A 47,720-nucleotide genomic window follows, 5' to 3' on the forward strand; every position below is an offset into this window, starting at 1 on the left:
TGTTCCTCAGACCGGAAGTTTGCCGCTCGCTTCCTTCAGATTCCGCGTCACCGCGGACACCCTTGCGTTAAGCTAACTGCTACTTCTGCCTTCGCAGTTCGGGACTCTCACCCTATAGATTACACCCATGCCGGGCGCACCCAAAAAAAGGAAGCTGTTTAAAGAACAGCTTCCTTTCTCTTTTTAACCCTTCACTATTTCAATCAGTAAGTCACCCGTTTGGATTCCTTCACCGTTTACGACATGAATATCTTTAATGACTCCGGTAAACGGTGCTTGGACTGTCGTTTCCATCTTCATAGCTTCCGTAATGAGGAGATGGTCTCCTTTTTTCACCTTTTCCCCTTTTTCTACGAGTACTTTTATGACAGTACCAGGCATCGTAGCACCGATATGTGACTCATTCTTCAAATCTGCCTTCACCTTAGAGACTACAGATGATTTAATGCTTTCATCCTTAATTACGACTTCACGCTGCTGACCGTTCAATTCAAAATACAATACTCTTGTACCATCGGGGTTAGGTTGCCCGATTGAGACTAGCTTCACAATAAGTGTTTTTCCTGTCTCAATTTCCACTTCAATTTCTTCACCTAATCTCATTCCGTATATGAAGGTTGGAGTATCTAAGGTTGACATATCTCCATATAGTTCAATCGTTTTAATATACTCCAAGAAAACCTTAGGATAAAGTGCATAGGCGATCGCATCAAAATCCGTTACTTCTCTGCCAATTTCTTTGTGCAACTCTTCTTTAATTTTTTCAAAATCCACATCCTCTAAGAGTTCACCAGGTCGAACAGTTAATGGCTGTTTCCCTTTTAGGATCACCCTTTGAAGATCTTTCGGAAATCCTCCCTCAGGCTGTCCCAAATAGCCTTCAAAAAATTCAACAACCGAATCAGGAAAATCAATCGTTTCTCCTTTTTCAAGAACATCTTGCTCTGATAGATTATTTTGAACCATAAAGAGCGCCATATCACCGACTACTTTTGAAGAAGGAGTGACCTTGACAATATCTCCAAACAGATGGTTCACCCGACGATACATATCCTTTACTTCTTCCCATCTGTCTCCTAAACCGACTCCCTTAGCCTGCTGTTGAAGATTACTGTATTGACCACCAGGCATCTCATGCTGGTAAACTTCTGTATGCGGAGAAAACATACCACTCTCAAAATCACGATAATATTTACGGACGTCTTCCCAGTAATAAGAGAGCTTTTCAAGTGATTGTATGTCTATATTTGGCTTCCGCTCTGAGTTCTCCAAGGCATAATATAGTGTATTGGCACTTGGTTGGGAAGTTAAGCCAGCCATCGAACTTAAAGCAGTGTCTACAATATCAACACCGGCTTCAACAGCTTTGGCATAGGTTAAAATTCCGTTTCCAGATGTATCATGTGTGTGAAGATGGATCGGAATTGATACGGTATCTTTTAATTCGGAAATGAGTCTGTAGGCGGCCGCAGGTTTAAGTAATCCCGCCATATCTTTTATGGCCAAAATATGGGCTCCTTGATTTTCTAATTCTTTTGCCAATTTTTTATAGTATTCGAGATTGTATTTAATTCTCGTCGGGTCATTTATGTCACCCGTATAGCAAATGGCAGCCTCAGCTATTTTTCCAGTTTTCCTAACTGCGTCGATCGCTACTTCCATTCCTTTTATCCAATTCAAACTATCAAAAATTCGGAATACATCGATTCCTGCCTCAGCAGAAAGCTTTACAAATTCACGGATTACATTGTCTGGATAATTTTTATAGCCTACTGCGTTTGATCCTCTAAACAGCATTTGAAATAAAATATTTGGCATCTTTTCTCTTAAAGAAAGGAGTCTTTCCCATGGATCTTCCTTTAAAAAGCGATATGCCACATCAAAAGTTGCTCCTCCCCACATCTCCATAGAGAATAGGTTTGGCAGCATTTTCGAAGTCGGTTCTGCAATATGGAGCAAATCTGTTGTTCTTACACGTGTAGCAAGTAGAGATTGGTGCGCATCTCTAAAAGTAGTGTCCGTTATTAATACTTCTTTCTGTTCTTTGATCCATTGAACCAAGCCGTCTGCTCCACGATCGTCTAATATTTGCTTCGTACCTGCAGTATACTCCATATCATGAGGAAGATGAGGAATTCTAGGTTTATCGAAAACCGGTTTTTTCTTCTTTTCCACTCCAGGGAAGCCATTAATCGTTACATTCCCGATGTAAGACAACATCTTTGTTCCTCTGTCCTTACGTTTAGGAAAAATAAACAGTTCCGGAGTATTATCAATAAACGAAGTATCGTATTGACCTGTTCTGAACTTATCATGCAAAACGACATTTTCTAAGAATGGTATATTTGTTTTAATACCTCGAATTCGGAATTCCCTTAAGTTTCTGACCATTTTCCTTACAGCTTGATCAAATGTTAATGCCCATGTAGACAATTTCACTAGCAGAGAATCATAATAAGGAGTAATGACCGCACCTTGGTATGCGTTTCCTGCATCAAGTCGGACTCCGAATCCACCTCCAGAACGATAGGCCATAATTTTTCCGGTATCAGGCATAAAGTTGTTTAATGGGTCTTCTGTCGTAACACGGGACTGAATAGCGAATCCATGCGTCTTTATATCTTCCTGCTTCGGAATCCCAATTTCATTACTATGAAGTTCGTGCCCTTCTGCAATCAAAATTTGAGATTGAACGATATCAATACCTGTCACCATTTCCGTGATCGTATGCTCTACTTGAACACGCGGGTTTACCTCAATAAAATAAAAGTCATCACCTGATACCAAAAACTCTACTGTACCGGCGTTCACATAATCAACATTCTTCATTAGCTTTACAGCAGCCTCACATATACGAGTCCTCAGCTCATCAGACAATGAAACGGAAGGTGCTACCTCGACTACCTTTTGATGTCTTCTCTGAACAGAACAGTCTCTTTCATACAAATGCACGATGTTTCCTGCGTAATCACCTAAGATTTGGACTTCTATATGCTTAGGGTTTTGAATAAGTTTTTCTACATAAACCTCATCATTTCCAAAAGCTGCCTTCGCTTCTGACTTGGCACGTTCGAACGCTTCTTTCACTTCTTCAATGCTGTTAACGATACGCATACCTCTACCGCCGCCGCCAAGAGCTGCCTTAATGATGATTGGAAATCCATGCTCCTTCCCGAATCTTACAACATCCTCTAAGCCGTTTACTGGACCGTCGCTTCCAGGGATAACAGGTATTTCAGCAAGCTCAGCTTGAGTGCGCGCCTTTACTTTATCACCGAACATATTTAAATGCTTTGTTTCCGGTCCAATAAAAATAATGCCTTCTTCTTCACATCTTCTGGCAAAATGAATGTTTTCTGACAGAAATCCATATCCAGGATGAATAGCATCTACACCACTGTTTTTAGCAATCTCAATGATCCCTTCTATGTCCAAATAGGCATCAATCGGTTTTTTTCCTTCTCCCACTAGGTATGCTTCATCTGCTTTAAAGCGATGATAAGCACCAGAATCTTCTTTCGAATAAATCGCAACAGTGCGAATATTCAGCTCAGTACACGCTCGAAATACGCGGATGGCGATTTCTCCGCGGTTTGCTGCCAATACCTTCTTAATTTTCCTCTGCAATAATAACACCCTCTTTGTCTATATCAAAATATATTAGTTAAAAGGAGCAAGTTTGTCTTACTCCTTCCACAACCAGTTTTTCATCTGAATCCTTTTACATTTGAATCTTGTTGAATTGGTTTGATTTGAGACCGGTAATTCTTATCATAATTTGTAAACATAGATACGTTGACTAGCATACCTGCTGCTAATCCTAAAAGCAGCAGCGATGAGCCTCCGTAGCTGACAAAAGGCAACGTTACACCTGTTAGGGGAATAATGCCAGTCATCCCTCCTAAGTTAATAAATGATTGGATCCCAATCATACTTGAGATCCCAATTGCTAACAAGCTGCCGAAAGGATCTTTACATATTGCTGCCACTCTAAGCCCTTTAAGTACAATGAAGCTCAAGCAAAAAAGGACAAACAGCACTCCAGCTGCACCAAGCTCTTCAGAAATAATTGCCATAATAAAATCCGTATGAGGCTCTGGTAAATAGCCATACTTTTGTACACTTTCACCCAGTCCTACGCCTTTCAATCCTCCGGACCCAATTGCCAAATAGGAGTTGACGAGCTGATATCCTTCTTTTTCTTCATAAGCAAAAGGATCAAGAAAACTGTATATTCTCCCCATTCGTTCTTCAGTAAAAATAGAGTCCTTTTTTAACAAAAAAAACGGACTTACTAAAAGCAATATGATAAACATCACTCCAAAAAGTTTTGCAATGGTCTTACCATTCATTCCCGAACTTAAAATGATGGTTAATGCAATCAAAAAAATGATTGCAGCTGACCCAATGTCCGGCTGCAAAACAATCAAGCCGCAAACGACAACCAAATAGAGAAGAGGCGGAATAACTCCCACGTTAAAGTTGTTTATGTAATGCTGCTTCTTCGCATAAACGGCTGATAAGTAAATGATGACACCTAGCTTGATAAATTCTGCAGGCTGAAGACTTCTACTTCCGAGTTTATACCAGCTTTGCGCATTCCCTGCTACATGGCCAAAAACAAAAAGCGCACCTAACACAGCAATGGAACCGAAAAAAATGAAAACAAGAACTTGTTTGAATTGATACACTTTATATGGAATGAGTGCAGTAACAAGAAAAGCAATGAGAGCTAGTATCATATGTACTTTTTGTTTTTGATAAAAATAATCACTGGGCAGTTCAAATCTTGCAGGAGCCATAATCATACTTGCACTATAGATCATGACGAGTCCAAAAAGGCTAAGTACAAAAATGACTGCAATCAACGAATAATCATAGGATTTAATTATTTTTTTCACCATAATAAAACTTCCTAACCAAATAGTATTATACTAATTTACGTTTATACCATAATATTAATTTTATTAGTATAACCTATTCGTAAAAATAGTATATCACAATAAAACTATTTTGAAAATATATTTAAAAAAACTCAAACAATTAAAGTAATCGTTTGAGTTCATGTACCTATTATTTTTTCAGAGAAGCTTCATGAAGAGCAGACAATTCTCTTTCCAGCTTATCAAGAAGGACTTTCCCTTCATCTTCATACACTAAGCCTAAACGGACGGCAAAGTCTATTTCACGGGAAAGGCCGAACATTTGTGTATCTAACACCTCTTCGTAAAGAGGACATTGCGGCATGGTCAAATTATCCATTTGAACTTTAATCAACTTAAGTATTTTTTCTGCATCCGCTTTTAATAGCGTCAATGCACGCTCACGATGATTCACTAGCATTTCTGAAGTCATATCTAAAATCCCCCATTTCAGAGCGATTAACCAATCTATCTTTAAATTTTAACCTTAATAATTTAAAAATGCAAGAAATTATGGGACAATATATTCGGGAATACATATTTTTAAATTATTTGCTACCCCATTACAAAAACCGCTATACTTTTACTATGCAAAACTTAAGCCAATTGCTATGAATACGGGGGAAATTCAGAATGGAAAACATCATTTTACTAAAAGGAAAGGTAAAATTTCCAATCACACTAGATCCGGGAGTCTGGATTTTTGACGACAGAAAAAAAGAGCTTCATGAATTCTTCTCAAATGAGAAAATAGTAACAGATGATTTAGAATCATACACTAAAGCGGTTTCAGAGCATTGGGACAGAGAAATCAGGGAGGGTGCTATTGTTCCTCCTACATTAAAAACGGAAAAGGTTTTTAAAAAACAACAAGTATTGAATGGTACTTTTGGGATCTCTTTTCACCATTTTTTAAAGAATGCTTCCCCAGCAGAAGAGGCTACTATCATAAAAGTAATCACAACCGAAGGGGCACATACCTTCCAACTTAAAGAAGCTGAAAATTTCATCCTATGTTTTTCTAGAGATGGTAAGCCTCTAAAGGAAGATGGACCTGTCCATTTATATTTGAAGGATGGAAGCAACCGAAAGCACCCTATAAAAAATGTAAAAGCGTTTGAAATCGAGTAGGATAGGGTCTGCCTAGAACTGAATGGTCTTTAAAGTAGAAGTCCAAAAGACTTCACAGAGGAAAAAATGTATTACCTCTCACTATATAGGGGCAGATTACTTAAAACTGCCCCTTATATTTGTAGACAAAGTATACATTAAGCGCATTCAGACTGATTGAAAACGCTTGTCAGTCGAGGAACGAACCCGTGCGAGGAGCGGAGTTACCCTAGATGGTAATGAGCACCGGAGGAGGGTTCGTGACGATGAATGCGAGCGTTTGTCAACAGTCTGAGGGGCAGATTGCTTAAAACTGCCCCTTTTCCTTTTGTATTTATAGGATATACCTAAGGGAGAGGTTTTTCGTTAAAGAATATTAGCCGCCAGCTGCGCTAGCCCCGATCTTTCTCCTTTAATTAATTTTATATGCCCTGCAATTGCTTGATCCTTGAATTTTTCTACGACATATGTCAACCCGTTGTTATATTCATCCAGATAGGGGTGATCAATTTGTTCTGGGTCCCCCATTAACACAATTTTGCTTCGCTCCCCAACCCTAGTCAATATCGTCTTTACTTCATGCTTCGTCAAATTTTGTGCCTCATCAATAATGATGAATTGTTCAGGAATGCTACGTCCACGAATATACGTTAGTGCTTCGACTTCGATTGACCCCATTCCAGCTAAAATTGCATCGAGCTCTCCAGGTTTTTTTGTATTAAATAAATACTCAAGATTATCATAAATTGGTTTCATCCACGGTTTTAATTTCTCTTCCTTTTCACCTGGCAAAAATCCGATGTCTTTTCCAACTGGAACGATCGGACGTGCTACAAGAAGCTTTTTAAAGCGTCTTAAATCTTCTGTCTGCATAAGTCCCGCTGCTAATGCGAGTAGAGTTTTGCCTGTCCCGGCTTTGCCAATTAATGTAACTAAGGGCAAATCCTGTCTTAATAACAGCTCCATTGCCATCATTTGTTGAACATTTCGCGCTTTAATGCCCCAAATATGTTCGTTGTCAAACACTAGCTTTTTTGCTTTTTTCCCAGCAGAATCTACCATACCTACCGCTGAAGAAGAGCCTCCAAGAACATCACGCATAATTAAAAATTGATTCGGATAAAATGAATGGTTGGAAATATCAGCAAGTTGAAGTTCATTTTTTTCGTAAAAAGTATCTAACCTCTCCTTCTGTAAATATATTTCCAAAAAACCAGCATATATATCATCAATTACAACGACACGATCGTTCAGAAAATCTTCTGCAATGAGTCCTATTGCATCTGCTTTTACCCGTACTAATGTATCCTTACTGACTAGAATGACTTGCCTGCCATTTTCCTTTGTTTCTTCTTCTAAGGACAAATTTTTTGCTACTGCAAGTATTCGATTATCATTTGTCTTTTCTACAAATATTTCTTGAAGCTGATGAAAAGAACGATGATTTAATTCTATTCTTAGAAAGCCTCCATTATGGAGAGGGATTTTTTCATGCAATTTACCTATTTCTCGAAGACTGTCAATAAGCTTTGATACCTGCCTCGCATTTCGCCCCACTTCATCCATGTACCTTTTTTTTGAATCGACTTCCTCTAACACGACCGCTGGAATTACCACTTCATGATCTTCAAAAGAAAAAATTGAATATGGATCTTGTAACAAGACATTGGTATCTAAAACATATATTTTCCCCAATGTGACGCCCCCTGCCGAAAAGTCTGAATGTTGGAATCCACGCTCATTAAAGCATTTGATTCTTTATTTAGCTTATGTAATGGACGGGACTGTTGCTAAAATATATGTGCATATGAATAAAGATAGAAGAACATTTGCAGACTAGAAAAGAAAAACACCATGTAGCCAGCTAAGTTACAGCAAGGAGGACATGATGAAGCACAGATTAGTCATTTTCATTACATTCATGATTCTTGGTGGATGTCAAATGCATAAAGATCAGGTAGCAGAACAAAAAAATCAAGCAGAACAGAAAATTATGAACGTAAAAAACTCAGTCATTGAGGACGTGGATCGAAAAACTGGAGAAAAAGTAGCAAAACGATTGGTTCAATTGGCAGTTAGACTTCCACATGTACATGATGCGACTGCGATTGTTTTAGGACCATATGCCCTTGTCGGTATCGATATTGATGGAGATGTGGAGAGATCACAAGTCGGCTCAATCAAATATTCAGTCGCAGAAAGCTTAAAGCACGATCCATATGGAGCAAGATCGATCATTGTTGCAGATCCTGATATAAAAGCTCGTATTGATGAAATCTCAGAAGACATTCAAGCAGGAAAACCAATAGAAGGAATTATGAATGAGTTGGCTGATATTGCTGGAAGACTAATGCCGGAAATCCCAGGAGAAATTTTGCAGCCGATCCCATCAAAAGCAACAGAACAACCGAAGGAAGAATTAAATCCAAAAGAAAGCAGAGAGCTAAATAAAGAACAACAGGAGCAATCTAATCATCATAAGAAATAAGATATAAAAATGTGCACTGCAACGGTTGCAGCGCACATTTTTTTTTGACTAACTAAAGCACTGTTTAAGGTTATGGTTGATCATCAATAAATAATGAAGAGTCTGTCCGAGAAGATCAATCCCTATCTTTACAATCTGGAGTGTAAAGTTAAACCTATAAAGGATAGCCTCTTTTCAGTATTATGAATTTCTCATCGCATCCATAACTTGGGCGTCTAGTTTTGCAGCGGCATTTTTATCATATGTTTTGTCATATTGTGGTTCTACCACAATTTTTGAACCATAAAACATGACATCACGCACTTCTTTAATTTTCAGCTCTACTAGTGCCAACTTTAATGGAACTCCTTGAAGCTTTTCTGCTTTCACTGTAGCTGTACCAGAGATCGAATAAGTCGATTCATTCGCTATTAAAGTAATCACTGCATGATGATTCTTTTTAATGTTTTCAATAATTCGGGAGCGATTATCTACTGCAAAATAAATCGTTTCATCATCTTTAGCCAATGTCCAGGAAATAGCATTTACATTTGGACCACTTGTTTCATGATCAACTGTTGCTAAAATAACATAATGCTCTTTTTGTAAAACATCGAATAAAGGCTGGATTAATTTTGGTTCAACGATATTAGCCATTCTGTTCCTCCTTAGAGAAATTTTTCCTCATAAATAGTATATGCAAGCTTCGATCCTCTTTCAAATATTCTAATCCTTCATATTTCTGTTATACTATCTTTATACTTTCTTAATGTAGGGGTGTTTTATGCGAGTAAAATGTGTTTTATGCGATAAAATAGAGAAAATTGAAAGCGATTCTTTTCTCGCTAAGAGACTGAGGAATCGTCCAATCCATACATACATGTGTCAGCCATGCCACGAAAGAATCGAACAAAGAACGAAGGAAAGATTGAGTTCTGGCAAATTCCGCTTTTATAAACCGATATGTAAAGAAGAGGATTGGTAAAGAGATACCCATTCTACATGACCTTTTGCTATGGATGGTTTACTCATCTTTCTTATGATAATTTGAGGAAACTTCAAACCATTTATTGAAAAACGAGCAGTCTCATACAGGACTGCTCGTTTTTTTATATAGGAAAATTGCGATAGCGTTCCGGATGTTCATTTATTTGGTTTAACATAACGTCGATCAATTCAATCGGAAATCGAGTTGATTTTTTTTCCCCAGCTTGAGTATACGTTACATAATACATCATGTCATCCTTAGAAATATCTACTACTTCTACCTGATAATCGTCCCGCAAAATGGATTCAAATAATTGAACGGTATCCAATGCGGCCTGATCATCTGGTCGAGCATCAACCACTACCTTAATCGTCAGCCAGTTATACAATGCATCCTGAAGAGATCTCATATACGCTTCCCCCTTATTCTGCTTGCTGTTCTTTTTTGTGGGACCTTAATCGAAGCTTATATAGCCCCAAAAAGATCGCTGCAAGCAGGAGGCCTTCCGTAACCGGCAAAAATACTGCAAAAAATGTCAGGATCGTACATCCCAAAGCTAAACATACATAAATCACCACATTTTTCAATAGGGGCAATTTTTTTGCGAAACCAAGATTATAAACAATAACTGACAACACGATAATGGTAAGGTAAAGTATCCACATGCCTCTCTCTGGGTTTTCATGAACTTTAAACAAGGAAGCAAAAAAAGTCATCCGTTCTAAAACATCCAACTATTTCCCCTACTTTCCCGAAATAATGAAATCTGAACTTATAGGCAAAGATCCTAGACTTATTAACTCATTTCAGCATATTTTTTCTTTTTCGCAATACGTTCACGCTCGTTTTTATCCAAAATTTTCTTTCGTAAGCGGATGGATTCAGGTGTAACTTCGCAATATTCATCATCATTCAAGTATTCAAGTGCTTCTTCCAATGACATAATACGCGGCTTTTTCATGGTAGTGGTTTGATCCTTATTTGCAGAGCGCATATTGGTCATTTGTTTCACTTTCGTTACATTTACCGTCAAGTCATTTTCACGATTGTGCTCTCCAACAATCATCCCTTCATAAACTTCTGTACCAGGTTCGATGAAAATAACACCACGGTCTTCTACTTGCATAATACCATATTGTGTAGCCTTACCATTTTCCATCGACACAAGAACACCTTGTCTACGACCCCCTACTTGACCTGGTGCCATTGGCTGATAGCTGTCAAACGTATGATTCAATATTCCGTATCCACGAGTTAATGTAAGAAATTCTGTGGAATACCCGATTAAACCGCGCGCAGGAACTAGGAAAATAAGACGTACTTGGCCATTTCCGTTATTGATCATGTCCACCATTTCGCCTTTACGAGCCCCAATGGATTCCATTATCGCTCCTGTATGCTCTTCAGGGACATCAATTTGTACTCGTTCCACAGGCTCACATCGTACTCCATCAATTTCACGGACAATAACTTCTGGCTTTGAAACCTGAAGCTCATAGCCCTCTCGTCTCATATTTTCGATTAGGATTGATAAATGTAATTCACCACGACCCGAAACAATCCACGCGTCAGGGGAATCCGTTTCTTCTACTCGTAAGCTAACGTCTGTTTGCAATTGCAGACGAAGACGCTCCTCAATTTTTCTTGCTGTCACATACTTTCCTTCACGACCTGCAAATGGACTGTTATTTACTAAAAATGTCATTTGCAATGTTGGCTCATCAATTCGAAGAACAGGCAGCGGTTCTTGATGATCAATTGGGCATACCGTTTCACCAACATTGATGTCCTCCATTCCAGATACTGCAACTAAGTCACCAGCAACGGCTTCTTCAACTTCAACTCGTTTTAAACCAATAAAACCGAAGATTTTAGTAACACGGAACGGTTTTACTGAACCATCCAACTTCATGAGAGCAACCTGTTGGCCGACCTTCATCGTTCCTCGGAAAACACGACCAATTCCGATACGACCTACGTAGTCATTGTAGTCAAGTAGAGCAACTTGGAACTGTAATGGCTCTTCACGATTATCAACCGGTGCAGGGATATGTTCGATAATGGCATCAAATAGTGGTGCCATTGTTTCTTCTTGATCAGCCGGATTAGGGCTTGTGCTAGCCGTACCATTTATACCTGATGCATATATAACTGGAAATTCAAGCTGTTCTTCTGATGCATCCAATTCAATAAACAAATCGATTACTTCATCCACTACTTCTTCAGGTCTGGCAGCATCTCGGTCAATTTTATTTACTACAACAATTGGTGTCAGATTTTGTTCTAAAGCTTTTTTTAGAACGAATCGTGTTTGTGGCATACATCCTTCATACGCATCGACTACTAAAAGTACACCATCAACCATTTTCATGATACGCTCTACTTCACCGCCGAAATCTGCGTGCCCCGGGGTATCCAAAATGTTAATTTTAGTATCTTTATATTGTACAGCTGTATTTTTTGCGAGAATGGTAATTCCACGTTCTCTCTCAAGATCATTGGAGTCCATGGCTCTTTCAGCTACTTGTTCGTTTGCACGGAAAGTACCTGATTGTTTTAACAATTGATCTACCAGCGTTGTTTTACCATGGTCAACGTGGGCTATGATCGCGATATTGCGAATGTCTTTACGAAAATTCAAGCATTTTCACTCCTAAATTGTTTTTCCTTGCGATTAACCTATATATTATATCATAATCACTGTAGAAACGACCAATCAAATTATATACAATGTTTACATGAGGTGATGAAGATGAATGGAAAAGGGCTATTTTTATTCCTTGCTTTCTTAGCTGCAGCCTGTATGATGGGAGCAGGAATTGCTGTTGGTGAAAGAAGCATACTCGGGCTATTAGCTTCACTGATCGCTTTAGTTGCAGTAATGGGGTTCGGATTTTCAATGAAAAAAAAATACCGTGAAAAAGGGAAGCTATAATTATTTAGCAATACCTTTTTATGGTAAAAAGACGAAAAGATACATCATCAGTGTTCATACTTTTAAAGGGATTGATTCTTGGTTTTTCAATTGCTGCTCCGGTTGGTCCGATTGGAATTTTATGCATTCGTCGAACAATCGCATACGGTAGGCTATACGGTTTTTTTTCAGGGTTGGGTGCAGCTACTGCTGATGCAATATATGGACTGATTGCTGGCTTTGGATTAACCTTTATAATGAATTTCCTTCTTGATCAACAGTTCATTTTACAAGCTTTCGGAGGTCTTTTTTTGTGCTACTTAGGAGTTCAAATATTCCGTTCCAATCCTGCCAAAGAGTCTGCAAAAGCAAATGGAAGCACATTATTTACATCATATTTTTCTGTCTTTTTATTGACCATTTCTAATCCTATGACCATCATGTCCTTTTTAGGTGTATTTGCAGGTTTAGGCATTGAAAATTCTATGGGAGAAAGCTTTTCTGCATTGTACTTAGTTATTGGAGTGTTTGTCGGTTCCGCTTTCTGGTGGCTAACACTGAGTATTATCGTAGGCTTATTAAAAGATAGGTTCAATACGAACATGCTTTCATGGGTCAACAAAGTTTCAGGGTTAATCATCATTGTTTTTGGCACTTTGTCCATAATAAATTTAATATTCATCAAATAAAAAAAGCCGAGATAATCGGCTTTTAAACTTTTACTAGTATTTATTTCTTGGTTGTTAGGTTTTATGTTCCCCTGTACATAAAAGCTCTTATTGGGAAACTTAACCAATAAATTGGTTTGTTTACAAGGATCGAATGGGCTATGGAAGGGTCTATATGATTTCCGATTTGTGAAATATTTAGGCTCATTTTTCACTGTTATAACCTCCTTTTTTTCGTTGTAAAAATATATTCTCGCAAAAAAAATATATTCTTCATATATTTGGATAAATAACTATAATCAAGAATCAGGTAAAGAATTGATTTAAATCTTTACATATTGTCAAAACTGAACACAGAATGAAAAAGCAATGTACCAAAAAAATAGACAAGCCTAGGATTTAAATCAAAGATTTGAATCCTAGGCTTGTCTATACACTGAAAAGGAGATAAGTAGTTTTTTAATGGTTAATATATTTTTCAAGAATTTCCTCATGCAGCCCTGGTTTTGAAACAAAAACCGAACCCCCTTTTAAATAGTCCAAAGGCTTACCAAATAAGTCCGTTACCTCTCCACCAACTTCCTCCACTAAAACCGCTCCACCTGCAAAGTCCCAAGGAGCCAGCCTCATTGTAATATACGCATCGATTCGCCCCGCTGCAACATTGGCAAGCTCAATAGCTGCTGATCCATATGAACGAGTTCCTCTTACATCATGAACTAACGTAAGTAACTTAGAAGGGTCGATCACTTTATTTTTCAAAATCCATGCAGCATTTATGCCAACAATACTTTCTTCCACGCTCACCTTTTTTAATTGGGGTAGCTTATGATCATTTAAATAAGCCCCTTCCCCTTTTATAGCGTGATATAGCTCATCATGAACTACATCATAAATGATTCCTATTTTACCAACACCATCTTCAAAAATTCCTATAGAAATGGCAAAATTTCTTTGTTGATGAATAAAGTTTAACGTACCATCAATTGGGTCTATAATCCACACAATTCCATCAAGCTTCTCTAATTCATGACCGCTTCCTTCTTCGCCTAATATTTTATGTTCCGGAAAATGCGCTTGAATGTTTTCCAACAAATATTTTTCTGTCCATTTATCCATATTCGTTACTAAATCATTTGGGTTACTCTTCACCTGGATGGTAAGTTTTTCTTGAAAGGAGGTTTTTAGCCGTTTCCCTGCTTCTTTTACCCATTTTTTTGCATATGTATCGATTTCTTTCCAATTCTGATTAGACATGGCGTTCCCTCCATTAATAATTTTTGACAGCGCAATTTTTATTACATAAATATTAGCAATTATTAACAAGATTATCGAATCTAGAACCCACTTTCAAGTGAAATACTTTAGTTTTTTCCAAATTATAGTCTTTATGAAATAAAAGACAGACCTCGGTTAATTCTTACCTTAGCCTGTCAAGTATTATCATTTACAATTAAGATCCTATTTATATACATAAAATTGATTTCGTCTCCCATGAAACATGCTTTTCTTACAGTGCTTTTAACCGTAATAGTTCAAGACGGATGCGCTCTAGTTTTTGTTTGCATTGATTCTTTTTCTTATCGTCATGTTCATGAATCGCTTCAAAAAGTGTAGCCAGTTCGTAGTCCATTTCCATTCTTAATACAGCTGTTCGATGTTTTTCTATTTCCTTCACTTTTGATACATAGTTAATGACTTGTTTCAAATCAGACACCCCTTCCTAATAATTCACTTAATTTTCAGACTTTATTCCATTTATCATATGGCTTTATCTAATAAACTGCAACTATTTTGGGTAAAAACCTATGATATGTTGCAACGACTGCAAACTGTTAAAAAAGCTGAAATTCTGTGCAGTATCCAAATTCATCGCGATAAAATTATTTCTATGTCGGGTGAAGATTTGATTTCTACCTTCCATGATGTATTTGTAAAACTACTACCTTTGTATAAATTAAAGGTAGCATTTGTTTAACTAAAAATCGAAAGCGCCAATACGATCTGTTGGCGCTTTTGTCATTACATTTTTATTATTACGTCATTCTCATTTGTTTCTTTGGCCTTTTTTACAGTTCGATAAGACGAATACCCGCTTACTTCCTCAAATTCGTTAAAAATCTTCTTTTCCTCAGCCTTTCCAGGAACAATTTCTTTGAAACGTCTATACGCTGCCATGAGCTTGCCTCTTTGTATCCCTTTCTCATAGGCTCTTTCAACGCATTCATAAAAATTTATTACATCAATAATTTCTTCTGTTGACCAATCTAAATCGATCGGATATTGATAATCCATTCTATCATCCTCCAGTTACAATGCAGTGATTAATTTGACCACTTTTTTCTTATTCCTTCAGCTTCTGTAATCATTCTACTCAGTAATTCTTGGACGGAAGGAACATCTTTGATTAATCCCATTACTTGCCCTGCCCAGCCGAAGCCTTCGTTTTCATTTCCATCATAAATATACCTCTTATTAGCCTTACCGCTAATATAATCCTTTAGCTCTTCATATCCAGCATTCCCTTTTTCAAGCTCTAAAATTTTTGATGTCCAACTGTTTGAGATTGCTCGTGCTGGAGCACCTAAAGAGCGCTTAATTACTACTGTATCACTTTCTGATCCATTTAAGAGAGCTGTTTTATATAAATCATGTGCATGAACACATTCTTTTGTTGCAATAAAACGTGTTCCCATTTCAATCCCCTCTGCCCCTAAGCATAAGGCCGCCATTAACCCCCGGCCGTCTCCAATTCCTCCAGATGCTACAACAGGAATCGAGACAGCATCCACCACTTGAGGTACGAGAACCATTGTTCCAACATCATCCCGTCCTAAGTGACCTCCACCTTCTTGACCAACAACCATTACGGCATCTGCTCCTAACTCTTCTGCTTTTTGCGCTTGTCTTTTTGCAGCCACCAATACAAGCTTTTTCACATCCGTTCCTTCGAACATTTTAAAAAACGAAGCTGGGTTCCCACCGGTAACAGTTACAACCTTTACCTCTTCTTCAAGAGCTACATTCACAAAGTGCTCGAACGGTCTACCATGCTGTCCAATAGCAAAATTGACACCAAAAGGCTTTTTTGTTAAAGTTCGAACTTTTCGAATCTCTTCCCGTAATTTTTCCGGTGATTCGAGAGACATGGCAGTAATTTGTCCGAGTGCCCCAGCATTAGATACTGCAGCTGCCAATTCAGAATAGGCCAAATGTGCAAGCCCTCCTTGAATAATCGGATATTCAATACCCAAAAGCTTAGTAATTCTTGTTTCCCAATTCATACTGATCTCTCCCATCCCAAAATAATTATCAAGCTGTTCCTTCAAGTTGTTTCCTTCAGTTTATAAAAAATTCCATTCAAGCACCAGAAAAAACAAGACGTTTACCCATGAAAAAAGTCAATCATGAATAAGACAACGAGTTTAGTAAAATCTCTATACATAGTTACATATAAGTGTTATAATTCATTTGTTTTTGTATTTTTACTTCATGAATAAAGAGGTGTTAGAGAATTGTCACAATATGAAACACCCCTGTTTACAGGTTTAATAGAACATGCTAAAAGAAACCCCGTTCAATTCCATATTCCTGGACATAAAAAAGGGAATGGAATCGACCCGGAGTTCAGAGATTTTATAGGGGAAAATGCTTTGTCGATTGACTTGATTAATATTGCACCTTTAGATGATTTACATCAGCCAAAAGGAATGATTAAAAAAGCACAAGATCTTGCTGCTGAAGCTTTTGGTGCTGATCATACGTTCTTTTCCGTCCAAGGAACGAGCGGAGCGATTATGACAATGGTCATGACAGTTTGCGGACCTGGAGATAAAATCATTGTGCCTAGAAATGTTCACAAATCCGTTATGTCTGCGATCGTTTTTTCGGGTGCAGTACCCATTTTTATTCATCCTGAAGTGGACAAAAATTTGGGAATTTCACACGGAATCACTCCTGATGCGGTAGAAAGAGCTTTAAAAAAGCATCCGGATGCTAAAGGTGTACTTGTCATTAATCCCACGTATTTTGGTATAAGTGCAGATTTAAAGAGAATTGTTGAAATAGCTCATTCTTATTCTGTACCTGTTCTAGTGGATGAGGCGCATGGCGTACACATTCATTTCCATGATGATCTTCCTCTTTCCGCTATGCAGGCAGGAGCCGATATGGCTGCAACAAGTGTTCATAAACTTGGTGGCTCCATGACACAAAGCTCCATTCTAAATGTGAAGGAAGGTTTGGTGTCCCATAAACGCGTGCAGGCCATTCTTAGCATGCTAACTACTACGTCTACCTCCTATCTGTTGTTAGCTTCACTTGATGTTGCAAGAAAAAGGTTGGCAACAGAAGGAAAAGAACTAATAGACAAAACCATCGAATTATCCAATTATATTCGTAGCGAAGTGAACAAAATTAAAGATCTTTATTGTGTCGGAAAAGAAATACTCGGTAGCAAAGCTACTTTTGACTATGATCCAACAAAACTAATCATTTCAATTAAAGCTTTGGGAATCACAGGATATGATGCTGAAAAGTGGCTCCGTGAAAAACATAATATAGAGGTTGAGCTTTCCGACTTGTATAACATCTTGTGTATCGTTACGCCTGGAGATACAAAGAGAGAAGCAGATTTACTCATTTCTGCTCTTAAAGATTTAGCGGATGAATTCCAATCTTATAAAAGTGAACATCCAATTGACACAAAGGTTTTATTACCGACCATTCCTGTTTTGGCACTATCACCGCGCGATGCATTCTATTCAGAAACAGAGCTTGTGCCTTTCCATGAATCTGCTGGACGTATTATAGCAGAATTTATCATGGTGTATCCGCCAGGAATACCAATTTTTATTCCTGGAGAAATCATCACGAAAGAAAACTTAATTTACATTGAGAAAAACATTGAAGCAGGACTTCCAGTACAAGGCCCTGAAGATTGTGACTTTAAATATTTACGCGTCATAAAAGAGCATAAAGCTATCCTATAAGGAATAAAGAAGAAATGTGGAAAACTCCTAGCTAAAGGAACGTAGACGTCCTTAAGCAACTAAATAATTTCCTTGCAAAGCTGTAACATTCCTTACCTAGTCATAGCAATGCTCTCCCCCTAGGATGCTTTGGACGCACAGGGGGAGGTTATTATACCCGACTAGCTGGCGGTTGAAGCTAGCAGCAATAGAAATACGATTAACAAAAAGAGCTGAATCCTAAGAACAGGTTCAGCTCTTTCATATTCTAATAAATTTTTCTTTTTATACTATTTCTCTTCCTTAGAATCTGTATGACAGCCATCACATTTCGAATAAAGGACCGTTACTTTTTCATCCTCATAAGTATCAATAGTGCTGTTGCAAGATTGACATACAATAGTTCCCATTATTCAGACTCCTTTACGCGTTATTTTGAAAACGCTTTAATAATTATCTTGTAAGTTAATAATAATATAACACATTATAAAAATCAACCCTATATTGTATGTAACATTTAACAATTTTAGTTTAATTTTATTGTACATTCTCATTATACTTTACTATTAATTAGTATTATATGTTATTTTCTCTACATTATTACGAATTAGTATGACATTATTTTATTATATACAAAAAGAGAGCTTTTCGCCCTCTTTTCAATAGGAAAATTATTCATACTGTGATTGGAATGGAATTTCTGGAAGAGATTCCTTAAAAAACTCAGCTAGATCTGCCGCTTGTTCGATAGACGAAATACTGAAAACACTCTTCAAATAATCTAAATCGTCTATATCTTTAGAATCTAGGAGGGTAGAACGACCAGTCTGCATGCAAACTACTAACGGTTTACCAAAAAACATGTTCGTGTAAACAATGCCAAAATCATATCGAGTGTCATTGGTGGTAAATCCGACGAATCTTACCTTCACTTTTTCATACTCGTCATACAGCTTTTCGAATAGTTCCATGATTCTTCCTCCTTTGTTTGAAATAGTTAGAATTTTATTATAATTCAAAAAATACTTTTATGCAAGTTTTTATTATATTTTATATATATGCATTGTTTTTTACTTTCAGAGAATGCTAGAATGAAAACGGAAACAAAGAGGGTATCTCATGGGAAGGGGATGAGGACATCGTGTCTGAAACGGCATATATCAAGCTTGTGCCCGGCTCTGCACAGCAAACCATTACTGTGGATGAAATAAAAGGGCTTCTTAAAGAATATAAAGAAAACACCACAAAAACTGGTCATCAATTAAGTTGGAATTACGGAGAAACTGCTTTTCCTTACGAAATTAAAGAGACTCCTGAAGGAAAAGGTCGCTGGTTCTATCTTCAATCTAACGTTGACCGTTACAATGTCATATTATTTGGAGTCGACCAAGAAAAAATAGTGGATGAAGAAAATCAAGAAAGAATTCAGACCTATATACAAATCACTCTTGCTGAGACATCTACATACGGAGATAAAAACAAAGCCAATGAGTTTTGTAAATATTTGTCCAAAAAACTAAAGGGTGAACTACATCTCTTTAACGGAAGAATCATGTATGATTATCCAAGAAAGTAATAAAGAAAACTCGCCGATTGACGAGTCTTACAAAGGCGAGGGACAGAGGCGAAGTTGCACTAATGAACATAGGAAGATTTTATACTTTCCTATGTGCAAGAAAAGCGAAGGCACAGTTTGCCTTCGCTTTTTAAATTGGCGTTTCAATTTGCTTAGGATCCAGTATTTCATATCCTTTTGCCTGAAAACCTTTAACAATCTTTTCAAGAGCGTCTTTCGTCCAGGGCCTATCATGCAAAGTGTTTTTAATACATCTATGATTATAGTCAAATTTGAAAAATTTTACAGTGGTCCGAACGTTGTAAGCACAAGCTGGATGACGCTGTATGTAGTTAAACTGATCAAAGTAACGAGAAACGTTTTTAGGTTGGAATTCAATACTTTTTTTCCAATAAATACGGCAACATTTAAAAACACAATAAACATAATGACTTTAAAAAGAAGGCGGTCGTGTTGTGAGAGCCATTCCGCGAGTGTATAACCGCTCCAAACCATTAATTGAAAAAGAAATACTACATAATTTTTCAAGTTTGTTCACTCACCTTCATATTGAAAAGTCTCTTCAAAACAAACAAGTTACTATGACATGAACCTTCTTTTTTGCTTTATATAACATGTCCATTTTCAAAAGAATTTACAAAGGATTTACCATACTAGTAAATCTCATTATATGCTTGAATACAAATAATATGATGCTATTGAATTTCATATTAAGATGGTAGTAATGTTTTATAATAGAACGATTTTAGATACAAAAATCCCTCCACAAAATATGTAGAGGGATTTCTTTCATTATTTTACGATATGGATTGGGTTTCCTAATGCTACTTCTGCAGCTTCCATTGTAATTTCACCTAAAGTTGGATGAGCGTGAATTGTCATAGCAATATCTTCAGCTGTCATACCCGCTTCAATAGCTAAACCTAATTCAGCGATCATGTCAGAAGCACCAGGACCCGCAATTTGTGCACCAATTACAAGGCCGTCTTCTTTACGTGTTACAAGCTTCATGAAGCCATCTGTGTTGTTAAGAGCAAGTGCTCGACCATTCGCTGCAAATGGGAATTTAGCTGCCTTAACTTCAATACCTTCTTCTTTTGCTTGTTTTTCAGTGTATCCAACTGATGCTAATTCTGGATCAGAGAATACAACAGCAGGAATAGCAAGGTAGTCGATTTCAGAAGAATGGCCTGCAATTGCTTCGGCTGCAATTTTACCTTCATAAGATGCTTTATGAGCTAGAGGAGGTCCTACAACAACATCGCCAATTGCGTAGATGTTTTTAACACTAGTACGGCATTGTTTATCAATTTCAATTAAACCTCTGTCAGTAAGCTTAATACCTACTTGCTCGAGGCCAAGCTCATCCGTATTAGGACGTCGACCTACTGTTACTAATACGTAATCAGCTTCCACTTTCTTTTCTTCACCATTTACTTCATACGTAACAATTACGCCGTTTTCCGTTTCCTCTACGCCTTTTGCCAATGCTTTTGTTACAACTTCAGCACCTTTTTTCTTTAGGTTCTTCTTAACAATGGCAGACATTTGCTTTTCAAATCCGCTAAGAATATCATCCATGCCTTCCAAAATTGTAACCTTCGTACCGAAATTAGCATATGCTCCGCCAAGCTCAGTACCGATGTATCCGCCACCGATTACAACAAGAGATTGTGGAATTTCTTGAAGATTCAAGGCTCCAGTAGAATCAAGAACGCGCTTAGAAAATTTAAATGCAGGTAGTTCAATTGGTCTTGAACCTGTTGCAATAATGGCATTTTTGAATTTGTATGTTTGCGCAGAGTTATCGTCCATCACACGTACAGTGTTTTCATCAACAAAGTAAGCTTCACCGCGAACGATGTCTACTTTGTTTCCCTTTAATAGACCTTCAACACCGCTAGTTAATTTTTTAACGACTCCTGCTTTCCATGCTTGAACTTTTGAAAAGTCAACCTTTACATTTTCAGCTGTAATACCCATATCAGATGAATGTACAGCATGCTCATATCGGTGACCAGCAGAAATCAATGCTTTAGAAGGAATACATCCAACATTCAAGCAAACTCCACCAAGATTTGCTTTTTCTACGATTGTTACCTTTTGTCCTAGTTGAGAAGCACGGATTGCTGCTACATATCCACCAGGACCAGCACCAATGACGAGAGTATCAGTTTCGATTGGAAAATCGCCTACTACCATTTTTGATTACGCCTCCATTAATAATAATTCTGGATCGTTCAATAAACGCTTAATGTGGTTTAATGCGTTTTGTGCTGTCGCACCGTCTATGATACGGTGGTCGAAGCTTAGAGAAAGAGCTAATACTGGAGCCGCAACAATTTCACCGTCACGCACGATAGCTTTTTCTGCAATACGACCAATACCTAAAATGGCAACTTCAGGATGGTTGATAACAGGAGTAAACCATTGTCCACCTGCTGAACCAATGTTTGTGATTGTGCAAGTAGCACCTTTCATTTCATTAGGAGCTAGTCTGCCTTCACGAGCTTTTGTTGCCAATTCATTGATTTCATTAGAAATAGCAAAAATAGATTTGCGATCAGCATTTTTCACAACAGGAACAAGTAGACCTTTTTCAGTGTCTGCTGCAATACCAATGTTGTAGTAGTGCTTGTGAATAATTTCGTTTGCTTCATCATCGATTGATGTGTTTAACGCTGGGAATTCACGCAATGCACTTGTTAATGCTTTCACGACATAAGGTAAGAAAGTAAGCTTGATTCCTTTTTGCGCTGCCACTTCCTTGAACTTCTTGCGATGAGCAACTAGCTTCGTTACATCCACTTCATCCATTAATGTTACGTGAGGAGCTGTATGCTTAGAGTTAACCATCGCTTTTGCGATTGCTTTTCTAATACCGCTCATTTTTTCACGAGTTTCAGGGAATTCACCTTCTGGAATTGTCACAGCAGCTGCTTTTGTTTCTTTCTCTTCTGCTTTAGGCTCAGCTTGAACTGTTTCTTGAGCTTGAGGAGCTTCAATTGGCTTGTTTCCTCCATTTAGGAATGCATCAATATCTTCTTTTAATACACGGCCATTTTTTCCAGAACCTGTAACTAAACGGATATCTACACCTTTTTCACGAGCATACTTACGTACAGACGGCATTGCGATTACACGACGGTTAGGGTCAACTTCTTCTTGAGCTTCAGCAACTGTTTCTGCTTTTGTTTCTTCAGAAGCTTTAGGAGCTTGCTCTTCTTTCTTTTCTTCTTCGTCGTGATCACCTTTGAATTTAAGGTTTTCGTATCCAGGAGCGTCAAAAGTAACTAATACGTCACCAACAACTGCAACTGAACCTTCTTCCACTTTTATTTCTTCAACTGTACCTGCAACTGGAGAAGGAATTTCAACTACTGCTTTATCGTTTTGTACTTCACAAAGTACATCGTCTTCTTGAACTTTATCACCAGGCTTGACAAACCATTTTACGATTTCACCTTCATGGATACCTTCACCGATATCCGGTAATCTAAATTGGAAACTCAAGTCATCCAACCTCCTATTTTTCCATTCATCAAATCGAACCGTTCTTAAGTGAAATGATTATATGCAACATATATATGGAAGCTGCTGAAAAATCCGAGTTGCTGGAATTTTCAGCAGTCTGTCATGATCTGATTAGAAGCTAAGAACTTTCTTCGCAGTTTCTAAAATATCTTTATAGTTTGGAAGCCATACAGGTTCTGCTTGAGAGAACGGATACACTGTATCAGGTGCAGCAACACGAAGTACAGGAGCTTCCAAGCTAAGAATTGCACGGTCGTTAATTTCTGCTACTACGTTTGCTGCAATACCCGCTTGTTTTTGAGCTTCTTGTACAACAATTGCACGTCCTGTTTTTTCAACAGAAGCAATAATTGTTTCGATATCAAGTGGACTTACAGTTCGTAAGTCTACAACTTCAACAGAGACTCCTTCTTTTGCAAGCTCTTCTGCAGCTTTTAATGACTCATGAACCATTGCACCATAAGTAATGATGGATAGGTCTGTACCTTCACGTTTTACATCTGCTTTACCTAATGGAATTGTATATTCTCCTTCTGGCACTTCTTGACGGAAGGAACGATAAAGTTTCATGTGCTCTAAGAAAATAACTGGATCATTGTCACGGATTGCAGAGATCAACAACCCTTTTGCGTCGTAAGGAGTGGATGGAATAACAACCTTTAAACCAGGCTGTTGAGCCACTAATCCTTCTAAGCTGTCTGCGTGTAATTCAGGAGTATGAACACCGCCTCCGAATGGAGAACGAATGGTGATTGGTGAATTGTATCGTCCTCCTGAACGGTAACGCATACGAGCCATTTGTCCGCTTATTGAATCCATTACTTCGTATACGAAGCCGAAGAATTGGATTTCTGGAACCGGACGGAAGCCTTCAAGTGCAAGACCAATTGCAAGACCGCCAATACCGGATTCAGCAAGAGGTGTATCAAATACGCGCTCTTCACCGAACTCTTTCTGTAAACCTTCCGTTGCGCGGAATACCCCGCCGTTAACCCCTACGTCTTCACCGAATACTAGAACTTTTTCGTCCCTCTTCATTTCAGTGCGAAGGGCATCGGTAATTGCTTGGATCATTGTCATTTGAGCCATTGCTTACTTCGACTCCTTTTCTTTATAAATTTCGTACTGTTCTTTTAAGGTAGCTGGCATTTCTTCATACATAATGCTCATTAAATCTGTCACTTTTTGTTTTGGAGTTTCGTCAGCTTTCTTAATTGCTTCTTTAATATCTTCTTTTGCTTTTTCAATTACTTCATTTTCCATTTCTTCGTTCCATAAGTTTTTCTTTTCTAAGAATTTACGGAAACGAACTAGAGGATCTTTCTTTTCCCACTCATTATCAAGTTCAGCTGAACGGTAGCGAGTTGGATCGTCACCTGCCATTGTATGAGGACCGTAACGGTAAGTTAATGTTTCAATTAATGTTGGACCTTCACCATTGATAGCGCGTTCACGAGCTTCACGAACTGCTACATATACTGCAAGTGGATCCATTCCGTCAACTTGAATTCCTGGGATACCAGCAGCTACAGCTTTTTGAGCAATTGTTTTAGCTGCAGATTGTTTCTCAACAGGTGTAGAAATAGCGAATCGGTTGTTTTGAACAATAAAGATAGCCGGAGCTTTGAATGCGCCTGCAAAGTTGATTCCTTCATAGAAATCACCTTGAGATGCACCGCCATCACCTGTGTATGTGATCGCAACAGACTTCTTACCGTTTTTCTTCATTCCAAGCGCAACACCGGCACATTGTATGTACTGTGCACCGATGATAATTTGTGGAGATATTACATTAACACCTTCTGGAATTCTGTTTCCTTCATAATGTCCGCGAGAGAACAAGAAAGCTTTATATAAAGGAAGTCCATGCCAAATCATTTGTGGTACATCACGATATCCAGGAAGAATGAAATCTTCTTTTTCTAAGGCAAATTGTGATGCAAGCTGAGAAGCTTCTTGACCTGCTGTTGGTGCATAGAAACCTAAGCGTCCTTGACGGTTTAATGAGATAGAACGCTGATCAAGAATTCTTGTATAAACCATACGTCTCATTAATTCTTGAAGCTGTTCATCTGTTAAGTCAGGCATTGCTGCTTCATTTACAACTTCGCCTTCTTCATTCAAAATTTGGAAGGTTTGAAATTGATCTTCCACATTTTTGAGCTGTTTCTTTACATCTAATTGAGCTTTAGCTTTGGAAGCCATTCGAGTCACCTCATCCTTTCAAAAAAGGTTAATGTAATGAAAAATTTTTGGAGTTGCATGTCCAAGGATTCATTTTGGTCTTATTGTCACCTGAGAGATCGCCTCGTTTTAATTTTCCACAAAAGACCTTAATAAAACATTCAATGATCATTTTATGCTTTATTTTTTCTGTATTATTTGTTTTGACAAACAAAATGATACAACTCTTTATTTCGTTTTCAGTGTACAACAATAATATTATTGACGTCAATTATTATATTTCATAATTTTACACCATTAACACTAAAAAAAAGAAAAAAATAAAAATTGGTATATTCGCAAACTGTTATATAAAAAGAAAAAATTCTGTTATATAATTATTGAACACTTTGTGAAAGTTTTTTTCCTTAAACTTATAGTATAGCAATATGTAATGAAAGCGCCAACATAATAACTAGCTTTTCCAAATACGAATTCTCTATTAAACACAGCTCTCTAATTCTGAAAATATTAAAAGGGGCTTGACAAAACAATCAAGTCCCTTCTTTTATTATCTATTGAAAATATTTATTCTTCTACCGTAACATCCATTTTGGCATTTTTATAGAAATCCATTTTTTCATTATTATATTCAGCGGTTATTTTATTATACTGATTGTTTGCTTTGAACACCTGATCATAGGAGGCATTAACATGATCTATACTTTTCTGAAGCTCATCAATCGTTAAATCTTCTTTTTTGAAACTCTCATAAACGGATAAATCCTTTTCGATACTTTCCATATAAACATTGTAGAGCTTTTCATAAGATTTATATCGTTCCGTCATCAATTTTTTTACATGCTGTGCTTGTTTTTTGAGTTTGTCGTCTTTTAAATCACCAATCAGTTTGTCCAATTTTTCAAATTCTTTCTGAGAAGCTATTATGCATTCTCTTTCTTTGTTCATCGCTTCTTTTCTTTTGTAGGCATTTGTAATGGCGTCATCTGACAGCTTAACAATTTGATCAAATTCTTTCATACCCAGTTGAATAATCTGATGATATAGCTTTTTCTCATTTTCCTCTAGTTTTACAATAGGGGGCTGTTGTTTACCCAATTCACTCTCTATAGATGCGACATTTTCAAGTAGTTTAAAAATTTTCTCTTCCGGAGAAGAACGATTCAAACATCCTGATAATACAAATACTATTGACATAATAAGAAACAAACAATGATGTCTACAGTAATACATTAGCAATCCCCCCAAAATAATAACACATTCTACTATATGTAATAAAACAAACATTTACAATCGGAAGTTGAGTACCTAATATTTTCAGTAATTCCAATAATATAGAAGTATTTTTTTACTATTCATTCATGCAAGGAATAGCTTGTCCTTTGATCCAATTTATTCAGATTATTCTTTTATTATGACTGAATATTTCCCAAAGCTGCCATTCCGTTTACATTAAAAAGGGATTGAGTTAATATTTTGGGAAGAGAACCATACATTGATATAAATACAAACTTAATTTACATAGAGGTGGAAAAATTGATTACAATGAAGGATATTATTCGTGAAGGTCATCCGACACTGCGAAAAGTTGCAGAAGAGGTAAAATTACCAGCCTCAGAGGAAGAAAAAAAAATCTTACACGAAATGCTGGAATACGTTAAAAACAGCCAGAACCCTGAAATCGCAGAAAAATACGGACTCCGTCCTGGGATTGGGTTGGCTGCTCCTCAAATAAACGTCTCAAAACGAATGATTGCCGTTCATGTAACAGATGAAAAAGGAACTCTTTACAGCTATGCTTTATTTAACCCGAAAATTGTAAGCCATTCTATTGAAAAAGCATACTTAACATCTGGTGAAGGCTGCTTGTCTGTTGACAGAGCAGTTCCAGGATATGTTCCGAGATATGCACGCGTAACAGTAACTGGTACAACTGTAGATGGAGAAGTTGTGAAGCTTCGTCTAAAAGGTCTACCGGCTATTGTGTTTCAGCATGAAATCGACCACTTAAATGGTATTATGTTTTACGATCACATTAATCAAAACGATCCTTTTGCACCGATTCCAGATGCTATTCCAATTGAAAGATAAGCGAACCAGACGGCTGTATGAATTAACGAAATCTTTTAAACTGGTGTTTTCACAAACCTACAGAAATGAAAAAGGATAAACCTTATATCTTCCGTTTGAAGAAAATAAGATTTATCCTTTTTCGTTACCGATATCAGAATTGAAAGCGAACATTAAATAAGCTTTAGTTTCTTCAATCCATTATAAATTCCATCCTCATCTACAGGAGTTGTGACCAAATCAGCATGCTTCTTCAATTCCTCGACAGCATTGCCCATTGCAACTCCTGTACCTACAGTCTTTATCATTTCTATATCATTTAGTCCGTCTCCAAATGCAAAAACATCATCGATCTTAAAGCCTGCTTTCTCTATAAGCTTTAGAATACCTGCCGCTTTCGAACCTCCGTCCGGTAGAACATCCAGGCAGTTTTCATGCCAACGAATAAAACGAAATTCAGGATAATTCTCTAAAAATAAATGCTCTTCATCCCTATTACAAAATAAAAGCACCTGGTAGATATCATTATTATTGAAAAATTCATAGTCATGTTCCGGATGAGACATTTTTAATGACCCCATCCCCTCCTCAATCCGTTTATGAAAAGGAACGGATGCTTTCATGGATTTTTCATTTAAGAATACAAGAGGCACCTGATGCTCTGCAGAATGAGATAGAAGCCTTTCTATGTTTGATGTAAGCAGTGGTTTTTTATAAATGACTTGTCCCTCAAAAACCACATATTGTCCGTTAAAACTCACATAAGAACTAATATCAAGTTCTTCTCTCAATTCTTCGAACATAAACGGAGCTCGTCCGGTAGCAATTGCTACATAAACACCATTTTCCTGCAATTTTTTTATGGCATTTTTGGTTGATTGCGGCAATTTTTTATCATGGTCCAACAACGTACCATCTATATCAAAAAAGACGATTTTGCTCATGCTGATCACTTCCCTTGTTATTTCGTAACTACCTCATTAAATACCTTTTAATAGGATTTAGTCAAGAAACTGCAATCATAATTAGAAAATTTTCCACAACCTTCATGCAAGCTTATCCTAAGTTCTACGTATAATATCACTAAACAGGTCGATTTTTTTACTAGTGATGATCCTTTATAATACAAAATAATAAGCAAGTAATTGAAATCATAGGAAAGTCATATTTACTTTATGAAACTTTAGTTTACAATACTATATAAGGGGAGTGATGGTTTATGCTCAAAAAGCTCCGGAAAAAGCTGCTGAAACAATGGAAGGATTGGCTTAGAAAGAAATCAATCGCATAATTTTGATTTTAATGCCCTTCAACACTTGCGAAGGGCTTATTCTTTCCTGTAAAGTTTTAGGAGTAATCTTTTTACATATTTCCTTCACTAATGAAATAGAAGATTGTTAAAAACATGAAAAAGCTGCTATTTTTTTATATAATAAATTAAAGACCTTTTTAAAAGGTATTTAATCATTAATTTACTCTTTAACTAAAAGGTGATGGGGTTGAGAGATATGTTTATGGAAGGTACATGTCATGTGTATTGCTGCCGACCGATAACCATATTGGCCTAGCCCTTTTCCATATTATGCAAAACATTTGATTGAGGAGCGATTGTTATGATTTTCAAGGTTTACTATCAAGAAACAGCTAGTGAAGTACCTGTTCGTGAAAAAACTAAGACCATTTACATCGAAGGGGATTCTGAACGAGAAGTTCGATTAAAACTTAAGGAAAAGGCATATAACATTGAGTTTATTCAACCTGTTACAGGTAATTACTTAGAATACGAAAAACAAAACGCAGATTTTAAAGTATTGGAGCTATGATAATTTATGAAATTCGTTAAAAATGATCAAACTGCCGTTTTCGCCCTTGGGGGTCTCGGTGAAATCGGGAAAAACACATACGGAGTTCAATTTCAAGATGAAATTATTCTAATCGATGCTGGAATTAAGTTTCCAGAGGATGAATTACTTGGAATTGACTATGTCATTCCCGATTATTCTTATTTAGTAAATAATCAAGAAAAAATTAAAGGATTATTTATCACCCATGGTCACGAGGATCACATTGGGGGAATCCCATACCTTCTTCGCCAAGTAAATATTCCGATTTACGGTGGAAAGCTTGCCCTAGGTCTCATTAAAAATAAATTAGAAGAACACGGATTGCTTAGGCAAGCGAAGCTGATTGAAATTAAAGAGGACGATGTGATCAAATTCCGGAAGACTTCTGTCACTTTCTTCCGTACCACTCATAGTATTCCGGATTCATATGGGATTGTGGTAAAAACTCCACCTGGACAAATTGTACATACAGGAGATTTTAAATTCGATTTTACTCCTGTTGGTGAGCCCGCTAACTTAACAAAAATGGCTGAAATCGGAAAAGAAGGTGTACTTTGTCTGCTTTCTGACAGTACAAACAGTGAGGTTCCAAATTTCACGATGTCAGAAAGACGTGTCGGCGAAAGCATTCATGACATTTTCAGAAAAGTGGAAGGGCGTATCATCTTTGCTACCTTCGCATCCAATATCCATCGCCTTCAACAAGTTACAGAAGCGGCTGTGGCCAATGGTAGAAAAATCGCTGTTTTCGGAAGAAGTATGGAAGCAGCTATTGAAATCGGTCAAGAGCTCGGATACATTCGCTGCCCGAAAGACACGTTCATTGATGCACAGCAGATCAACCGATTGCCATCCAATCAAGTAACGATCCTATGTACAGGAAGTCAGGGAGAGCCGATGGCTGCGTTATCCCGTATCGCAAACGGTACGCACAGACAAATTCAAATTATTCCTGGAGATACGGTTGTGTTCTCTTCATCTCCTATTCCAGGCAACACAATCAGCGTATCACGTACCATCAATATGCTATTTAAAGCAGGAGCAGAAGTTATTCACGGTTCACTGAGTGATATCCATACTTCCGGTCACGGAGGACAAGAAGAACAAAAATTGATGTTGCGATTGATGAAGCCGAAATTCTTTATGCCAATCCACGGTGAATATCGCATGCAAAAAATGCATGTTCGGCACGCTGTAGACTGCGGCATACCTGAAGAAAACTGTTTCATCATGGATAACGGAGAAGTGCTTGCCTTAACCGATCATTCTGCTCAAATAGCAGGTAAAATCCAATCTGGTTCTGTATATATTGACGGTAGCGGAATCGGTGATATTGGTAATATCGTATTACGCGACCGTCGTATCCTGTCTGAAGAAGGATTGGTTGTCGTTGTCGTAAGTATTAATATGAAGGATTTCAAAATAGCAGCAGGTCCTGACATTATTTCACGCGGTTTTGTTTACATGCGTGAATCTGGTGATCTTATTAACGATGCGCAAACACTTATCACAAAGCATTTAAATAAAGTGATGGAGCGCAGAACAAATCAATGGTCCGAAATTAAAAATGAAATTACGGATACCCTTGCTCCTTTCCTTTATGAAAAAACGAAGCGCCGCCCAATGATTCTACCGATTATTATGGAAGTATAAGAAAAAAGGCTGTTCCGAAAGCTTTACTTTTGGAACAGCCTTTTTGTTTTATTCTACAATTTTCTTTTCAAAACGGTTTATGTCAGAATCAGCACCAATAACAATTAGAATGTCGCCTTCAAGGATTCTCTCGTTTGCTTGAGGAGATACAATGATATCATTGCCTCTTTTAAACGCGACAATATTGATTCCATATTTCGCGCGGATATCAAGGTCAATAAGCGTCTTACCTGCCATTTTGCTGCTAGCCACAATTTCCACAATTGAATGCTCATCTGATAGCTCCAAATAATCAAGTACATTGTTCGAAACAATATTATGAGCAATTCTTTTTCCCATATCCCGCTCAGGATGTACAACATGGTCAGCACCGATTTTTCTAAGCACCTTTTCATGGTAATCATTTTGAGCTTTTACGGTTATTTTGTTAACACCTAACTCTTTAAGCATTAGCGTGGTTAGTATGCTTGCTTGAATGTTATCACCGATGGCTACGATTACATGATCAAAATTACGTATTCCAAGGCTTTTCAAAACAGTTTCGTCCGTTGTATCACCTACAACAGCATGTGAAGCAATCGTAGCAAACTCGTTCACTTTATCTTCATCAATATCAATGGCTAGTACTTCCATACCTTGTTCAGCTAAGGTCCGGCAAATACTTCCCCCAAATCGTCCTAATCCAATAACTGCAAATTCTTTTTTCACAAGAAATTCCTCCAAAAGAGTAATTCAAATACTTCTCATATTCTACCACAAAGAAAAATGTATTTACACCTACTAAGATCTTTTACTATTATCAGGAATCGAACAAAAAACATTCATAGCAAAAGACCGTGAGTAGCAGTCACTGGAAACATTTGACGTGTGCAATTTGGAGGATCCTACAATTATCACCTAAAAAATAAACATTTCAACCCATAAAAAATAAAAGACTGATCAAATGATCAGCCTTTCAGACTGTTGACAAACGCTCGCATTCTTCGTCACGAACCCTACTCCGGTGCTCATTACCGTCTAGGGTAACTCCGCTCCTCGTACAGGTTCGTTCCTCGACTGACAAGCGTTTTCAATCAGCCTGAATGTGCGTAAAACATTACTTTGTCTTCAATCTAAAAGACTGATCAAATGATCAGTCTTTACACTTATTCTGCTTTCTCGCCTTCTTCTAATACACGGAGGACGCGCTTTTCTAGCATTTTCATTCCGCTTCCACCCGCTTGGAAATGACGGAGTACACCTGTTTTATCAAATACGTAATAGGCAGGAACGTATTGATTTTCAAAGGCATCCGTCAGTTTTAATTCGCTGTCAACGAAAATTGGCTGTGTAATGTCATGTTCAGCGGCCACTCTTTTAATTTCTTCTATGTTTACATCATCTTCAGATCGTGGCATATGAACTGCGACAACATTTAACTTATCTTTGAATCGATCGCGAAATTCATTTACTTGCGGCATCGCTTCTTTGCATAGATAACAGCTGATGGACCAGAAGTGGATTAATGTAGGCTTCTCTCCAATAAGATCAGCCTTTTTTACTTCTCCGTTTAGCCATTCAGTCGCACCAACCAATTCAGGCATTTCTGTACGTAATCTCACGAGAATGCACCTCCGTTAATGTATGAAGTATGAAAAAGACCTAACACTAGGTTAGGCCTTACTATTAGGAAACTCTTTGATTATAGAGTTTTTTGTCCTGGTCTCCAGTTAGCAGGGCACAATCCGCCTGTTTGAAGAGCTTGAAGTACGCGAAGAGTTTCATCTACATCACGGCCAATGTTGTTGTGATGAACAACTGAATACATTAATTCACCTTCTGGGCTGATGATGAAAAGACCGCGAAGTGCGATTCCTTCTTCTTCAATTAACACGCCGTATTCGCGAGAAACAACGTGGTTTGTGTCAGCTGCTAATGGATATTTAAGATCTCCTAAACCGTTGTTTTTACGATCCGTGTTAATCCAAGCTAAGTGAGTATGGATTGTATCTGTAGAAACTCCAATCACTTCTGCGTCTAAATCTGCAAACTCATCATAACGGTCAGAAAGAGCAATAATTTCTGTTGGACATACGAAAGTAAAGTCCATTGGATAGAAGAAAAGAACTGTCCATTTTCCTTGTTTCATGATTTCTTCAAGGCTAACTTTTCCGAATTCTTTGTTTGGTAATACAGCATCCATTTCAAAACGAGGTGCTTGTTTTCCTACCATACGCTCTGGCATGAATAAATCCCTCCAAAATAAATTTTTATTTTAATTGAGAATATAAGAGTATATATTCTCAATTAGTCCCTAAACACATTTCTTATTATAGACAAGACTACATAGTTAGTCAACCTTTATTTAAAATTAATTTAAAAAAGGATTTATTTTAAAAGATAATTTGACAACATGTAAAAACATCCCTCTTTCATCCTTCCCTTTATGATGAAAAATAATCATGGAAAAATGGAAAGTATGGGACAATACATAGTTTATCATTGATTTATCGTGGAATAAAATAATATGCTTTGGGATGGAGAATTTTAGGAAATGTTTCTGAATAGAGGTTTTTAAACTGTTTTACTTCTTTATAAACCAAGGGCCTGGCACCCTTCGATCCGTATATAGAAAACTAGAGGACTGTTCCTACAATTTGTCATTACTATATATGGGGGCCAAGCACTTTTGTAGTACCTGTTATTTTTTTATTTGGAATATTTATAAACATAGAAAATGATTCTGCCAAAAATACTTCTTAATCCCTAACACTTTTAAAAACTGCTCGATTTTATGAAGTGATTGTTCCTCATATTCCTCAATGATAGAAAACTCTCTAAAATATGCCACTTTCTCATAATTCTGGCAAGTATTTTTAAATCCTTCTAAAATAGATCCATCTTCAGCACAGGTGTAAATGATTGCTTCCCCAACTTTCTTCGAAGCATGCTTAAAATAAAAAGAAAAGACAATAGCACATTCTTCATCAAAAAAAGAAGGATTCACTGTCATACTAATATCTACCATTTTCCTTACACCTACCTTTGATTAGTACATTTATACAATATCAAAATTAGAAATCATAGATAAAAGTCCTTTAAAAGTGAAAAATTGTGATTTTTTCTGTTTTTTTTGGTGAATTAGCGCATTAACCTTTCAAAATATAACTAGAGGAATATGCCTAAAAGAATAGGTCATAAATAATAAAAATGCACCTCACATTTGAGGTGCAAATCAAGAGGGTGTAGATATAAAATTAAAAAACTGGTGGTAATTCGAAAGTTCCTACTGTACCACCATTATCTTGGTTTGCTGCAGGTACAGCAAAGGTAAATCCTGCAATAAGAGTTAATGCAAATAATACTCCGATTAATTTCTTTTTCATGGGTAATTCCTCCTCATTTTCTAAAAAATATTTAATTAATGCTGATAAAACTTTATAGTTATATATAACCATATTCAAAATAATTAAGGATTCTTGAATAATTCTATTTACAGTATAAAATATACGAAAAATCTATAATTTTCTATTTGTATATTAAAAAAATATAACTCTAGGCATATTTTAAGGAGTTTGGAAAATGGACTTTTTTGCAATTGGACAGAAGATTAAAGAACTACGTAAACAGGCTGGTTTTTCACAGTCCGAACTTGCAGAGGGAATTTGTACCCAAGCACAAATAAGCAAAATTGAAAAAGGAGATGTATATCCATATGCATCAACCCTTTACTTAATTTCTAAGAAACTAGGTGTAGATGTCAATTACTTTTTTGATATTGGGATGACTCCTAGACTAGATTATGTCCAAGAAGTAAGTTATCAATTAAAAATTACTAGAAGGTCGATGAATTATGAAGAAATGCGCCAAATTGTAGAAACAGAAGAAAAAAATCCACTTTTTATCCAAAATAAAAGAAATTATCAATTACTTTTATGGCATAAAGGGATTTATGAATACATGTTGAACAAAAATGTAGAAAAAGCCATTGATATATTAGAACAAGCCATCACATTGACACAACCAAAAAATAAAATACTTACAGAAAAAGAAATCGAGTTATTATTAAGCATAGGTGTGATATATTCTGAAGAACATCTGCACGAAAAAGCACTTGAAACATACAATACCGCGAATACTCATATGAAGTCTTTGCCATATTTGAACGATTGTACCATTAAAACTAGGCTTTTATACAATCTTGCAAGAACCCATACAAGATTGGGGCAGTTTAAAGAATCCATTAAATATTGTGAAGAAGCTATTAAATGGTGCTTGCAGAAGGAAAATCTTTATTTATTGGGTGAACTGCATTATCATTTAGGATATAACTATGAATTAAAGGAAAACTTTCAGACAGCCTCGAAATATATGAAAAAGGCCTATTTCATTTTAGATTTACAAAACAATAAACGTTTTACAGCTTTTATTAAAGAAAAACTGGAAGGCTGGAAAAAAGAAGGCAAGACTTCAATTTTATTAGAAGTGTAAAACGGGAGACTATTTGGTCAAATAGTCTCCTATTTTTTCATTCATTTTTTGATTGTTATTTGCTCATTCATAGCTTATAAAGACCTCTGTATATTTCCTCTATTTCATCCAATTTCATTCTGACTAAACCATTTCATGAACACAAAAAAATATGATCCTTTGGGCAAATACCCTGTCATGCTACGCTTAGCGACATATTTTATAGGGAAATATCCCAAAAAGGAGCGTTGCCATGATGAATCCTTATGTTTACTATGTTCCGCAACAACCTGACTATTATATGCAGCCATATCATTTGTACCCTTCAGTTGATCAAGAACAAGATGACCAACAGAGACAACAACCTCAACTTCGTGCCCTTGAACGAAGAGTAGATGCACTTGAAAGACAAAATGAACAGCAATCGAGAGAAATCAATCGGTTAAATCGAGAACAAAATCGACAGGAGCAGGAAATCAGGCGCCTTAATGAAAGCGTTGAACGCCTTACACGTCGCCTGAACAGAGTAAACCAAAGATTACGTGCAGTAGAAAACCGGCTAAATATTCCATTTACCCCGTTTGAAGGTGAGTATTAACATCTACATTACCAGGTTCTAAATATACCAATTGTAAAAAACTCGTTGATTTATATTTTTCATTAGGGTGATTTCTTGGGGATTTGTGTATTTTACCTCACTTGAATTTATGTCAAAAAAGCTGGTGTACAATGTGCACCACTTTTTTGATTCCGCTTATTTTTTAAGTCATTGGATTTCATCTTATAATGAAATCTCCTCATATATGTAATTTAATATTCATATTTTTCTGTTAAAATATATGATAGTATAACTAATTATTTCGAGGCATTAATATGAGAAAACTAAAGATTTTATTGTTATTTATACCCTTCATTTTGATTGCATGCTCCACTGATTATGCTAAGCCAATCGAAAAAAAACCTAATAAAGGGGAAATAACATCCTCTCCCCTATCACAGCCTGCCCATTCTTCTCAGCCAGAACCTATTGTTCATCGGGTAAAAATGACAGTAGTAGGAGATCTAATGGTTCATGACTGGCAACTCGCTGACGCTTTAAACCAAAGTAATGGTACATATCATTTTGATTATTCATTTGATCAAATAAAAGATTTATTGTCAAATGCTGATTTAACTGTAGGGAATTTAGAGACCGTTTTAGCAGGAAAAGATGCTGACTTTACCGGTTATCCAATGTTTAATACACCTGAAGCCTTTGCAGAAAGTTTAAGAAATGCCGGATTCGATTTATTAACAACAGCGAATAATCATTCCAATGATAGAAAAGAAGCGGGCGTATTACGAACTCTTGAGGTGTTGGATAGAATCGGGCTGGATCATGTTGGGACATATCCATCCAAAGTAGTGCAGAACAAGATTTTCATAAAAGAAATCAACAACATTACATTTGCTTTTGTCTCATTTACCTATGGGACGAACGGAATCCCTCTTCCTAAAGGAAAAGAATATTTAATTAATATCATGACAAAAAACTTTGTTATAAACGAGATCAAAAAGGCAAAAGCTTTAAACCCGGATTTTGTTATTGTTCTTCCACATATGGGTAATGAATATGAACTTATGCCGAGTCAGGCTTATATCGATTGGGTGAACGTAATGTTTAACTCAGGTGCAGATTTGATCTTAGCTAGTCACCCACACGTCGTACAGCCTGTGGCTTATAAACCTACTATGGATGAAAATGGTGTGACAAGAAATAAGTTTGTAGCCTATTCATTAGGTAATTTCATTTCTTCCCAAAGGACACAACCAAGAGATGCCGGAATAATGCTTCATCTCTATTTCATCAAAACCGAAGGAAGAAAAGCGGAGCTAGAACACGCTTCATACACTCCAACATGGGTTCAATTCAAAGACAGCTCTAACCAATACCTCATTCGAACATTGTCGGTCCCTGATGTTCTTAAAGATCAGTTGAGCGGCGGTAACAGCTTTCATTTAAGAAAACAGGATTTTGATAGAGTAAAGGAAGTTCATAATCATCTCGCCAATATCCTTCTACAAAAGGGGGTACCTTTAGAAAATATCCAGGACGAATATATGATTCCGTTTGAAAGGAACGGGGCTATCCAATAAGTCGAATTTTCGGCTTTTGGATGCCCCTGTTTTTATTTATGAATATTGATATATCACCATTCTTGATTCCCTTTTTGGACAGCCCCTTGATTTGATTTAAGATGTAGTAGCTTTTGCTTTAAATCGTTTTCCATTGCCATTAATTCTTGTTGTGCTTGGTAACGTTTTGTACGCCCTTCCTCTTGAATTCGCAAGGTTTCCTCAAGGGCGGAAAGGAGATTTTCTTGGGTTTTCTTAAGTGTCTCAATATCTACCAGTCCCTGCTCATTAGCTTTCGCAGTTTCAATCGTATTCGTTTTCAGCATTTCTGAATTTTTCAAAAGCAGCTCATTTGTTGTTTTAGCTACCTGCTTCTGCGCTTCAACTGCACTGCGCTGACGAAGCAGCGTTAACGCGATGGCCACTTGGTTTTTCCAAAGCGGAATGGCTGTCATAATCGATGATTGAATTTTCTCCGCTAATGCTTGATTCGTGTTTTGGATCAAGCGTATTTGTGGGGCGCTCTGAATGGTAATTTGTCTGCTCAACTGGAGATCATGCATTCGCTTTTCAAGTCTGTCCGCAAATTGTAGCATATCATTTACTTCCTGATATGCCATTTGATCACCTGTTTTTTCAGCCTTCTTTTTCAATTCAGGAATTGTTTTCTCTTTCAGTTCGGAAAGCTTCAGCTCGGCGGCAGCAATATATACATTTAGGGCATGAAAATAATCCTTATTTTTTTCATAGAGCTGTTCAAGCATGCCGATGTCACTCATTAATGCATTTTTGGCATGGGTAAGCTTAACACTGATTCGGTCGATTTGAGCACCGGTTTTCTGATATTTCGATAATGTTTCTTGAATGGAGGATGAAATTTTTCCAAACAATCTCGAAATAAAGGTTCTTTTTTCCGGTCTTAATGCATCTGGATTCACACTCTCTAGCTTTTTCATTAGTTCTCCAAGGATATCTCCTATCTCGCCAATATCCTTTTTTTGAACATGTTCCAGCATAGTATGGGAAAAATTCAACAGTTTGGACTGAGCTTGAGTTCCGTACATCATCATAGATTGATGGTCAGTAGGATTAATTTGCTCAGCAAGCTGAATGGCACGCTTTCGATTTTCCTCTGGCAGGACATCTACGAGCATTTTTGGTTTGTAATGCATTTGGGGGAATGGCTCAAGCTCTGATTTTTCTTTACCGAAAGGATTTCCCAAAAGGTCTTCAAAATCATCTTGTTTTTTGATATTTTGTTCAGTCATTATAGCTTCCTCCTTTTTTGTTATAAGAAAGGTCCCTTCGTTTTATTGATAGACTGCTTAGCAAGGTCGAGTTCCATATTTAAAGTGTCCATATCATCTGCCAGCACATCGTACAAATCTTGTTCCAGAGATTTCGAAAGAGCAGCGAGTGTTTGACGTGTATCACGTAATGAATCTTGAATTTCCACATTTTTCGCCGGCTGTTTAAGTAAAAATGCATACTTTTCGGTCAGCTCAACAATGGAATCCAAATGGGAATAGTAAAAACGTTCCGCCTTAAAAAAAAGTTTTGGCTGATTTTCGGAAATGGATTGTATTTTTTTTACTATTCGTAGGATCTCGTAATTTTGTTTGATGGTCCATACATCCCTCGCTGAGAATATTGCCTTTTGTAATCGACGAATTTTCTTCTTTGCTTCTTTTAAATTTTGTTGAATAAATCTATACTCTCGACGTGACAGTCCATTCTTTTGTAGAAAGCGATGATGAGCGATCCATTTTATACCTAAAAAGACGATCATCGCTCCGATTAGTGCGTACAGTGAGGAGAACCAAATCGTCTGCTCAAAACCAAAGAAACTAATGAGCCAAACGATAACAGATATAGAAACCGAGGCAAGGCTTCTCACTATAAAAAATAATAATGAAAAAATAGATTTCATTAAATCAACTCCTATATAAACATCCATATCTTTTCTACGAATTCGTATGAATAAAGTTTCGCTTAGGGGTTATTTTCCACTCACCCTTAGTATGAAAGAATGCTTATCATATAGGATTGACATTCATATGGTGAAATTATCTAAAAACAATAAATTTTTTCAATCAAAAACAAACCGAACCCAATAAATGGATTCGGTTTGTTTTTATACGTCTTCATGTAATTTCCTTCTCTCAACCCACGCTTTTATCATAAAATAACTGATATCATCCGGCAGCAGCTCTTTAATTGGTTTTACATATTCGCTTCCGACTTCCTCCACTGCCTTTTCAATCATCTTTTCTTGTTCTTCTGTGAAAATTTTATTCCAGTTAAACTCCATTCCTTCTGCTATACAGCGAATTAAATGGTTTTCAATAGTTGTTCTTGCATACTCTCTTTTCTTTGCAATTTCATCAATGGACATACCACTTTTATAAGCTTCATAGCTTTGTAAATGAGAATTTTCTGACCCGGCTTTTTTCTTCTTTTCCTTCTTCTCTTCTATTGTAGGAGTATATTCAGGATGCTCATGCAGAAATGATTGGATCGCTTCGATAAAAACATCACCATATTTTTCAAGCTTCAACGATCCTACTCCTTTGACTCCTTTCAATTCAATAAGAGTTTGAGGAGTTTTGGCGCACATGTCACGCAATGTTTCATCTGAAAAAATAACGAACGGAGGAACTCCTGCTTCTATAGCTATTCTTTTCCTTACTTCTCTTAATATCTCAAATAATTCATCTTTCGCAGCTATTTTTACTGCCTTTAATGCTTCTTTACGATATACCTTCTCGTTTCCTAGTAAGACTTGCTTTCCTTTATCTGTAACAAATAGTATCGGAAATTGTCCACCTGAAACTCCTATATATTGTTCAGATGTCAGAAAATCTATAAAGTTTGTCACATCTTTCAATGACCTGCTTTTTAATAAACCGTAAGTGGGCAGTTTTTGGAATCCAAATTCCATTACCTTCTTATTAGAAGAGCCTATTAAAACCTGAGCAAGCATTGTTTTTCCAAATCGTTCTTTCAATCTTATTAAACAAGATAAGACCATTTGAGCTTCTTTCGTTACATCAGTTAGTGTTCGCTCGTCACGACAATTGCTACATTTGCCGCAATCTTCATTACGGTCCTCACCGAAATAAGAGAGAATCCACCTCTGAAGACAGTTTTCTGTATAACAATATTCCTTCATTTGATACAGCTTTTGTGTCTCTTGATTTTTATGGTGGTCACTTGACCCTAATTGTTCGATAAAAAATCTTTGGACCGCTACGTCTAGCTCTGAAAAAAGCAGGATACACTCACTCTCTATCCCGTCTCTACCTGCTCTACCTGCTTCCTGATAATAGCTTTCCATGTTTTTCGGCATCCCATAATGAATAACAAACCGAACGTTAGATTTATCGATGCCCATTCCAAAAGCATTAGTGGCTACCATTATTTTGATTTCATCATTGATGAAAAGCTCTTGCTGTTTGTCGCGTTCACTACTGGAAAGGCCTGCATGATACTTCCCAACCGAAAGGCCTTTTTTCTTTAGCTTTTCGTATAATTGTTCAGCCGTTTTACGGGTTAAAGTATAGATGATTCCTGATTCATTCGGGTTTTGATGAAGATAGGAGAGCAAGAATTCGTTTCGATCTTGTCCTTTCATAACCGAAAAAGAAAGATTGGAACGTCCAAAACCAGTCACTATCATGTTTTCCTCTGGAATCTGAAGAAGATGACAAATATCTCTTTGAACTTGAGGAGTGGCTGTGGCCGTTAATGCCAGCAATACAGGATTGGACGATAACTGATGAATCATGTAATGAATCCGCAAATAGCTTGGTCGAAAATCATGTCCCCACTGTGAAATACAGTGTGCTTCATCAATTGCAACTAATGATATTGGTAAATCTTTTATTTCATCTATAAAAGAGGGAGATTCTAGACGTTCCGGTGCCACATACACCAGCTTGTAAAGTCCACTTTGTACTTCATTCATTCGCTCCTGTATTTCAGTACCCGAAAGAGCGCTACTCAAATACGTTGCAGAAATGCCGTTTTGTAGAAGAGCATCCACTTGGTCTTTCATGAGAGATATTAGCGGTGATATAACAAGCGTCATACCCTCTTTTAATAAGGCGGGAACTTGGTAGCAAAGAGACTTACCTCCTCCAGTGGGCATAATACCAACAGTATGTTCCCCATTTAGAACTCTGCGAATGATTTCATCCTGCCCTGATCGGAAAGATTCATATCCAAAATACTTTTTTAGAATTTGGGTTGCTTGCGTAAGCAATGGTTTCGCTCCTTTAAACGATTATTTAATCATTCATTACGATTATATATCAAGATCCTAACAAAAAAATTGATATTTACAAAAAAAGCATCATTCTTTGATCTCATAACCAAACGAACAGTACCTTATATCATCAATTTTATTTATTCATAAATCCGTACAAATTACTCATTTCAATAAATAGACAAAAAAATTAGGAGACCGCTCTAAGCGATATCTCCTTTTAATTTTTCCAACGATCAAACTCATCGTTTTCAAAGTTTGAGCTAAATATTCATTGAAAACTTTCCCCACTTATCGTTTACCCTTAAATTCTATATACTTCACCAATAAGTCAATGGCTGTATGAATCGCCTCTTCATTCGGATTGAGCTTTGCATGATGTAACCCAAAAGGAGAATCAACACCTAGCCAGAACATAAATCCCGGAATTTCACTAAGCATATATCCAAAATCTTCGCCTGTCATGGCTTCTTTACATTCTTGAACATGTACATCTGTTTCTTTTCGAACGAACTCCATAAATTCACGCGTCAAAACTTCTTGGTTATATACTTGATGATACATGGATCCATAGTCAATTTTTGCCTCACATTGGTATCCCGTCTCCAGGCCTGCAACAAGCTCTTCAATCCGCTTTTTCACCTTTTGCATGGACTCAACAGAAAGCGTTCTAATCGTTCCTTCAAGCCTAGCTCTTTCTGCGATTATATTTTGAACAGTTCCTCCTGTTATTTTACCAATCGTAATAACGGCAGAATCGAGAGGATCTATATTTCTAGAAACTATGGTTTGCAGCTGACTAACAAGCTGACATGCAGCTACGACCATGTCGTTTGTCAAATGAGGGTATGCTGCATGTCCACCTTTCCCTTTTAAATCAATAAATAGCTCAGAAGTGTTGGCAAATAATAAACCTTCTTTTAATGCAATGGTTCCAACCGGATATTCAGGTGCTATATGAAGCGCAATAATCATATCCGGCTTCCATTTTTTCATCGTATCGGTCTTCATCATAGGCTCTGCGCCGCCGGGACCTTCCTCTGCTGGTTGAAAAATAAAAAGCAAGTCATCATCAATTGGGTTTTCCACGAAATGAGTCAATACCCCTAAAGCAATGCTCATATGAAAATCATGACCGCATGCGTGCATTCGATCTTCGTGCTCAGAAACAAACGGAAGCTCTGTTTCTTCCGTGATTGGAAGTCCGTCAATATCTGTACGATATCCGATTGTTTTAATAGGATTGATGCCGTTAACTTTTACAAAGATTCCTGTTTTCCATGTTTCAATTTCGATACGTTCTTGCGGAAGGTTATGGATATAGTTTAATAAGTATGCTTGTGTTTTGAACTCTCGAAACCCCAGTTCAGGTATTTTGTGCAAGTCTCTTCTAATTGAGACGAACGGACTCGCTGACGACATTCCAAGTTCCTCCTCAAAAAATATGTAAAAATAAGGTGACTCACCTATAAGTCCCAAATCCTTCTTTCTAAGGGTTGAACTGGACTTATGAGTCACCTCCTAAATTATTATTACAGTTGACGAAGCTCTTTCATAATTTCTGTCTTAGATTTTGTTTTGTCATCAATTTGCTTAATAACTCGGGCAGGAATTCCAGTGGCAACAGAATAAGGTGGAATGTCCTTAGTAACGACAGCGCCTGCACCTATAACAGAACCCTTTCCAATTGTAACGCCTTCAAGTACAACAACATTTGCACCAATCATTACATCGTCTTCAATCACAACAGGCTTAGCTGATGGCGGCTCAATCACTCCAGCTAACACGCTTCCCGCACCAATATGACAGTTTTTACCAACAGTAGCTCGTCCGCCTAATACTGCATTCATGTCAATCATTGTACCGGAGCCAATTACTGCACCAATATTAATGGAAGCTCCCATCATAATGACTGCATTGTCACCGATTTCTACTTGATCACGAATAATGGCACCCGGCTCAATACGGGCATTAATGTTTTTCATATCTAATAGCGGAATGGCAGAATTGCGGCGGTCATTTTCCACAACATAGTCTTCAATCTTGTCTTCGTTTGCTTTCAGCGCTTCACTGATTTCAGCCCATTCCCCGAATACAACACCGCTGTTTCCATTTATGAAGGTTTTTGAGTTTTCACCAAAGTTAATCCCCTCGATATCTCCTTTTATGTATACTTTAACTGGCGTTGATTTTTTTGAGTTAGCAATAAACGAAATGATTTCGTGTGCATCCATCATTTTCATTTGATATTTCCTCCTTTATGTATGTATTAATATGTTTTACTTTAACAAACAAAAGCATGTAAAACAAGAAATAAGATGCTTTTTAATCGCTACAAATTGTGATGATTACTTTCTTCTATAAATTCTTCCACGAGCTCAACAAACGCCTGCACCTGCTTTAATTGAAAGGCCGTTTCGTAGCCAAGCAACCACGTGTCACGTTCAATCGGCTGATTGTTTTCATCTAGAAGAGGAATCTTATAAATACTGTTTTCCTTTTGTCGGATCGTAATGGCTGGCAAGATGGCATAGCCAATTCCGTTAAAAGCCATCTGCTTACATGTTTCAATTTGATCTACAACAATGGTACGTTTTGGAACTGTTTGAAACTGTCTGTGCCACCAATCCTGAATTTCTTGATAATAGTTAGAATCACTTTTAAATTGAATGAAAGGCCGGTCCGTTTCCATTACCTGTTCAAGCCTATTCATTTCAGTATCAACGAGATAAAGCTTGTCTGTAAATAGATGCTTTTTTACCCCTTTCCAGTCGGAATTCCCTCTAACAATTCCGATATGAACATGATCATCATAAAGGGACTTTAAAATTTCACTGCTCCATCCTGTTACAAGAGAAATTTTCGCATGAGGATACCGATTAACAAACCTCTTCAATACTTGTGGCAGCCAGTTTTGACCAACGATAGATGCGCAGGCAATCCGCAATGTACCATACACTTCAGAATTCATCGCTTGAATTTCTTCACGAACCTTTTCTTCTTTTTCCAATACCTCATTTGCAAACCTCACGACTGCTTCTCCCGCTGGGGTCAATGATAACCCTTTTTGTGAACGAACAAACAGCTTAATTCCCCATTCCTTTTCAATCGTTTGAAGCCGCTGAGATAATGCGGGTTGGGAAACAAACAGTCTTTCTGCGGCTTTTCGCATATTCATTTCTTGAGCTAAAACAGATAACAGCTGATATTCTGAGAACGCCATCCTCATCCCTCTTGATAAGTTTTTCTTATGTTATTTCATTATTTTATTCTACTATCTTTATCAAAATAATTGAAATAAACTAATAATGTCAATATATAAGGGGGAATTATCATGTTATTTATTTCCTTAATGTGCCTTGGATTTGTGGTTGCATTTATTGGAACGCTTGCCGGAAGCGGTGGACTGATCGGCATGCCAGCTCTCATGCTGCTAGGAGTACCAGTTCATGGAGCGATCGCCACAGCCAAATTTTCCAATATGTTCAGCTCATTTTCGAGCTTTTATGTTTTGTTAAAGAAAAAAGAACTAATTTTTTATGATGCGCTAAAGCTTATTCCTTTTGCAATTGGCGGAGGTTTTCTAGGAGGTTTATTAACATCCCATATATCGGGAGAAATTATGAATTTTGTTGCCATTATATTGTTGGGCGGTGCATTTGTCCTCTCTCTTCTAAAAAAACCAATTCAAACTCCAATTGATGATTGGAAGCCTTCTCCGCGTACGTATCCTTATTTATTTGGAATCAGTATGTATGATGGAATGTTTGGACCGGGGCAAGCTACCATGCTGATGTATACCTTTCTTTTAAACGGAGCTTCTTTTATTAAAGCCATGGCATTCACTCGCTTCCAAACATTTGTTAGCTGCTTCGCTGCTTTTTTTCCATATTTACTAAGTGGTCATTTTCATTGGAAAATCGGCATCTTCTTTGCTGCCGGATCAATAGCTGGAGCCCAGACAGCGGTAAGAATTGCCCCGAAAATATCTACCAAATACTTAAAATGGCTCTTAAACGCTGTAACGATCCTCCTAATCTTACAACTATTATGGAAAGCATTTTTATAAGAAAAGCGGAATGCGCCTATAATGCAAAATGGGGCTGTCCAATAAGTCGAACTTATCGACTTTTGGCTCCTTTATATGTTCAAGAATATTGATAGATCAACATTCTTGATTTTCCATTTTTAATAAAGTTGATCCTTTTCGGACAGCCCTATTGTACCATTTATCATTCCTTTTCCTTTGGTAAAAAATAGATCAATAGTAAGCTGATGATTGCTAAGGTAATAACTACCCAGTAAACGGAATGCAAAGAAAGAGTAAGACCATTTTTGAGGACTGTCAGTACATTTTCTGGTAAGTTATTTCGCTGCGACTCATCTAAAAGCATGTTGGCCGAATCAATAGACAGTGTCCCGCCTTCTAAATCCTTTCCTCGAATGTATGAATTCAACTTTGTATTCAGAATCCCACCGAGCAGCGCAGCACCGATTGTATTACCCATATTACGCATAAAAGAGTTCGAGGCCGTAGCTATTCCTCTTTGCTGCCAACTAACTGTACTTTGAATGAGTACAATGAAAGCTGTTGAACTAAGTCCCATTCCTGCTCCTACGAAAAATGAACCTGTAGCAGCATAAAAGGGGCCGGAGTTTTCACTCATAAATACAAAAAACATGCTCCCAAAGATTAAGAATAGACCGCCGAGTAAAGAAGTATTCCTGTACCCTATCTTCAGCAACCATTTACCTGATAGTGCTGCAGCAATTGGCCAGCCGATCGACATCGTCGTTAAGGTGAATCCAGCAACAGTAGGCGATTTTCCCATTACTCCTTGGACAAAAGCAGGTAAGAAGCTTGATATTCCAATCAGCATCATTCCGGTCGTAAGTGATACGATATTGGCGATGGAAATGGATCGGTTTCTCCAAATTTCAAAAGGCATAATCGGCTCTGACGCTTTTCTTTCCACTGCCACAAAAAGCAGAAAGCACAGGATTGAAAGCGTTGAAAGTGACAGAATGGGTAAAGAGGTCCAAGCCCAATGAACTCCTCCTTCTACAAGGATTAGCATAAAGGACGAGATTCCAACTGTTAATAGAATAGCCCCAAAATAATCAATGGAATGCTTTCTTTTCTCTACCGTTTCATTCAAGAAGAGCCAGAGCAAAATAATAGCCAAAATCCCAAGAGGAATATTAACCCAGAACACCAGTCTCCAGCTGATGTGTTCAACAAATAGTCCCCCTAAAGCAGGTCCAATGATGGCTGAAATTCCCCAAACACTCGATAAATAACCTTGTATTTGAGCCCTTTCTTCTTTTGAATAAATATCTCCCACAATCGTCATGGCTACCGGCATGACTGCTCCTGCACCAAGTCCCTGAATAAAACGATATACAATCAACTGATTCATGGTACGGGCAAACCCACATAAAATGGATCCAACAAGAAAAACAATAATACCGAATGTTAATACCGGCTTTCTCCCAAATAAATCAGACAGCTTCCCATAAATCAAAACAGTAACTGAATTCATTAATAAATATCCTGAGAATACCCAGCTATATAAGGAGAAACCTCCTAAATCCCCAACAATTGCCGGCATGGCCGTTGAGACAATAGTAGCTTCTACTGCTCCCATAAACATAGCTAACATGACCGCAGCCAAAATAATCGGTCGTTTATCTCCTTTTTTCACATGCTGGAGCAGGTTTTTCCCCATCACTTCTTCCAACTTTATCACTTCCCTATTTATTTTATGTAACACGGCTAATGATATTTCGAGTTTTTTTAAAAGGCTGTTTTCGTAAACTTTGTTGCTTTTTAACAAGGAGTGAGGATCGGTTGATTTCCGCTCCAGGATGCTCGCTTTCCGCGGGGCGGGCGGTGAGCCTCCTCGGCGTGCAGCGCCTGTGGGGTCTCACCTGTCCCGCTGCTCCCGCAGGAGTCTCGCACCTTACGCTCCAATCAACCAACTTTTTT

The 47,720-nt window shown here is 37.3% G+C and carries 48 protein-coding genes; 15 read left to right on the top strand and 33 right to left on the bottom strand.

Annotated features, from left to right (window positions below; translation table 11 throughout):
* Positions 1-183 precede the first annotated feature (183 nt).
* The 3 genes from pyc to GD441_RS10980 all read right to left on the bottom strand — a co-directional run bounded on the left by pyc (position 184) and on the right by GD441_RS10980 (position 5,355).
* Positions 184-3,627: a pyruvate carboxylase gene (gene pyc, locus GD441_RS10970; RefSeq protein ID WP_153126482.1), complete on the bottom strand. Its 3,444-nt coding sequence runs from the start codon at positions 3,625-3,627 to the stop codon at positions 184-186.
* An 80-nt stretch (positions 3,628-3,707) separates the two neighbouring features.
* A complete protein-coding gene (locus GD441_RS10975; RefSeq protein WP_153126483.1) occupies positions 3,708-4,904 on the bottom strand; it encodes an FtsW/RodA/SpoVE family cell cycle protein in 1,197 nt (398 codons plus the stop codon).
* Positions 4,905-5,073: 169 nt separating this feature from the next.
* A complete protein-coding gene (locus GD441_RS10980) occupies positions 5,074-5,355 on the bottom strand; it encodes an Fpa/YlaN family protein (protein WP_153126484.1) in 282 nt (93 codons plus the stop codon).
* 200 nt (positions 5,356-5,555) lie between these two features.
* Between GD441_RS10980 and GD441_RS10985 the strand changes: the two genes are divergently transcribed.
* Positions 5,556-6,053 (top strand): peptidyl-prolyl cis-trans isomerase, encoded by a 498-nt coding sequence (locus tag GD441_RS10985; RefSeq protein WP_153126485.1) that lies wholly within the window; start codon positions 5,556-5,558, stop codon positions 6,051-6,053.
* A 345-nt stretch (positions 6,054-6,398) separates the two neighbouring features.
* Here GD441_RS10985 and GD441_RS10990 read toward each other — a convergent pair whose 3' ends face one another.
* Positions 6,399-7,727 (bottom strand): PhoH family protein, encoded by a 1,329-nt coding sequence (locus tag GD441_RS10990; protein ID WP_153126486.1) that lies wholly within the window; start codon positions 7,725-7,727, stop codon positions 6,399-6,401.
* Between the two features lie 193 nt (positions 7,728-7,920).
* Here GD441_RS10990 and GD441_RS10995 point away from each other — a divergent pair, with 193 nt between their 5' ends.
* Positions 7,921-8,520 carry a YhcN/YlaJ family sporulation lipoprotein gene (locus GD441_RS10995; RefSeq protein ID WP_153126487.1) on the top strand — a complete coding sequence of 200 codons (600 nt, stop codon included), beginning with the start codon at positions 7,921-7,923 and terminating at the stop codon, positions 8,518-8,520.
* 180 nt (positions 8,521-8,700) lie between these two features.
* Here GD441_RS10995 and GD441_RS11000 read toward each other — a convergent pair whose 3' ends face one another.
* On the bottom strand, positions 8,701-9,156 hold the full coding sequence (locus tag GD441_RS11000; protein WP_153126488.1) for a pyridoxamine 5'-phosphate oxidase family protein: 456 nt from the start codon (positions 9,154-9,156) through the stop codon (positions 8,701-8,703).
* Positions 9,157-9,283: 127 nt separating this feature from the next.
* On the opposite strand from GD441_RS11000, the gene GD441_RS11005 reads away from it, so the two are divergent.
* Positions 9,284-9,484, top strand: a complete 201-nt coding sequence (locus GD441_RS11005) for a YlaI family protein (RefSeq protein ID WP_153126489.1) — start codon at positions 9,284-9,286, stop codon at positions 9,482-9,484.
* A gap of 124 nt (positions 9,485-9,608) precedes the next feature.
* Here the strand turns inward: GD441_RS11005 and GD441_RS11010 are convergent, their stop codons facing one another.
* From GD441_RS11010 to typA, 3 genes are all read right to left on the bottom strand, one after another.
* On the bottom strand, positions 9,609-9,896 hold the full coding sequence (locus tag GD441_RS11010; protein ID WP_153126490.1) for a hypothetical protein: 288 nt from the start codon (positions 9,894-9,896) through the stop codon (positions 9,609-9,611).
* A gap of 13 nt (positions 9,897-9,909) precedes the next feature.
* Positions 9,910-10,203, bottom strand: a complete 294-nt coding sequence (locus GD441_RS11015) for a YlaH-like family protein (RefSeq protein ID WP_191992165.1) — start codon at positions 10,201-10,203, stop codon at positions 9,910-9,912.
* A gap of 80 nt (positions 10,204-10,283) precedes the next feature.
* Entirely contained in the window at positions 10,284-12,128 is a 1,845-nt protein-coding gene (typA, locus tag GD441_RS11020; RefSeq protein ID WP_153126492.1) for a translational GTPase TypA, read from the bottom strand.
* 111 nt (positions 12,129-12,239) lie between these two features.
* On the opposite strand from typA, the gene GD441_RS11025 reads away from it, so the two are divergent.
* The gene (locus tag GD441_RS11025; protein ID WP_153126493.1) at positions 12,240-12,422 is read left to right on the top strand and encodes a DUF5325 family protein; all 183 of its coding nucleotides are present in this window, start codon (positions 12,240-12,242) and stop codon (positions 12,420-12,422) included.
* Positions 12,423-12,442: 20 nt separating this feature from the next.
* Positions 12,443-13,090: a LysE family translocator gene (locus tag GD441_RS11030; RefSeq protein WP_153126494.1), complete on the top strand. Its 648-nt coding sequence runs from the start codon at positions 12,443-12,445 to the stop codon at positions 13,088-13,090.
* A 438-nt stretch (positions 13,091-13,528) separates the two neighbouring features.
* Here GD441_RS11030 and GD441_RS11035 read toward each other — a convergent pair whose 3' ends face one another.
* Both GD441_RS11035 and GD441_RS11040 read right to left on the bottom strand, forming a co-directional pair.
* A complete protein-coding gene (locus GD441_RS11035; RefSeq protein WP_153126495.1) occupies positions 13,529-14,326 on the bottom strand; it encodes an inositol monophosphatase family protein in 798 nt (265 codons plus the stop codon).
* A 253-nt stretch (positions 14,327-14,579) separates the two neighbouring features.
* Complete coding sequence (locus GD441_RS11040; protein ID WP_153126496.1) at positions 14,580-14,777, bottom strand: hypothetical protein; 198 nt, start codon at positions 14,775-14,777, stop codon at positions 14,580-14,582.
* A 105-nt stretch (positions 14,778-14,882) separates the two neighbouring features.
* Here GD441_RS11040 and GD441_RS11045 point away from each other — a divergent pair, with 105 nt between their 5' ends.
* Positions 14,883-15,047 carry a DUF1054 family protein gene (locus GD441_RS11045; protein ID WP_225434207.1) on the top strand — a complete coding sequence of 55 codons (165 nt, stop codon included), beginning with the start codon at positions 14,883-14,885 and terminating at the stop codon, positions 15,045-15,047.
* Between the two features lie 44 nt (positions 15,048-15,091).
* On the opposite strand, the gene GD441_RS11050 is transcribed toward GD441_RS11045, so the two are convergent.
* A complete protein-coding gene (locus GD441_RS11050) occupies positions 15,092-15,364 on the bottom strand; it encodes a UPF0223 family protein (protein WP_153126498.1) in 273 nt (90 codons plus the stop codon).
* Between the two features lie 29 nt (positions 15,365-15,393).
* A complete protein-coding gene (locus tag GD441_RS11055; protein ID WP_153126499.1) occupies positions 15,394-16,353 on the bottom strand; it encodes an NAD(P)H-dependent flavin oxidoreductase in 960 nt (319 codons plus the stop codon).
* A gap of 231 nt (positions 16,354-16,584) precedes the next feature.
* Here GD441_RS11055 and GD441_RS11060 point away from each other — a divergent pair, with 231 nt between their 5' ends.
* The gene (locus GD441_RS11060; protein ID WP_153126500.1) at positions 16,585-18,060 is read left to right on the top strand and encodes an aminotransferase class I/II-fold pyridoxal phosphate-dependent enzyme; all 1,476 of its coding nucleotides are present in this window, start codon (positions 16,585-16,587) and stop codon (positions 18,058-18,060) included.
* A 269-nt stretch (positions 18,061-18,329) separates the two neighbouring features.
* Here the strand turns inward: GD441_RS11060 and GD441_RS11065 are convergent, their stop codons facing one another.
* Positions 18,330-18,449, bottom strand: coding sequence for a GapA-binding peptide SR1P (locus GD441_RS11065; protein ID WP_153126501.1), 120 nt, complete (start codon positions 18,447-18,449; stop codon positions 18,330-18,332).
* A gap of 261 nt (positions 18,450-18,710) precedes the next feature.
* Positions 18,711-19,010, bottom strand: a complete 300-nt coding sequence (locus GD441_RS11070) for a DUF3055 domain-containing protein (protein WP_153126502.1) — start codon at positions 19,008-19,010, stop codon at positions 18,711-18,713.
* Between the two features lie 170 nt (positions 19,011-19,180).
* Here GD441_RS11070 and GD441_RS11075 point away from each other — a divergent pair, with 170 nt between their 5' ends.
* Entirely contained in the window at positions 19,181-19,615 is a 435-nt protein-coding gene (locus GD441_RS11075; RefSeq protein WP_191992162.1) for a DUF1885 family protein, read from the top strand.
* A gap of 282 nt (positions 19,616-19,897) precedes the next feature.
* Here GD441_RS11075 and GD441_RS11080 read toward each other — a convergent pair whose 3' ends face one another.
* The 6 genes from GD441_RS11080 to GD441_RS11105 all read right to left on the bottom strand — a co-directional run bounded on the left by GD441_RS11080 (position 19,898) and on the right by GD441_RS11105 (position 26,566).
* The gene (locus GD441_RS11080) at positions 19,898-20,143 is read right to left on the bottom strand and encodes a hypothetical protein (protein WP_191992163.1); all 246 of its coding nucleotides are present in this window, start codon (positions 20,141-20,143) and stop codon (positions 19,898-19,900) included.
* A gap of 264 nt (positions 20,144-20,407) precedes the next feature.
* Positions 20,408-21,817 carry a dihydrolipoyl dehydrogenase gene (lpdA, locus tag GD441_RS11085; protein WP_153126504.1) on the bottom strand — a complete coding sequence of 470 codons (1,410 nt, stop codon included), beginning with the start codon at positions 21,815-21,817 and terminating at the stop codon, positions 20,408-20,410.
* Positions 21,818-21,823: 6 nt separating this feature from the next.
* Complete coding sequence (locus GD441_RS11090; protein ID WP_153126505.1) at positions 21,824-23,128, bottom strand: dihydrolipoamide acetyltransferase family protein; 1,305 nt, start codon at positions 23,126-23,128, stop codon at positions 21,824-21,826.
* A 132-nt stretch (positions 23,129-23,260) separates the two neighbouring features.
* Positions 23,261-24,238 carry an alpha-ketoacid dehydrogenase subunit beta gene (locus GD441_RS11095; protein WP_153126506.1) on the bottom strand — a complete coding sequence of 326 codons (978 nt, stop codon included), beginning with the start codon at positions 24,236-24,238 and terminating at the stop codon, positions 23,261-23,263.
* Between the two features lie 3 nt (positions 24,239-24,241).
* Positions 24,242-25,354 (bottom strand): pyruvate dehydrogenase (acetyl-transferring) E1 component subunit alpha, encoded by a 1,113-nt coding sequence (gene pdhA, locus GD441_RS11100; protein WP_153126507.1) that lies wholly within the window; start codon positions 25,352-25,354, stop codon positions 24,242-24,244.
* 546 nt (positions 25,355-25,900) lie between these two features.
* Entirely contained in the window at positions 25,901-26,566 is a 666-nt protein-coding gene (locus GD441_RS11105; RefSeq protein WP_191992164.1) for a YkyA family protein, read from the bottom strand.
* Between the two features lie 303 nt (positions 26,567-26,869).
* On the opposite strand from GD441_RS11105, the gene def reads away from it, so the two are divergent.
* On the top strand, positions 26,870-27,424 hold the full coding sequence (gene def, locus GD441_RS11110; RefSeq protein WP_153126509.1) for a peptide deformylase: 555 nt from the start codon (positions 26,870-26,872) through the stop codon (positions 27,422-27,424).
* A 152-nt stretch (positions 27,425-27,576) separates the two neighbouring features.
* Here the strand turns inward: def and GD441_RS11115 are convergent, their stop codons facing one another.
* A complete protein-coding gene (locus GD441_RS11115) occupies positions 27,577-28,347 on the bottom strand; it encodes a Cof-type HAD-IIB family hydrolase (protein ID WP_153126510.1) in 771 nt (256 codons plus the stop codon).
* 669 nt (positions 28,348-29,016) lie between these two features.
* Here GD441_RS11115 and GD441_RS11120 point away from each other — a divergent pair.
* Positions 29,017-29,226 carry a DNA-dependent RNA polymerase subunit epsilon gene (locus GD441_RS11120; RefSeq protein ID WP_153126511.1) on the top strand — a complete coding sequence of 70 codons (210 nt, stop codon included), beginning with the start codon at positions 29,017-29,019 and terminating at the stop codon, positions 29,224-29,226.
* 6 nt (positions 29,227-29,232) lie between these two features.
* Entirely contained in the window at positions 29,233-30,900 is a 1,668-nt protein-coding gene (gene rnjA / locus GD441_RS11125) for a ribonuclease J1 (protein WP_153126512.1), read from the top strand.
* A 48-nt stretch (positions 30,901-30,948) separates the two neighbouring features.
* On the opposite strand, the gene GD441_RS11130 is transcribed toward rnjA, so the two are convergent.
* The 5 genes from GD441_RS11130 to GD441_RS17455 all read right to left on the bottom strand — a co-directional run bounded on the left by GD441_RS11130 (position 30,949) and on the right by GD441_RS17455 (position 34,265).
* On the bottom strand, positions 30,949-31,608 hold the full coding sequence (locus GD441_RS11130; RefSeq protein WP_153126513.1) for a potassium channel family protein: 660 nt from the start codon (positions 31,606-31,608) through the stop codon (positions 30,949-30,951).
* A gap of 437 nt (positions 31,609-32,045) precedes the next feature.
* Positions 32,046-32,501 carry a TlpA disulfide reductase family protein gene (locus tag GD441_RS11135; RefSeq protein WP_153126514.1) on the bottom strand — a complete coding sequence of 152 codons (456 nt, stop codon included), beginning with the start codon at positions 32,499-32,501 and terminating at the stop codon, positions 32,046-32,048.
* Between the two features lie 80 nt (positions 32,502-32,581).
* Positions 32,582-33,124, bottom strand: a complete 543-nt coding sequence (locus GD441_RS11140; protein ID WP_153126515.1) for a peroxiredoxin — start codon at positions 33,122-33,124, stop codon at positions 32,582-32,584.
* 477 nt (positions 33,125-33,601) lie between these two features.
* Positions 33,602-33,907: a hypothetical protein gene (locus tag GD441_RS11145; RefSeq protein ID WP_153126516.1), complete on the bottom strand. Its 306-nt coding sequence runs from the start codon at positions 33,905-33,907 to the stop codon at positions 33,602-33,604.
* A 229-nt stretch (positions 33,908-34,136) separates the two neighbouring features.
* A complete protein-coding gene (locus GD441_RS17455) occupies positions 34,137-34,265 on the bottom strand; it encodes a hypothetical protein (RefSeq protein ID WP_263862441.1) in 129 nt (42 codons plus the stop codon).
* A 196-nt stretch (positions 34,266-34,461) separates the two neighbouring features.
* Here GD441_RS17455 and GD441_RS11150 point away from each other — a divergent pair, with 196 nt between their 5' ends.
* From GD441_RS11150 to GD441_RS11160, 3 genes are all read left to right on the top strand, one after another.
* Positions 34,462-35,370 (top strand): helix-turn-helix domain-containing protein, encoded by a 909-nt coding sequence (locus GD441_RS11150; RefSeq protein ID WP_153126517.1) that lies wholly within the window; start codon positions 34,462-34,464, stop codon positions 35,368-35,370.
* 235 nt (positions 35,371-35,605) lie between these two features.
* A complete protein-coding gene (locus tag GD441_RS11155) occupies positions 35,606-35,947 on the top strand; it encodes a DUF16 domain-containing protein (protein WP_153126527.1) in 342 nt (113 codons plus the stop codon).
* Between the two features lie 275 nt (positions 35,948-36,222).
* Complete coding sequence (locus GD441_RS11160; RefSeq protein WP_153126518.1) at positions 36,223-37,485, top strand: CapA family protein; 1,263 nt, start codon at positions 36,223-36,225, stop codon at positions 37,483-37,485.
* Positions 37,486-37,538: 53 nt separating this feature from the next.
* Here GD441_RS11160 and GD441_RS11165 read toward each other — a convergent pair whose 3' ends face one another.
* The 6 genes from GD441_RS11165 to GD441_RS11190 form a co-directional block, all read right to left on the bottom strand.
* Complete coding sequence (locus GD441_RS11165; RefSeq protein ID WP_153126519.1) at positions 37,539-38,732, bottom strand: toxic anion resistance protein; 1,194 nt, start codon at positions 38,730-38,732, stop codon at positions 37,539-37,541.
* A gap of 20 nt (positions 38,733-38,752) precedes the next feature.
* Positions 38,753-39,394 carry a 5-bromo-4-chloroindolyl phosphate hydrolysis family protein gene (locus tag GD441_RS11170; protein WP_153126520.1) on the bottom strand — a complete coding sequence of 214 codons (642 nt, stop codon included), beginning with the start codon at positions 39,392-39,394 and terminating at the stop codon, positions 38,753-38,755.
* A gap of 204 nt (positions 39,395-39,598) precedes the next feature.
* The gene (recQ, locus tag GD441_RS11175; RefSeq protein WP_153126521.1) at positions 39,599-41,728 is read right to left on the bottom strand and encodes a DNA helicase RecQ; all 2,130 of its coding nucleotides are present in this window, start codon (positions 41,726-41,728) and stop codon (positions 39,599-39,601) included.
* Positions 41,729-42,022: 294 nt separating this feature from the next.
* Positions 42,023-43,153, bottom strand: coding sequence for an N-acetyldiaminopimelate deacetylase (locus GD441_RS11180; RefSeq protein WP_153126522.1), 1,131 nt, complete (start codon positions 43,151-43,153; stop codon positions 42,023-42,025).
* 110 nt (positions 43,154-43,263) lie between these two features.
* A complete protein-coding gene (dapD, locus tag GD441_RS11185; RefSeq protein WP_153126523.1) occupies positions 43,264-43,974 on the bottom strand; it encodes a 2,3,4,5-tetrahydropyridine-2,6-dicarboxylate N-acetyltransferase in 711 nt (236 codons plus the stop codon).
* An 89-nt stretch (positions 43,975-44,063) separates the two neighbouring features.
* Entirely contained in the window at positions 44,064-44,954 is an 891-nt protein-coding gene (locus GD441_RS11190) for a LysR family transcriptional regulator (protein WP_153126524.1), read from the bottom strand.
* A 111-nt stretch (positions 44,955-45,065) separates the two neighbouring features.
* Here GD441_RS11190 and GD441_RS11195 point away from each other — a divergent pair, with 111 nt between their 5' ends.
* A complete protein-coding gene (locus GD441_RS11195; RefSeq protein ID WP_153126525.1) occupies positions 45,066-45,800 on the top strand; it encodes a sulfite exporter TauE/SafE family protein in 735 nt (244 codons plus the stop codon).
* Positions 45,801-45,963: 163 nt separating this feature from the next.
* Here GD441_RS11195 and GD441_RS11200 read toward each other — a convergent pair whose 3' ends face one another.
* Positions 45,964-47,460: an MDR family MFS transporter gene (locus GD441_RS11200; RefSeq protein WP_153126528.1), complete on the bottom strand. Its 1,497-nt coding sequence runs from the start codon at positions 47,458-47,460 to the stop codon at positions 45,964-45,966.
* Positions 47,461-47,720 lie beyond the last annotated feature (260 nt).

It is taken from the genome of Peribacillus tepidiphilus, assembly GCF_009466385.1.
In the GTDB taxonomy this organism is placed as follows: domain Bacteria; phylum Bacillota; class Bacilli; order Bacillales; family DSM-1321; genus Bacillus_BN; species Bacillus_BN tepidiphilus.

What these genes read in the sequence shown, in the direction of transcription:
- GD441_RS10975 (WP_153126483.1), bottom strand. Translation starts at nt 4,904, where the DNA reads ATGGTGAAAAAAATAATTAAATCCTATGATTATTCGTTGATTGCAGTC.
- GD441_RS10980 (WP_153126484.1), bottom strand. Translation starts at nt 5,355, where the DNA reads ATGACTTCAGAAATGCTAGTGAATCATCGTGAGCGTGCATTGACGCTA.
- GD441_RS10985 (WP_153126485.1), top strand. Translation starts at nt 5,556, where the DNA reads ATGGAAAACATCATTTTACTAAAAGGAAAGGTAAAATTTCCAATCACA.
- GD441_RS10995 (WP_153126487.1), top strand. Translation starts at nt 7,921, where the DNA reads ATGAAGCACAGATTAGTCATTTTCATTACATTCATGATTCTTGGTGGA.
- GD441_RS11000 (WP_153126488.1), bottom strand. Translation starts at nt 9,156, where the DNA reads ATGGCTAATATCGTTGAACCAAAATTAATCCAGCCTTTATTCGATGTT.
- GD441_RS11005 (WP_153126489.1), top strand. Translation starts at nt 9,284, where the DNA reads ATGCGAGTAAAATGTGTTTTATGCGATAAAATAGAGAAAATTGAAAGC.
- GD441_RS11010 (WP_153126490.1), bottom strand. Translation starts at nt 9,896, where the DNA reads ATGAGATCTCTTCAGGATGCATTGTATAACTGGCTGACGATTAAGGTA.
- GD441_RS11015 (WP_191992165.1), bottom strand. Translation starts at nt 10,203, where the DNA reads ATGACTTTTTTTGCTTCCTTGTTTAAAGTTCATGAAAACCCAGAGAGA.
- GD441_RS11025 (WP_153126493.1), top strand. Translation starts at nt 12,240, where the DNA reads ATGAATGGAAAAGGGCTATTTTTATTCCTTGCTTTCTTAGCTGCAGCC.
- GD441_RS11030 (WP_153126494.1), top strand. Translation starts at nt 12,443, where the DNA reads ATGGTAAAAAGACGAAAAGATACATCATCAGTGTTCATACTTTTAAAG.
- GD441_RS11035 (WP_153126495.1), bottom strand. Translation starts at nt 14,326, where the DNA reads ATGTCTAATCAGAATTGGAAAGAAATCGATACATATGCAAAAAAATGG.
- GD441_RS11045 (WP_225434207.1), top strand. Translation starts at nt 14,883, where the DNA reads ATGTTGCAACGACTGCAAACTGTTAAAAAAGCTGAAATTCTGTGCAGT.
- GD441_RS11050 (WP_153126498.1), bottom strand. Translation starts at nt 15,364, where the DNA reads ATGGATTATCAATATCCGATCGATTTAGATTGGTCAACAGAAGAAATT.
- GD441_RS11055 (WP_153126499.1), bottom strand. Translation starts at nt 16,353, where the DNA reads ATGAATTGGGAAACAAGAATTACTAAGCTTTTGGGTATTGAATATCCG.
- GD441_RS11065 (WP_153126501.1), bottom strand. Translation starts at nt 18,449, where the DNA reads ATGGGAACTATTGTATGTCAATCTTGCAACAGCACTATTGATACTTAT.
- GD441_RS11070 (WP_153126502.1), bottom strand. Translation starts at nt 19,010, where the DNA reads ATGGAACTATTCGAAAAGCTGTATGACGAGTATGAAAAAGTGAAGGTA.
- lpdA (WP_153126504.1), bottom strand. Translation starts at nt 21,817, where the DNA reads ATGGTAGTAGGCGATTTTCCAATCGAAACTGATACTCTCGTCATTGGT.
- GD441_RS11095 (WP_153126506.1), bottom strand. Translation starts at nt 24,238, where the DNA reads ATGGCTCAAATGACAATGATCCAAGCAATTACCGATGCCCTTCGCACT.
- pdhA (WP_153126507.1), bottom strand. Translation starts at nt 25,354, where the DNA reads ATGGCTTCCAAAGCTAAAGCTCAATTAGATGTAAAGAAACAGCTCAAA.
- GD441_RS11105 (WP_191992164.1), bottom strand. Translation starts at nt 26,566, where the DNA reads ATGTATTACTGTAGACATCATTGTTTGTTTCTTATTATGTCAATAGTA.
- GD441_RS11115 (WP_153126510.1), bottom strand. Translation starts at nt 28,347, where the DNA reads ATGAGCAAAATCGTCTTTTTTGATATAGATGGTACGTTGTTGGACCAT.
- GD441_RS11120 (WP_153126511.1), top strand. Translation starts at nt 29,017, where the DNA reads ATGATTTTCAAGGTTTACTATCAAGAAACAGCTAGTGAAGTACCTGTT.
- rnjA (WP_153126512.1), top strand. Translation starts at nt 29,233, where the DNA reads ATGAAATTCGTTAAAAATGATCAAACTGCCGTTTTCGCCCTTGGGGGT.
- GD441_RS11140 (WP_153126515.1), bottom strand. Translation starts at nt 33,124, where the DNA reads ATGCCAGAGCGTATGGTAGGAAAACAAGCACCTCGTTTTGAAATGGAT.
- GD441_RS11145 (WP_153126516.1), bottom strand. Translation starts at nt 33,907, where the DNA reads ATGGTAGATATTAGTATGACAGTGAATCCTTCTTTTTTTGATGAAGAA.
- GD441_RS17455 (WP_263862441.1), bottom strand. Translation starts at nt 34,265, where the DNA reads ATGAAAAAGAAATTAATCGGAGTATTATTTGCATTAACTCTTATTGCA.
- GD441_RS11150 (WP_153126517.1), top strand. Translation starts at nt 34,462, where the DNA reads ATGGACTTTTTTGCAATTGGACAGAAGATTAAAGAACTACGTAAACAG.
- GD441_RS11155 (WP_153126527.1), top strand. Translation starts at nt 35,606, where the DNA reads ATGAATCCTTATGTTTACTATGTTCCGCAACAACCTGACTATTATATG.
- GD441_RS11160 (WP_153126518.1), top strand. Translation starts at nt 36,223, where the DNA reads ATGAGAAAACTAAAGATTTTATTGTTATTTATACCCTTCATTTTGATT.
- GD441_RS11165 (WP_153126519.1), bottom strand. Translation starts at nt 38,732, where the DNA reads ATGACTGAACAAAATATCAAAAAACAAGATGATTTTGAAGACCTTTTG.
- GD441_RS11170 (WP_153126520.1), bottom strand. Translation starts at nt 39,394, where the DNA reads ATGAAATCTATTTTTTCATTATTATTTTTTATAGTGAGAAGCCTTGCC.
- GD441_RS11180 (WP_153126522.1), bottom strand. Translation starts at nt 43,153, where the DNA reads ATGTCGTCAGCGAGTCCGTTCGTCTCAATTAGAAGAGACTTGCACAAA.
- dapD (WP_153126523.1), bottom strand. Translation starts at nt 43,974, where the DNA reads ATGAAAATGATGGATGCACACGAAATCATTTCGTTTATTGCTAACTCA.
- GD441_RS11190 (WP_153126524.1), bottom strand. Translation starts at nt 44,954, where the DNA reads ATGGCGTTCTCAGAATATCAGCTGTTATCTGTTTTAGCTCAAGAAATG.
- GD441_RS11195 (WP_153126525.1), top strand. Translation starts at nt 45,066, where the DNA reads ATGTTATTTATTTCCTTAATGTGCCTTGGATTTGTGGTTGCATTTATT.
- GD441_RS11200 (WP_153126528.1), bottom strand. Translation starts at nt 47,460, where the DNA reads ATGGGGAAAAACCTGCTCCAGCATGTGAAAAAAGGAGATAAACGACCG.